A 57,671-nucleotide genomic window follows, 5' to 3' on the forward strand; every position below is an offset into this window, starting at 1 on the left:
AACGGTCTAAATAGGCTGATTCAAGGCATTTACGGGAGAAAAAATCGGCTCAAACATGAAGAAATGAAATGACTGAGTCAGCCGAGAAGAATTTCCCCGCTTATTCGCACCTTCCCTAAGCCTGTTGGTTTTACTATTTACCCGGGAACCTATAGTTGTATGGGTTCCCGGTATAATATTAAATGGTTTACGACTGCCAGGGCAGATTAGCTGGGAGCGGGAACTGCTTTAGAGATTAATGGGCTTGGTAGTAGGACATATCACCAGCTTTAATCAGTTTAAATGTGCCGTCTCCCTGGTAAGATAAGGTGGTAACACTCATATTATCAATTAACGGCACAGCCTCTTTACCTGGTGTAAGTGTGTCGATAATAGTGCCAATAGCCCCACCATGGCTAACTACCAGTACATTTTTATAACCGTTTTTTTCGGCATTTTTTGCTATATCTTCTAGAGAATCATGTAACCGTGTTTCAATCTGTTGGTAGTTTTCGGCCCAATGCATGGGATCGTTTTGACTGATTTCATTTGCAATATCCCTATCAGTCGCCTTACTCATCAACTGATCCCACTGAGTGAAGTTTTTGTCATAGCTCAGATTCCACTTTTTGAAAATCGGCGTCCACAGCTCACCATCTAAGCCGCCTTCGTACCCTCCGTAGTTCCACTCTCTGAGTCTGTTATCTTCGATAACAGCTAAGTTACTATGTTGCTTGCTTTTAATTATACTAGCGGTTTCCCTGGCCCTACCAAGATCGCTGGTGTATAGGATATCAAATTTGATTGTTGAAAGACCATTAGCCACCATATAGGCGTCTTTCTTGCCCTTTTCTGTTAGTGGTGAATCTGACCAACCTTGCACCCGGTGGAGCGTATTGAACATCGTTTTACCGTGTCTTACGATATAGATTTTTATTTCTTTATTTTCTATATTTGATTTTTCTACTGGTTCAGCTACGGCAGTTGAAAAGAACATTGCCGAAACAATACCAAGGATAATCTTATTTATAATAGTCATACAGAGTCCTTTGAGCGTAAGTGTATCTATAATATCCAGGAAGTAATCGATAATAAATATTAAAGCGCGTGATATGATGCAGTATTACTATCCATCACTAAACTCATATACTCACATTTTGTTTAACAATGTCTTCCTTTTTTTTGTTTTAAAAGTTCCTGTTTTTTGCGTTACCGTCAAAAAATAGTGAACTTGTGAATTAAATCACTTTTGACAACCCCACCTGGCCCCGAATATTTTGCATGGCAAAGAACTCTGATAGCACGTTGAACTTCAGCGAGCAGCGTCGCGGTAGGGGGAATCAACACAACTGTGGTTGATAGCGAAACTGATGATAATGGGTGAAGGCGTATTGAAGAAAAAGGCATCACAATACTAAAAGCGTGATGCCAGGTCTTTATTTATATAAAACCCTTAGGGTAATTAGCTTGGTTTTATCGTTGATCTTCTTCAGTGACGATGAGAAATAAAATCGATCATTGAGGTTGCCGGATGCTTTTCTGGAGGTTAACACGTACGTGTTGGCTTCTTGGGTACGTCCACATGACAACCTGACCTGGTTGTTATTTGTGCTAACAAAGCACGACGGTTCTACTATTTTTCCTAGAAAATGAACATCACTGCCTGACGAGTAAGAGCTGGCAAAAGCCAGGCTTGAAGAACAAAGTAAGGAAAAAACTGGCGCTATCATTGATAATTTTTTAATCATACAGTATCTCGTCAAATAACGTAACGCGAGTAAAATTAGTATCGCTTTCTGGAGAATAAGAACCTGAAGGATGACTGGGTTTTCACAGAATATATAATGAGAAGAGAGGGGGGGAATTGATCTTGATTATGTTTTATGGGTGAGATTAACAGCAAACAACTATTCATTGAGATCTATCAATAGATTTATTCGTTTGTCTGTCTAATGAAAAGGGGTAGGAATATCTATTTTAGACTTATACAGTCAATGGTTACGAAAGAGTAGCAAAGGACAACCCTAAAGAGGTATGTCCTTATAAGTGGAGAGGGGGCAAGTAAATACGGCGATTTCCAACGTTACAAAACACAAGTTTGCAAGGTTAGTAGTTTCAGATTATCTCACTCCCGTTGAGACTCCGTGCTAAATGTGCGGGAAAACTGATGGCCTTCATCATCGATAATAGAAGTTTCGACGGTCGCATTATCATTAAAGGATTCAACGGCTCCTTCAACCTCAAACGTTTTCTGGCTCAGTGGTGCAATCATCATGTTGCTTTCTTGTTTGACCTCATATTTCTTACCGTTGGCTAAGAGTGAGATTTTGGCAAATGAGATATGAAATAATGAATCATTTTTACCGGTCAGCGATACGGAACGGCCATTTTTTCTGACTGTAAAACTAAGCTGGTTGACAGCAAGGCCTGCTTTTTTAGCGATACTATGCGGACGATAAAAAATCTTCATTTGCGTATTCATGGCCAGAGTCACCTGTGTCTGGTAGGGCGGTATCGTTGGTTTGCCAGGTGGTATTTCATAAAGATTAAGCCAGGCAACGGATTCTCTATCATCAGGTAGACTTAAGTTATTCCTTACGATACGTAAACCTTTCATGGCTCCTGAATGCATTTTGAATACACCAGGCAACGATACGAATGGTGCAACAGTAGAATCTGGCGTGCTTTTAATGTCGCCATCATCAACCCAGGTCTGAACAATGACGGGGTAGGCATTCGTATTGACAAGCATCAGGCTTTTTTCATTGTCACCCTCAACAAAAATAACCCGGGTGGCTGATGCAATAATTCCAGCATTTGCATATTGACCCGACGAGGCAATGAAAACAGCACTGAGGAGCAGTAGTAATGATATTTTAATCGGACTCATTGGACCTTTACCCAGATATATGCTTTGGCATCAACCTTACCCGCTGTTACGGTTTCCCCTGGAATTCGGGTAAGCGTTGCGGTTAATTGCGTGGTGTAGTGGGTGTAGCCGTCAGTTGTGCTACCGTTGCTGGTTGAACCATCCAGCACCGGGTACCATCCGCCGGCATTGCCGGTTAAGCTGGAAGGATTGGAAGCTGCCCAACCTAAAAAATTCATGGCTGTTCCAGTTTCGGTGTTTGAAAGTTCAATTCCAACGCCGGTTGCTACGCTGCTATCAGTACCGTAACCATCGGAAAGAAGATAGCTCACACCGCCGCTTGAATTAACGAGGCCGAGTTCCTGAGCAAGGGTGTAAGCTTCATAGGGAACCTGTAAACCCAACGCTGTTCCGTCGCTACTGACACCTGATACCGCTGAGTTATCACACTCAATGTTAATGACGAATTGGGCCTGAGAAGATGAACCATTATTTAATGCGGAAACAGAAATCGTCGGTAATAAAACCAGTGGGGTCACATTACGGGCAACACATGTTGCGGTATGCGTAAGCGTTGAAACTGGAGAAGTGCCCATGCCAAATGCATTCCAGCGACCGGTTCCCCAGACACTATAGTTCGTTGCGGAATCACTACCTACTGTGTCAGATTCAATGCCTGGGCCTGCAAAAGTCACATAGCCGTTGGGTTGGGCGCAGCTGTAAGTAGACGTTCCGGTTGTTGACGCCATACCGTATGTTAAGTCCGATGCGCTATAACCACAGTACTGATTTGCCCCCTGGCCGGGCAGTGAACTGATTTTAATCAGGTCGGCGCGAACTGAACTAAAATCCTTAACCCTTATCTGAATATATCCATCGGATGTAGTGGCATAGCTTTTAATTGGATATTGCTGCCAATAGCGTGTGAACTCAAGCCCCGAATTCAGATGCGTGAGCTTAATTCCGACATAAGGAAAATAGGTGGCAAAATAGTTAGGATAACCGTCAGCGGCCCCCAGGTCATAATATCCACCGACACGGTCATCGCCGTTCGTGGCGAATACTTCATAAATACTTCCAGCATCACTGGCTGCACATTGATAAAGCACCTGGTCGGGATCCGAATAACGAACACCTGAAGTAAGGTTAAAAGTGCTACTACCTAAAGGGGTGCCCACCGGTTGAAGATATGCACTTGTAAGGTTAACTCTTCCAAGGCCAATACCGACACCACAGGTATCGCACCCGGCATCCACAGTGGGCGAGACGCGTGTACAGGTGGCGTAAGAGGGTAATGTATAACACAATGATAGAAATACGATGGAGAAAAATAAATTATACATAGTGGTTCCTCGGTAAACTAACGGCATTGAGCATCAAGTAACGCAACAGGCGCATCAAGGTTAGTGGGTAAATCATATTCTAAATTGCATTTTTGATTATCTTGATTGCCCCACTTCAAGGTGATTTTGGCATGCTGTTTTACGCTACGCAGATATACCTGGTTAGCTTGCCCGACCATACCTATTTCTTTCCCGTCTGAATCGAGAACAGAAGTCCCCATGGGGATAATTTTATTATTTAGCGTTTTAGCCGTAATCAAAATAGCTTGCCCATTGATAGTGTTGAATTTCACTCTAACGGTGGCTCCGGCATAAGGCGCAATACGTTTGTGACCATCTTCAAGTTCAACTTTATTATTCATACCCTGTGGATCTAAGGCTACCGTATTATAATGATATGGCGTCAACGATGGCGCCAAAGCATAACCAAAGTAATCAATTTTTGAGCCCTGTCCGCCCACAATTTTGGCTCCCCTGGCTCCTGGCGCATCAATAAGTGCAAAGCTGTCTCCCACATATGGGCCAAGGGTAATCCCTCCACGGTGCACTACAGCAGCACCCTGTAAGGACATTGAACCTTGCCAGTATTGTTGCGATGTCGATGCCGAGCCGGTGACATTAGCGTAAGGTAATCGAGTTTGAAGATTACCTCCCCAGATATTTTGGTGACTGGTGTTATCTGTGGAGAACTTAACGCCGTAGCTTACAGGATTATCATCACCCACGTTGCCAGATAATGACGTCTGGTAACTGCTTCCTTGACCTTTGGTGTTGTTTGCCACTACTGACACACTGGGTGAATTCATTTCTCGTCCAAGCGGGAAAGTTAATGATAATGCTGTAGTCGTCTGGGATTTATATATATTACTATAACTGGCACTAGAACCATAATCGTATTGGTCGTTATAGTTATAAGCATAACTTAATGTTCTCGACTTCGTTACTGACAGATTTAATGCCACTCCATTATTGAATATTTTTCCCCAACCGAATTGCAGCTGCTTATCGCGATTACGGTTATCACGATAATCCTGTATTGAACCTGATAATGTCAGGTTGCCCAAATCACCTATATTTTGATTAAGCGATAACTCAAAGCGAGAACGCTGACGATAAGTCGTGGATGACCACGCATCACCGTTTTTAGCCGCTTTGCGCAGACCAAGTACATCGCCCATTTCCCGGTAACCGTCGGTTGAATAGCGATATCCTGCAATGGACAATGTCGTATTAAAGGGTTGAAACGTTTTGCTATATGACAGGTGCATAAGCCATCCTGCGGCATCATCATCAGGGAGGCTCGCATGGGAGTATGTTGTGTCCATCCCAAAGGCCCCAAATGAATTGGTGTATACACCGCCAAGCATTATTGACTGATAGCCATCAGCAAATTGGTTACCAAGGTTAAGCGTTAGCTCATTTGTTAACCCGCGTTGCCATGTTAATTCGCTGAATAGATCGTCATCACCAACGTACCGCGTTTTGCCTAACGTAAAGCTGTATCTTGATAATCCTGGGCGCATAGATTCAGGAACCGCAGCAAAAGGAACGGAAAATGAATGCGTCGAGCCATCCGCCTCGGTCACGATAACGGTTAGATCACCTGCATAGTTGGTTGCGTAAAGATCTTCTATTGAAAAGGGGCCGGGAGCCACCGTAGTTTCATATAGTACATTCTTACCTTGAATAACCCTTACGCGAGCATTTGAATTAGCTACGCCACGAACGGTTGGTGCGTATCCGCGCAATGAATCAGGAAGCATACGTTCATCCGAGCTTAATTTTATGCCTCGAAACCCCAAACCGCTAAAGAAATGACCGGTGGTAAACCCTTCCCCTAATAATACTTCACTTTTGAGCGGATAAATGGCTCGCTGAACATATCGTCGAGACGTATCAAAGTTAGTGCCACTCCCGCTTTGATAACGTAGGTTTGATATCTGGCGATAACGCCACAGACCCAAATTTATGCCGCCATTCATGCTTGCATAGGTAGAGTTCAGATCGCTGATATTGCTTTCTTTATAACTCACATGATATTGATTGAGATTGTAGTTCATGAAAAACATTGACTCGCCAGATTCGAGAATGTTTTCAGTGATATATCCACGAGGCCTACGGTTCATCATAGCCTGGGGAATGCTCAGATCTATTCTTAACTGCGGCAGATCAATGGTGGACTTTATATCAGCGCCGAGAGGGTAAGTTTTCGTACCCTCCTGAGCTTTTATTTTCAATCCAATGTTTTGAATCTGTTTCAGGGTAAAGTAGGGAGATGTATGACTGTCTTTATCTCGCTCAATTGATATATCATCACGGAATACAAAATTCCCGTTAACGTAGACATCAAGCAGGTACTTGCCAGGCGCTATAGTCTCTTCTTGTTTGAATTTATCAAGCATTGCATTGTTAAGTGAACTGCCGCGTAACAATGAGGTGTCAAATGTAAATCCGTCATCCGCACCGTGAGCAAGAAAACTAAATGGAAAAATAATAAATGTATTCCAGATAAAGAAATTTATTTTTTCATTAAGTAAGTTCATAGTAGCAAACCTGTTAAAAATCATAAGTCCGTTTAATTTCTACGCCATAATCGTTGATAACTTTCAATGTCACTTGAGATTTTTTAAACGTTCCCTGAATCGGAAAATCTTGAGAGGAAAAAGGGGCGATCATTTTTATATTTTTAATGTTTTCTATTTTATTATTGCTAACGATCGTTGCCGAGCTTATATTGGCATGAAATGGCATCGGATTTTTTATCGTCAGTGAATTACCTGTCCTTGAAACCAACAAATTATCTGCCATCTGATTAGGGTCACCCTGAAGATTGGCCGGGCGATAGAACAACTTTAGGTTATTGGTCACCATTAACAGGAGTTTATTCTTGTCTTTATCCTCATCATTGACCGCGGGAACCTGGAGGAAATTAAAATAAAATACAGACTCTCTATCCGCAGGTAATTTTTCCTTGCCTGAAAACATGATTCTAACTAACTGACTTTTTTTGGCGTCAATCCTGAAAATAGGTGGTGTAATAATGAATGGTGCAGATGCCTTATCCGGTGAGGAGTTTTTCGCTTTGCTATCAACCCATATCTGCACTAAAGAAGGCTTATTGTCTTGATTGCTAAACTGTAATGTCTTTTCCTTTGATGCCGAATTATAGATAATGCGGGTGCCGACCAATGTTACACTCGCCATTGTTTTATTGATGAAAGCGAACAGGAAAATAATGATGATATACTTATTAACATGTAACATTAATAACGGCCATTTATCTAATAGTATTAAAACCCTAAACTGCATCAATTTAGGGTTAACGCATATTTAAAAAACTATTCGTAGGTGATTGCGTACTGGGCGCTGGCAATGACGGTACCTGCAGTAACACCGGTATCCTCAGCATAGTAACGGACGATTAAATCTTGTGACGTCGAGTCAGCACCGGTAGCCAGCGTCATGGCTGAGGTTGTGGCTATTGAGCCTGAGGCGAAAGATAACGGTGTGGTTGCATCACTGTCGACCAACTGGATTGATACATTTGTGGCATCACCCGTATTGCCAAGATTGCCGTTGGTCGTAATATTATTACCAGCAAATTCCGTCTTAATCGCGGTATCAGCCGTAGCAACATCGCAGCCGGTAACGTTCACGGTAAATGTCGTTTCACCTGCAGTTGCGCCAGCGGTTGCCAGAGAGCTTGTCGAAACTGTAGGCAGCAATACAACTGGATTAGCTTCATTGCCGTTAATGTTGACGGAACAGGTTTGGGTGCTGACTTCCCCTTTGAATTGCACTGTGTTGGTCGAGTCAGCATATACGCTGGATGCTGAAACTGATGCTAACGATAAGACAAGTAATTTCTTTAACATGATTTTTCCTTTATTGATTGCATAACACGTATGTTGATTTTCCATAAGTTAAAGCATCCTTTTTATTGTAATGCCCATTTTTCGTTCTATTGAGCTGCGTAAGTTATATATTCTCTTGTCAGTGGTGTATGTACGAGAAGCTATTTCCTGGACAGACATTCCTTTGATTAGATACTTAAGCACCTGAAGTTCTGTGTAGTTTATTTTTCCATAACTTCTTGTACTGATGCTTCTTCCTGATAAAAAGTATTCAAGCCTCCTCCTGAAGACAATCACACCATCGGTACTGCTAAGCACTTCTTTGATTCCTGGATTGATGCTTTGAAAATACAGAGCAAGAGCTTTTAAATATCTATCGGTAACCAGGATGACAGTTAACCCCGAACTAACCAAGCGAGCATTCCAGTCAGTATTTAAAAAGTACTTAATGTTGTAATACGAGAAATCTACAAATAAGTAGCCTTTACCAATGATTATCGCTCTTGTGGATTTGAGCATATCAAGAAGGCCATCCGTAAAAAACATATTGCTATTAGGCCATATACTTACCTGACCATTGAGACAATTAGCGGACTTCACCATTCGCTGCGGTAAGATCTCACATTTCAATGCACAACTTTGGCACAGCAGTTTGTATCCTTTGTCAAACAATGATTAAGCCTCAGTCAATTCAGGATATTAAGAATTAACATCATAATAACTGTAATTTGATTTAAGACAAATGAAATGCATTTAAATTACAAAGGATTATCTTCATATATTCTCCTATACAATCAGTTTGGTTTTTATTCATATTATGAGGTTTATTAAGACTTTTCATGTTTATACTAGGAATTTTCATTATAAATTGTCATTGTCTATAACCCTTCCTGGGGGTATAGAATTATATTTTTATTCAATCCGTTTTCGTGTAAATCATTGATTTATTGAGTGATGTGAAGAACATGATGATTTTTCATTAAAAGTAATATTTGAGGCGAGTTCTTAATCTGCTGGTTGTTATTTATACAGCCATATACGGGAAGGGCGTCAATATTGATGTTGTGATGAAAAAATGTTTACAGGTGAGGCCGAAAAACGGTCAAGTTAATAGAGTCGCAGAGGATGATTGGAACAGTATTAAGTGCACGGGATAGGCTGAATTCTGGTACGCAGCATGCGAAACCCCATAAAGTACAGATACAGCTATGAAAGCATAATCCAGCTGACCGGCAACCGTTGCAAATAGCCCAGTTCGGAGGAGAGCGCGAAAAGTGACGGGACATCGACCACGGCAGCAGTGGAAGCATTAGCAAAGATAAATAGAACTATTTTTTGAATCAATCCCATTCATTAATCGCACTTTTTAATTTGATTTTTAAACCATATCCTTATCTCAACCACTAGAGTTCATACTCAAAGTTCAACGATATTTATCATCAAGGATAAGAATATGGAAAACCGTTCACTGCAAGAGATGTCTTCCGACCTGTCAGAGTTCGTGGGAACCCACTTCGTATACACCTATGACAACGGCTGGAAATATGAGTGGTACGCACGTAATGACAATACCTGCGACTACCGTATTCATCAGGGGTTAGTTGGTGGGCGTTGGGTGACAAATCAGAAAATGCATGCCATCCAGTTTGCTCCGGGCATCTACAAAGTCGACTGGCATGAACCGACTGGAACCTGTGTGAGCCTGCTGTTTGATCTGAAACGTAAACTCGTACATGGGACAATCTTTTTCCCACAGTGGATTGCCGGCGAAGGGCAGCACCCAGAAAAAACCATCTGCTATCAGAATGAGTTCATCGAAGATATGCATCGCTTCCGCGATGAAGGTCCAGCCTATCCTTATGTCATCATCCCTGAGTTTGCCCAGGTAACCTATATGAAAAATGAAGGTGCCGACAATGACGAGGTTATCAACATGCCTCCTGGCCAGCTTCCTGATAACTTTTTTGATGGTAAGTAAAAGCGAATAATCTGCCCGCTAAGAAAGCCGCAGGCGGCAGGAAAGATGGGAAATCACCCGGTAAAGTAGATACTCACTATACCGGAGAACTCACAGTTTTAGACTGCGCTATTTACCCCGTAAAAACGAATCCGGCCCAGGTTTCTCCGGGCCGCACCTCATCAATCCAACACCGTCCGATCCCTCTCAATCACCATCTCCTTCATCTCCTCAAAATGCCGTCTCGAAAAGTCCGCAATCTTCTCCCAATCCTGCGCCGTCTTTTCCGCCACTTCATCCGATAACACCTTCAGCGGCTGCCCGGTCGACCACGCGGTAATCAGAATCTGGCAAGCGCGTTCCAGCGTCCAGATATCATCAAACGCCTCGCCAATATTGGGTGCTGTCACCAGCACGCCGTGGTTGCCCATCAGTAGGCGGCGTTTATCTGCCAGCAGCCCCGCCAGTCTTGCGCCTTCTGCGGTGGTGTCCGCCATGCCGCCGTACAGCGTGTCGACGGCAACGCGGTTAAAATAGCGGGCGGTGTTCTGGTCAACCGGCAGGATCTGCGGCGTGGCCAGACAGGCGAGGCTGGTGGTGTAGACCGGGTGCAGGTGAAGCACCACTCGCACGTCCGGCAGGCGCTGGTGAATTTGCCCGTGAATCGCCCATGCGGTGGCGTCCACGTCCGGGCGCGCCGCGCAGCTTTCATCATCAGCGTTCAGCAGCAAAAGGTCGCTGGCGCGAATGCGTGAGAAATGCTTCCACTTCGGGTTCAGCAGAAACGTTTTCCCATCGGGTGAGAGCGCCGCGCTGAAATGGTTGGCAACCGCTTCATGCATCCCAAGCTGGGCGATGATGCGAAAGGTCACCGCGAGATCGATACGGGTTTGCTCTTCGTGCGAGTAGCGCATAGTGATTACTCCGCTTTTGGCATCAGGGTTTGCAGGTCCTCTGCGCTCGGTGCCTGGAAATTGTATTTCTTCAGCAGCGCGGCGTATTCCGGCGTGGCGCTGAATTTCTTCAGACCTTCCTCAAGCGCGGTTTTCACCTCGGTATTGCCTTTCTTCACGCCATAGCCGTTCAGCACCGGGTAGATAAGCGTCTCGGAGGAGATCACCACGCGGTCGCCGAGCTTCTCAACAACCCCACGCGCAACCGCCGCATCGGTGATCTGCGCTTCCACGCACGGGAGAGCATCGCCTGAGTGGTTTGCGGATCGGTGGTGTATTCGCTCAGTTGAATCGGCTTAAGACCTTTTTTCACGCAGTAGTCGACGGAAAGCTTCTGCAACTGCGCCAGCCAGGAGGTTGCGCCCATCGAGCCAATTTTATGGCCGCAGAACTCCTCTGGGGTTTTTGGCTGATAGTCGCTGCCTTTTAGCGACAGAATCGCTTCGCCGCTTTTCAGATACGGCACCATGTCGATAACCTTCAGACGCTCGGCGGTGATGTACATCGACGAGTTGGTGATGTCGAAACGGCCACCCTGTAAGCCAGGAATCAGGTTCGGGAAGCGTGTGTCGATATTGACCGCTTCCCGGCCCATGGTTTTTGCCAGGCCATCGAGAAACTCGATATCGAACCCGGCCGGTTTATTGTTCTCCATATATTCATACGGGAAAAAGGTCATGTCCGAACCGGCGGTGATCTTGCCGTCGTGCTGGAAGGCCAGCGCGCTAAAGGACGTCAGCGCGCCAGCGGCGCAAAGGAGCAGGGCAACAGGACGCAGTGCAGTCAAACGTGTCATAAAACCTCCAGAAAAATGAGCAAATTACATGCTGGCGCTGTCGGCACCGGCCTGTTGAACAAAGAAGGATGCGCCGCGTGGTTTCTGCGGCAGACGAAGCTGGTTCACGGTGCTGCGCACAAGGCCGCTCTCTGCACCCGCGACCAGTTGACCCGCGTGGGCGCTCGGCAGCGGGTTTTCACCAAACGGCAGCGCGTCTTCGGCGGCATAGACGCTGATGAACATCGTGCGCGGCTGTGCGGTCTCGTTCGGGCTTGAAGCGTGCAGCAGGCGCGTGTGCATAAAGCAGACGGAGCCCGAAGGGCCAAAGCAGGCCTGCGGCTGCTGGCAATGCGCGTCAACCACGTCGGTATCCACCGCGCCGGTAAAACGCTCGTTTTGCCAGTGCGACCACAGTGGCCCTTTATGGCTGGCGGGCACCACATTCAGCGGGCCGTTCTCCGGGGTGACGTCGCTCACCATCAGCAGCGCGGTGATGATGTCGTCGTTGCTATGCGGGGTGAACAGAAAATCCTGATGCCATTTCACCTGCGTGGCGGTGTGCGGCAGCTTGGAGTTAATTTTGCTGTGATGAAAACGGGTGCCGCTGCCGCCGATAAGCTGGGCGGCGATGGTCGCCATCCGCGAGTTCAGCGCCGCGTGGTGATAGGCGGCGGAGATCTCGGTAGGCGAGGTGACGCGGCGAAGAGAAGGGTGATCCGGCGAATGATCCTGCTCAAGGTCAAAGCGCGGACGTCCGTCCAGCGTCTCGCCCCATACCGCGTCGTGGGCGCGGCTCTCTTCCACCCAGCCGTCAAAATCGGTCTGCAATGCGGCGATTTCATCGCTGGAAAGCACCCCTTCGACAACCAGATAACCCTGCTGATGAAACTGCTCGATTTGCCATTGCGCGATCATAGTGGTTCCTCTTCAAGTACGAATGATTAAGCCAAAGAGACATCTTTCAGGAAGGCATCGACGCGAGGGTGTTGCCCGCTACGCATGGCCTGCGGCGTGTCGTCACAGACCACCCGGCCTTTTTCCATAAATACAATTCGGTCAGAGACTTTGAAGGCGAAGTTCATCTCGTGGGTAACGATGACCATGGTGATGCCTTCATGCGCCAGGGATTCAATTACCTGTAGCACTTCGTTAACCTTTTCTGGGTCCAGCGCTGAGGTCGGTTCATCAAACAGCATGATCTGTGGGCGCATCATCAGCGCGCGGGCAATCGCCACACGCTGCTGCTGGCCGCCGGAGAGCTGGTGCGGATACTTCCACGCGTGTTCCAGCATGCCGACCTTATGCAGCAGTTCACAGGCATGCTGGCGCAGCTCGGCATCGGTCGCCAGGCGGTGGTAGCGCGGTGCCAGCAGCAGATTGCCGAGCACGGTGAGGTGCGGGAACAGGTTGAAGCTCTGGAACACCATGCCGATATTCAGGCGATGCTTAGCCTCTTCCATAAAGCGTGGCTTCTGCTGACCCTGACGCTCAAGGTGGATAAACGGCTGGCCGTTGATGCTGATTTCGCCGTTATCAATTTGTTCCAGGCCGTTCAGCAGGCGGATAAGCGTGGTTTTTCCCGAGCCGGACGGGCCAATAACCGAAACCACTTCGCCTGGCTGGATCTTGAGGCTTACCGCGCCGAGCACTTCGACATTGTTATAGGCTTTGTGCAGCTTCGAGGCCTGCAGCGCGGGCTCTTCAGCGGTCGCAACGCTTCGCGCCATCACCGGGCGCTGCGCGGTGGCCAGCTTCTGCATTTCAGCGTCAACCTGACGGGTGGTTTTGCGCTGGGTGACGTCGAGATACTTCTCCAGCCACTTGAGCAGGAAATCAAACACCGTGACGATCAGGATGTAGTAGAAGGCGACCGCCGCCATCGTCTCCATGACGAGGAAGTTCTGCGAATAGAGACGCTGACCAACCATCAGAATTTCGGTCAGTGAGATAACCGACACCAGCGAGCTGAGTTTCACAATAGCGATGTATTCGTTGGCAAGCGCTGGCAGCGCGACGCGCAGCGCCTGAGGAATAATGACTCGCCACTGAATGCCGGCGTAGCGCAAACCCAGCGCCCGCGCGGCTTCGCTTTGCCCACGGGGAATGGAAAGCAGCCCACCGCGGTGAATTTCGGCAATATAGGCAGATTCGCTTAGTACCATGGCGATGAGCCCGGCCCAGAACGGATCGTTAAGCAAAGGGGCAACGGACGGTAGCGCCTGCGGCATGTTGTAGACAAAAATCAGCAACACCAGCAGCGGCATACTGCGAAACAGCCAGATATAAAGTCGGGCCGGTGTGCTTAACCAGGCACGCGGCGATTGTTTGGCCAGCGCCAGAATAAACCCCAGCACAATACTGCAGCCCCAGGTCAGCAGACTTAATTTAATGACGGTCCAGGTGGCCTGCCAAAAATCGACATCGCTGAGCAGGCTTAACATGTAGTTCCAGTTAAACGTCATGGGCTATTTACTCGCCATAATTAACAGAAATGGAAGCAACGTGATGGTGCATTAATCCAACGTCGCCGATATTCATCGTGCAATGACACTATGCTGGCAGGATGTTCATCGAGGCAATTAGTAAATTTTTGGTCTTTAAGTTTAAAAAAACTATGCAGCGATATTAACGTTATGGAATGTAAAGTGATTATCTCAATGCCGAGATGAAACAATTAAAAAACAATCACTGAAATTAAATAACGCTATTTAGGACGAGGAGAGGTATTTGCACATTATCGGGGCAGGAAGTGCGTGGTAATAGTGCAGCATGGCTCGTGATGGTGCAATCAGAAAATAACAGCGTTAATAAAATGGCCGTTGATAAATATCAGCACTCCGTATTGGGGATAAATACCCCGTTTGGGTTAAATGGCATGAGGATTGCAACGCCATAGCAGGAAACTATTTCCGATGAGCAATGAACAATTTTTTATCAATGGTGATGCGATGAACCGATTTACACTCAAACAGCTGAAGTACTTTGTGACGGTCGTGGAGACGGAAAGTATCGCCGAGGCCTCCCGCCAGCTGCATATTGCGCAGCCGTCAATTTCTATTGCGATAAAAAACCTGGAAAGCACCTTCGACCAACAGCTGTTTATTCGCCACCATGCTCAGGGCGTGTCGCTCACCTCCAGTGGCCGCCGCATCTACGATAAAGCCAAAGAACTGCTGCGCCTGTCGTGGGAGTTTGAGCAGAACTCACGGGCAGATAAAGAGCTGGTTTCCGGCATGATTTCAGTGGGTTGCTTTGAATCCGTGGCGCCGCTGTATATGCCAAAACTGGTGGCCGGGTTTAAAAAGCTGTACCCGGAAATTACCCTGCATTTATACGACGGTGAGCAGCATGAATTAATGCATGGCCTGCATCGCGGGCGCTTTGATTTAGCGCTGGTTTACGATCTCGAACTGGGGCATTCCATTAACAAAGAGCGGCTGAACGCGCCGCACAAGCCCTATGCATTATTGCCAGCCTCACATCCATTAGCGCAAAAATCGGCGGTGACGTTACAGGAATTAAGCCGGGAACCGATGATCTTGCTGGATGCCGTCCCCAGTAAAAACTATTTTATCTCGATATTTAAAGAAAAAGGCTATCACCCGGAAGTCGCCTACAGTTCGCCGTCCATTGAAATGGTGCGCTGCATGGTGGGGCAAGGATTAGGTTTTTCGGTATTAGTCACGCGTCCGTATTGTGATATGACCTATGACGGTGAAAGGGTGGTGCAGCGAGATATTGTTGATGAGATGCCTGCATCAACATTAATTATGGCGCATCTTGCCAACAATGAGCCAACGCGCCCGACGCAGCTGTTTATGGATTATTGCCGCAGTATTGAGTTAACGCCTTCATGCGCATGAAAATAATGCCTGCATAACTTGCAGGTTTATTTTATTGCATTACGGCTACCCTCATAAAATTCTATTCAGACGATCGTTTTATAATAATTTACGATTTCCTCACAGTTACATAACCTGAGTTCTGTCAATTCCGGCGAAGACGTCGGCAACCGTGCTTGAAGGACAGAGAAATGACAGAACACATTACCGAAATCGATACCCTGGTGGTTGGCGCGGGGCAGGCGGGCGTCGCCATGAGCGAACATCTGACGACGCTCGATATTCCGCATCTGGTACTGGAAAAGCAGGGCATCGCCCAGGCGTGGCGCACCGGCCGCTGGGATTCGCTAGTCGCCAACGGTCCGGCCTGGCACGACCGCTTTCCCGGCATGATGTTCCCGGAGTGCGACGCCGACGGCTTTGTCGCCAAAGAACAGATTGCGGACTATTTCGCGGCTTATGCCCGTAGTTTTAACGCCCCCATTCGTACTGGCGTTGAGGTCTATAGCGCTGAGCGCCTGAAGGGCCGCCCGGGTTTTCGCGTGGAAACTTCGCAAGGCGTAATTGAAGCGCAGCGCATTGTCGCCGCCACCGGTCCGTTCCAGCGCCCGACGATCCCGGCGATCGCACCACAGACTGATGCCATCGATCAAATTCATTCCGCGCAGTATTACAACCCGCAGCAGCTTGCCGACGGCGGCGTGCTGGTGATTGGCGCAGGCTCTTCCGGCGTGCAGATTGCCGATGAATTGCAGCGTGCGGGGCGTAACGTGTGGCTCTCGGTCGGCGCGCATGACCGCCCACCGCGCCGCTATCGTGATCGCGATTTTTGCTGGTGGCTTGGGGTGCTTGGGCTATGGGACGCCGCGGCAAATCAGCCGGGCAAAGAACACGTTACCATTGCGGTGAGCGGCGCGCGCGGTGGCCATACCGTGGATTTCCGTCAGCTTGCCTACCAGGGCGTAACGCTGGTGGGGCAAACCCAATCGTTTGACGGCGCAACAGCCACCTTCCAGAACGATCTGGCCGACAACATTCGACGCGGCGACGACTCCTATCTGGCACTGCTCGATGCGGCGGACGCCTATGTCGCCCGCAACGGTCTCGATCTCCCTGAAGAACCGGCGGCCCGCGAGTTCCTGCTGGACCCGGCGTGCGTCACCGAACCGCTGTTAAGTCTTGATCTGATACAGGCCGGGATCGCCACCATCATCTGGGCCACCGGCTACACCACCGATTACCGCTGGTTGAAGGTGAATGCTTTTAACGATGCGCAGCGTCCGCAGCATCACCGCGGTGTTTCTAGCGAGCCGGGCGTCTATTTCCTGGGCCTGCCGTGGTTGTCGCGTCGCGGTTCAACCTTTATCTGGGGCGTGTGGCACGACGCGAAATACATCGCCGACCAGATTGCTATCCAGCGCCAGTACCAGCACTACCAGCCATCCTGATAATCCGTGAATAAAGGAACACAACGATGCCAACCCATACCCGTATTCGCATGTTTAACACCAAAGAGACCTACCCGAACCAGTCGCTGAACAACGATTTATGCCAGGCGGTGCGTGCGGGCAACACCGTGTACGTACGCGGTCAGGTCGGTACCGATTTTGACGGTAACCTGATTGGCCTTGGCGACCCGCGCGCGCAGGCGGAACAGGCAATGAAGAACGTGGCGCAACTGCTGAAAGAAGCGGGCAGCGACCTGACGCACATTGTGAAAACCACCACCTATCTTATCGACCCGCGCTATCGCGAGCCGGTGTATCAGGAAGTTGGCAAGTGGTTGAAAGGCGTTTTCCCTATCTCAACCGGCGTGGTGGTGTCGGCGCTGGCGCAGCCGCAGTGGCTGATGGAAATTGACGTCACGGCGGTGATCCCGGACGACTGGAACGGCGAGGTGGCGTAATGACGATTTCGATTGCAGCACTGTGCCCTGAGTCCGGGCAGTTAGGTATCGCGATTAGCTCTTCAAGCATTGCCGTGGGCGCACGCTGCCCGTGGCTGCTGGCGGGCGTAGGCGCGGTCTCCAGCCAGAACATCACGCTGCCGTCTCTGGGGCCGCATATTCTTGCTAGCCTGGAAGCAGGCGAGTCGGTGGAGCAGGCGCTGAACCGCGCGCTGGCGGAGGATCGTTTTAGCGAGTATCGCCAGGTGACGGTGATTGACGCCAGTGGCGAAATTGCCATCTTTAGCGGTGAACACACATTGGGTATTGGTGAAACGCTGGCAGGTGAGAACTGCGTGGCCGCAGGGAATATGCTGGCGGAGCGCGGCGTCATTGCCGCCATGGTTGAAGCCTTTGAAAACGCGACCGGGGAACTGGCCAGCCGACTGATAGCCGGGTTACGCGCGGGGATCGCCGCCGGTGGCGAAGCCGGGCCGGTGCACTCGGCGGCGGTGAAAGTGGTGGAAGATTATGCCTGGCCGGTCGTCGACCTGCGCGTTGACTGGGCGGACGACGATCCGATCGCCGAGCTGGAGCAGCTATGGCTGGCGTATGAACCGCAGATGGAGGCCTACATTACCCGCGCCCTGGACCCGCGCGATGCACCATCTTACGGCGTGCCGGGCGATGAATAATTCCGCGCGCGATATTCTGGCCGCGCTGCTGGCGTTTGATACCACCAGTCGCGAATCCAATCTGGCGCTGATTGACTGGATTGCTGATTTTCTGGCCGTGCGTGGCATTACTTGCCAGCGTTTTTACAACCAGGACGGGCGCAAAGCGAACCTCTACGCCCGCCTGGGGCCAGAAGGGCCGGGCGGGGTGATGCTCTCGGGTCACACAGACGTGGTTCCCGTCGATGGGCAGACCTGGAGCGTGCCACCGTTTGCGCTCACCGAGCGCGACGGGCGTTACTACGGGCGCGGCAGTGCCGACATGAAAGGTTTTATTGCCTGCGTGCTGGCGAGCGTCGATGCCTTTTGCGCAGAGACGCTGCGCATGCCGCTGCATCTGGCGTTCTCCTATGACGAAGAGGTGGGCTGCCTCGGTGTGCGCAGCCTGGTGGATTTTATTGCGGCCTCGCCGGAGAAACCCGCACTGTGCCTGATTGGCGAACCAACGGAAATGCAGCCGGTCTACGGGCACAAAGGCAAACTGGCGATGCGCTGCTGCGTAGAAGGTCAGGCCTGCCATTCTGCCTATGCGCCACAGGGTGTTAACGCTATCCACTATGCCGCGAAATTGATTACCCGGCTGGAATCATTGGGCGATGCGCTGGCGCAACATAAAGATCAGCGTTTTTCACCAGCTTTCAGCACCTTACAGGTGGGGATGATTCAGGGCGGGGCGGCGCTGAACATCGTCCCGCAGTCTTGTTGGTTTGATTTTGAAATCCGCTATTTGCCCAACGTTAACCCGGACACCGTCACGACATCGCTGGCGGACTATGCCCATCAATTGCTGCCGCAGATGCGGCAAATCGCCGCACGCAGCGATATTCAGTTTCAGCCATTAAGTCATTATCCGGGGCTGCTCAACGACCCGCAGTCTGACTTTGCCCGCTGGCTGGCGCAGTGGTGCGGCAGCGATAATTTCTCCACCGTGGCGTTTGGCACCGAGGGGGGATTGTTTGATGACGTGGGGGTAGCGACGCTGATTTGCGGGCCCGGCAGTATGGCGCAGGGCCATAAACCCGATGAATACGTCAGCATTCCGCAAATGGAACGCTGCACACAGATGCTGGAGAACCTCTGCGCCTGGATGCGCGCCGAACCCTAAGATTCCCTCAACACAGGATCGTAAGCGATGCAAAAAGATCTCACTGCACCTATTGATCAACAAACCGTCGACCGCTGGCAGGCCGATGGCGTGGTGTTACTGAAAGGCGTATTCACCCCGTGGATTGAACCGCTCTCCCGCGGCGTTGCCGCGCTGATGGCGAATCCCAGTGAATATGGGTATGCGCGCACGGTGGTCCCCAAAGATGGCTCGGCGCCGTTTTTTCAGGATTACTGCAACTGGTCGCGGATATCGGAGTTTGAGGATTTCGTGTTCCAATCGGCGGCAGCAGAAATCGCCGCCGCGTTGATGCAGTCGCAGACGGCGAAGTTTTTCCATGAGCATACGCTGGTGAAGCAGCCGGGGGGCAGCACGGTGACCCCATGGCATCACGATCAGCCGTATTATTGCGTTTCTGGGCGGCAGAACGTGAGCTTCTGGATCCCGCTGGACCCGGTTGCACAGGCCACCTCGCTGCGCTGTATTCGCGGCTCGCACCGCTGGGACGCCGAGTTCAGCCCAACCCGATTTAACGGCACGAAACTCTACGATCATGCCCGTTTTCGCTCGCTGCCGGACATCGATGCGCATGAAGAGGAATACGATATCGTCAGTTGGGATCTGGAACCGGGGGATGCCGTGGCGTTTCATTTTCGCACCGTTCATGGCGCGCGAGGAAATCATACCGCGCGTTCCCGACGGGTCTTTTCTGCCCGCTGGGTGGGCGATGACGCCGCTTTTGCCGATCGCGGCGGCGTGACCTCTCCACCGTTTCCGGAACTGAGGTTGCGAGATGGTGAACCGCTCGACTCTCCGCTGTTTCCGCAGGTCTGGCCGAGAGGCTAGCTGTTGATGCCGGGTGGCGGCCAGGCCTGCAGGTTTGGGCGTTGGTGTTATCCCGGCGTCGTGTTGTACCCCTCATTCATCTCAGTACCAAAATTCAGCGCCGAATAGCATCGACGTCAGGAAATGAGTCAGTTGCGACACAAAGCGATATATAGCCAAATATATAGCGATTAGAATAACCTATGAGGTTCAGCATGAATTTGTTTATGTTTTATATTGGTGGGAATGCGGGAAAATCGAATATTGAAGTGCATGATATTCAGTTTGTTGCAGCCAACGAGCCTCAGGATGCCTGGCCTGCGCTCCGTGAATCATGGTTTGGCGATAGCGATAAAATTCATATCGACGGTTACAGTCGTATTACCTGGGCAGACGGCTATGCTGTCACGCTTTCTCCTGAGCCACCTCAGTCAGCATTAAGATTATTTTTCGTCAATGCGGGAGGCTACAGCCCCGACACGCTTGCCGAGCTGCACGAATACGATTTGTTTGTCGCAGAGAGTGCCCAGGAGGCGAAGAAAAAAGCGTTGAGTACGCTGCTGTGTGGTGCCTTTCAGCAACATAAAGACAATCTGGTCGAGGTCGATGACTGCCTGCTGCTTGAAAAACTCGGTGAGATGTTTATTCATCTCACGCCTTGTGAAAACGGCTCCCGCGCTCGACCTGAGTGGCAGGGGTATTTACCGATAGGCGTTTAAATCAGGATTCTTCTGCTGCCGTTGCCGACGCAACGGTCAGCGAAGCGCCCACACTACTTACGTATTCCTATCTCAGCGTCGCTGTCTCGTCAACGTGCGCGGCAGCCCCGGGGGCGTCTTGCTCGCACCAGCTACCGCCCTGTAGCCCGGCCAAGCGCAGCGCCGCCGGGAACGGCGCCTAACCAAACCACAAGCACAAAAATGGCCCATCCCCGAGGCCGTGTTCGCTCGGCCGGGCTACGGTGGTTGTTAGAATTTCCCGCCCGTTTTACTCCGCTTAATCGCTGGAATATCCCCACTATCGTTCAACGCACCTGGGAAGGTTTTCAGCCATGCTTTCACTTTGCGCTGGTTGATATTCGCGACGCTCATACCTTCAATGCAGCCCCATAGCTCGCGGGTATTCTGCGGGGTAATCACAATACAATCTTTCATTACGCGGACTTTAACGGGCATGCCGTCGATAAATCCGGCCTGAGAGAGCCAATCTCCACCAAGGTGAACGGCGCGGCCTTCAACGAAGGAGTAAAACTCACAGTGGGTGAAGTCGGGTACGGTAGTTGGGGTGAGGGGTGTTGCCATGGGGCAGCCTCCGATGAGTGATGGTTATTTCCCTCCACCAGAGGTTCCAATCTCGTTGGTGGCGGAACCAGACGGGGTTGGAACTACCGGCCTCATCGACACCGGCGCATCTTTCGACGCCCCCGCTGGCCCACCATTGAGATGTGACCATGCGCACGACATAAAAATAGCGCTAACGCGCTGTATGTCGTCGATGAAGTTGGTCAGGGTTCCAATCCCGGCACCTGATTTTGCAGGTACAACAATAGGGTACAGCGGTTAGTTGGGTTGGGCAATAGTGGGAGCTGGAAGGGGGATCGCAGAAATGAAAACGGGTAAGGGTACCGTAGGGGGATTGGGGGGAACGATGATTTACCTGTGAAGGACGGCTATGAGCGAAAAGTGGAAGTTCACAGTTGAATCGCCACTGGTTTAACAATTAGGCTGCCAACACTCGATTAGGAGTACTTACTAATTGATTGAGAATAAGATGTTCGCATATTATCAGTTAATCGCCAAGCAGCCTTCATATGCGTGTTTTTTAATGTTATTTATATGATGCTTTATATTTTTGAAAACGACATCAATGTATTGACTGGTGATAACTTATCTTTTAACTTATTGATTCTATCTCTATTTATTTCTGTAAAATTCAAACTTTTCTTTATTTCTTCAATGTTTTTCATATACATATCTTTTACGAATAAGGGTATGCGATTATCATTTTCTATCAGTGAACAATGTTTTTTAAATTCAACATCCTCATCAATTTCTTTTTCATCTAAAGCTCCAAGACTGTTGAGTTTTAGGATTAGCATTGATCTCATTACGATATCCAGTTGCATTGTTGCTTTTAATAGCAACGGCTCTACAGGTGTTGGGAGTAACACTCCCTTGTCGATAACATCGTCTGGCGTTAATACTCGTGTATTTCCATTAACAACGGCACCTCTAGTGCTAAGATCAAATCCACGGTGTACAATTGAATTCCTTAGCGTCCTAAAATAAAAAAGGTTACTGCCTATTGTTATTTTGATATCCTTCTGTATGCAGTTATTATTATCTTTCATATAATCTATTAGTGAAAATATAGACTCAATGTAAACGCCATGATTAAATCTTAAGTGTTCAATGTTTGCGGGTGGTGGGGTTTCAAGTAATGCTGTCTGCGCATTATTTATTTTCGTTAGATACCAATCAATCGAATTTAGTAATTCCATATGGATACCCTTTTTGTTATTAAGAATCTTGTGATTTTTGAGATTAGAGATTAATTTCTTCTCTTCGAAAGTTCACAAAGTTGGCACTGTATGAACAAAGTTAACTGACTTATGAGGGGCGCAGTAACCAAAACTTATTCTTCCAGTTTAACCTTAACTTGTGTATAACTTCAAGACTAACTCCTCTATATCAGTTATCAGTTATCAGTTATCAGTAGCTGCTGTCAGCGACGCTTTGTCATGTTTGTATCTACTTTCCATAACGTCATTCAATCCAAGTTGTTAAGAGGGGGGAAAGTGGATGGCTTCGTTGAGACGATCCGGTGCAAATTGAGCGTACCCCATTACCATCTTAATGTCAGCGTTATCATCCCTACAAAACTACCGAACCACTATCAGAGAGTCTCCGGTATTCCAACTTCTGCTTTTGGCACAAAGCAGCCCCACAAAATCCGCTCCAAATTTCCGCCGTAAAAAATAATCCGGCCCGGTATCTCTGGGCCGCCCTCCATCAATCCAAAACTGTCTGCACCTCCTCAATCACCATCTCTTTCATCACGTCAAAATCCCGCCACAGAGCGTGTCGACGGCGGTTTGGTTTAAGATACGGACGTTTTTTCGCTCAGCCGGACTACCTGTATGAGCTATCTTTCCATAATCTGCCCAACATCAATCCGATTACCATCCGGGTCGGCGAACACAAAAGCGCGAATACCGTACTCTTTATCCTGAATTCCTTTGACGATCCTAGCCCCTAGCGTCTGACAACGAGCGAATAGGGCGTTAGCATCATCAACAAGCAGATGAGCGATAGGAAAGGTTGCCGCTTTATGCTGTGTCTGGAGCGTCAAATGCAGTTCCGCCTCTTCGCGCTTCAATATCACAAACCCCACCGGATCGCCGTTTTCGAAAACGACTTCAAAATGGAGTCCATCAACGTAGAACGCTTTGGCAAGCTGGATATCTTTAACGGGGAGCACGGCCGCGATACGGCCAAATCTGACATGCTGCTGCATGACTAACCTCGTGGGTATAAGCAATGGATCCATAGCGCAGTGCGGTGCCGTTGCTATGCGGCTGGGCGGTGCCAGATTGAGGATGACGATAGCGTATTTTAGAACGGCGGGAAAACAAAAGTTTAATGGTTTGACGTCGGGGCGATCCCGGCGGCGCTGCGCTTGGCCGGGCTACAATCGAATGTAGCCCGGACTCCGCTTCGAACACAAAAAAACGACCCCATCGCTGAGGCCGTCTTAAATCGCAACTTACTTCTTCTTCTCGCCCAACGTCGGGGTCTCGTCAAAGAAGTTCCACGGTTTCAGCAGCGCGTGGGCCCACTCGGTTGGCATAATCGGCCACTCTTCGGCGCGCGCCACGTGGGTGGTGCCGGTGGTTATCCATACCACGTCATCGTGGTTGGTCAGCGACTCATCATCTTTCGCGTACTGGCCGAGGCCGGTATCGTGCACCGAACGGTTCGGGTATTTCCCTTCCGGATAGCGCTCATCCTGATGGTAACGGGTGACCCACAGCTGTTTATCCATAAAGCTCAGGCGGTGATAAATCCACTCGTCCGGGGCGAACTTCGCGCCGGTTGCCGCCGGGTGCGTGCCGCCTGCGTAAGGGATAATCTGGTAGGAGACCGGGTTACCCATACGGTTTTCTTTAGTGGTGTTGCTCAGCAGGCGAATCGTGCCCGGGTCAAATTTCTGCGCCGCTTTCTGCTCGCTGTCGATGGTGTACTGGTTCACCTGCATGGTACTGGTACGCGGGCCGCCCGCGGTGTTCGGCTTCACTTCCGGGTCCATCGCCACCAGGCTATTGTTTTCGCCGTCCACGTCGAGGTCGAGGCGGAAGTTGTAAATATGCTGGTGGGTGGTGCCGACAATATTATGGTCGATCAGCGTACCGTAACGAGTGTCGTCTTTGGCGCTAGGGTCGTGCATGGTTTTCGCCTTCACGCCCTTAACCGCTTCAATACCGGTCGCTCCGGCATCGATGCCGATGGTGCCGTTTTCGTGGAATACCCAGTCGAAGATGTAGTCGTAGTTACCGACGGTACTGATCCAACGGACCACCAGTTCACGGCGCTCGGTGCTGACGTTCGGCTGGCCCATCTCCTGGTGTTTGTACTCTGGTCCAGCGTAGCGTTCGAATACCGCCACGGCGCGAGGAATGGTGGTTGGCGTGCCGGTGTAGTCGGCGATGGTCTCATCCAGCAGTACGGCGTTGTTCGGCGCATCTTTGCCGCGCGCGATTGGCGAGGTCAGGGTACCCATGCCGTAGTCGCCGGAGTCGAGATACGCTTTGAAGTACCAGCCCACGTCCGGGTCGCCGTAAGGCACGATCATCCCGCCGAGCGATCCTTCGTACATCACCTGGCGCTTGGTGCCATTGTCGTTATAGGTCACGGTGGAGAGAATTGGCCCCACGCGGGAGTTCAGGCGCAGGTGGAAGTCCCAGTTCTGCCAGTGGATCATATCGCCGGTGATGGTGTAGTTTTTGCCTTCCGGTTCGATGATATCCAGCGGTTTCACCGTTTTAGCCACGCGGTCGCGGCCATCAAACGGACGGGCTTCCATCGGGACAGGAATCACCGGGCCTTCTTCAATCTTGATGATTTTCTTCTGCTCAAGGTCAACCACCGCCACCAGGTTTTCAATCGGGTGCGCCCAGTAGTTGCCGTCGCCGGTGTTCAGGTAGCTTACTACTTTGAGTAAACGCGCATCCTGTTTCAACCCGTCTTTACCGTCGAAATATCCCACCGTCAGCGGCGTTGTGACCACTTTCGTGCGGTCGGTAATACCGTGTTTTTTCAGCGCTTCGCCGTACTCGTCGCTGGCATCGATAATTTTCTGCACGCTGACGAAGTCGTCAATCAGCACCATGCCGTGCGCATCTTTAATCGGTGTCCAGGAGAGGACTTTTTTGTTTTGCAGGTCAATCACGGCTTCAATCACGTGCTTGCCGTCCAGCATCACCACGTCGGCGGTGCGCGGGGCATTAACCGGGGTGCCTTTTAGGGCAAAAGCCCATACCGCCTGTTTATCCGGTTCATGCAGGGAAATCTCGGTAAAGCGGGTGTTCGGCTGGAACTCCGGTGCGGCCTTCACAATGGTGACCGCTTCGCTGATTTCAGCGGAAGAGAGCGAGTTCAGCGGGTGCGGTACTTTCTCAACCTGGAAGGTTTGATCGAGGCCCGACTGGAAGACGTCGTTGATAAAGGTGTCGGATACCCACGCTTTACCGTCTTTCATCACCACCGGCACCTGCAGGTTCAGGGTTTTGCCGTTGACGATGGCGGTTTTCGCGCCCGGTTTTACCTTCACGAACGCCCCGTCTTTAATCAGGGTGTACATCTGCGCGTAATCATCCCACTGGACGTCCGCGCCGAAATCTTGCAGGGTTTTATCCATCGGAACCATATGCGCTTCGCCGCCGTGGGCAAATGCCGGAGCTTGCCAGGCGCAGAACAGGGCGACGGCCAGCGCCAGCGCTGTTTTACGGTTTGAACGAATCGAGCCTTTTGACATTGTGACCTCATTTTATCGTTATGTTGTGCCTTGCCGCTGCTACTTCGGCTTCAGTCTCTTAAGCTAACAGCGGAAGGTCACGAAGCGTTTGCTTGCGCTTGCCAGGTTGTTTGTCAGTTTTGCCAGTTACAAAAAATGCCTCCGCAGAGGCATTGGGTTTTCATGTGGTGCATTCCCGGCGTCGCTTCGCTCGGCCGGGCTACGAGTTCATTTTGTAGCCCGGCCGAGGCGTAGCCGACGCCGGGGTCTTACGCCGGGAAATCCCCGTGCTGACGCGCAACCAGCGTCAGAATGGAATACAGCGCCACCGCCTGCTGATGCTGATTGAAAATCTCCACCGCCCATTCCACTACGCCGGTGGCTTTTTCTTCGGCGTTGCGCTGGCGTTTGACCGTTTTACGCTTACAGGTGAGACGCACCTGAATGGTATCGCCGGGTTTCACCGGTTCGATAAAGCGCAGGTTTTCCATACCGTAGTTGGCGATCACCGGGCCGACACCCGCATCAACAAACAGACCCGCAGCGGCGGAAATCAGGAAGTAACCGTGCACCACGCGTTCGCCGAAAATGGAGTCGGCGGCGGCAATCTTGTCCATATGGGCATAGAAGTGGTCGCCGCTGAGGCAGGCGAAGTTGACGATATCCGCTTCGGTTAACGTACGGCGCGGAGTCAGCAGGCTATCGCCCGGCTGGATCTCTTCGAAATACTTACGGAACGGATGAATACGATCTTCCACCACCTGCGCGCCGCGCACCCATTGCTGACTTACCGCCGCCAGCATGGTTGGGCTGCCCTGAATGGCGGTGCGCTGCATGTAGTGTTTCACCGCACGCAGGCCGCCCAGCTCTTCACCGCCGCCTGCACGTCCCGGACCGCCGTGTACCAGCTGCGGCAGAGGTGATCCGTGACCGGTGGATTCTGTCGATGATTCTTCGTTCAGTACCTGAATACGCCCGTGTGCGCGGGCCGCGCCGAGGATAAATTCGCGCGCCAGTTCGCCGCTTGCCGTCACCAGCGTGCCCGCCAGGCTGCCTTCACCGGCGCGAGCCAGCGTCATCGCGTGTTCGCTATTCTTATACGGCATCAGAGTGGCGACCGGGCCAAAGGCTTCAATCGCATGCACCGCGGAAACTTCATCCGGCTGCGCGCAGAACAGCAGGGTTGGTGGGAAGAACGCCCCGGCCGCGTTGAGATCCGCTTTGCCCCCCAGCAGCACTTCACATCCGGCTTCCACCAGACGGTTAACGTTGTCCTGCACGTCCTGACGCTGATCGCTATTGACCAGCGAGCCCATCTTCACGCCTTCCTGCGCCGGGTCGCCGACCACCACTTTTTGCAGACGAGCAATCAGCGCGTCGCTCACCGCTTTCACCTGAGCCTGCGGCACGATAATGCGGCGGATAGCGGTACATTTTTGCCCGGCCTTGGTGGTCATCTCGCGGACCACTTCACGGATAAACAGCGCAAATTCCGGCTGCTCTGGGGTGACATCGTCGCCCAGCACGCAGCAGTTCAGCGAGTCCGCTTCCATGGTGAAGGGGACAGACTTCGCCACCAGGTTCGGGTGCACGCGCAGCTGCTGCCCGGTATGCGCTGAGCCGGTAAAGGTCACCACGTCCTGGCTGTCGAGGTGGTCGAGCAGGTCGCCCGCGCCGCCGCAGATAAGGCTAATCGCGCCGTCCGGCACCAGACCGCTGTCGATGATGGCCTTCACCATCGCTTGGGTGAGTTGGGCGGTAGCGGTCGCCGGTTTGATGATTGCAGGCATCCCGGCAAGCCAGGTCGGTGCCAGCTTCTCTAACATGCCCCAGCAAGGGAAGTTAAAGGCATTGATGTGCACCGCAACGCCGGACTTTGACGTCAGCACGTGGCGTGCGGCAAAGCCACCCTGTTTGGACAGCGGGATCAGTTCATCTTCAGGCCACAGCACGTCGTCCGGCAGTTCGCGGCCGCCCAGACTTGCATAGGTGAAGAGGGTGCCGATACCGCCTTCGATATCCACCCAGCTATCGCCGCGCGTTGCGCCGGTTTCGGCGGAGATGGCGTAGAAATCGGCCTTGAGATCCATCAGATGTTTGGCGACCGCCTTCAGCATCGCGCTGCGTTCAATAAAGGTCATCGCCTGAAGCGCTTTGCCGCCGTGCTCAATGGCGAAGCGACGCGCCTGCGCCATATCCAACCCTTCGCTTGTCACTTCCCACAGCGGTTCGCCGCTGATGGCGTGGTGAATGGTACGGGCACGGCCCCGGCCGGTTTGCCAGGTGCCGGACAAATAGCTGGCTAACTGCTGCATGGTGTTTCTCCAGATATGTTACGTAAACCTGCCTTTAATAGTTCTTTTCTGAATCATGAAAAGCAAGTCTGATTTTAATAATTTATTAACAATGCGATCGCTGACACTTTACGTGTATTGATTATGATTCGGTTTAACTGCGATAAATCAACGGGTATTGCGGTACTCATCACAAAATTCACAAACAAAATTTGTGGTTTTATTTAACTAAGATGTAACTTTTATAAAACAACATGATTCACAAAAATTGATTTGTTGAATTTATCGGAATCATAAGGTGATGACGTGACAACAGAAGAACAACGCTTTGACCAGCGCATCGCGCAGGATACAGCCATCGAACCGCAGGACTGGATGCCGGACGCGTACCGCAAGACGCTGATCCGCCAGATTGGCCAGCATGCGCACTCGGAAATCGTCGGCATGCTGCCGGAAGGTAACTGGATCACCCGCGCCCCAACGCTTCGCCGTAAAGCGATTCTGCTGGCGAAGGTGCAGGACGAAGCCGGGCATGGCCTTTATCTCTATAGCGCGGCGGAAACCCTCGGCTGCGCGCGTGAAGACATCTACCAGAAGATGCTCGACGGGCAGATGAAGTACTCCTCCATCTTTAACTACCCGACGCTCACCTGGGCGGATATCGGCGTGATCGGCTGGCTGGTCGATGGCGCGGCGATCGTCAACCAGGTGGCGCTGTGCCGCACCTCTTACGGCCCGTATGCCCGTGCGATGGTCAAAATCTGCAAAGAAGAGAGCTTCCACCAGCGTCAGGGCTTTGAAGCCTGTATGGCGCTGGCGGCAGGAAGTGAAGAACAGCGTCAAATGCTGCAGGACGCCATTAACCGCTTCTGGTGGCCGGCGTTAATGATGTTTGGGCCGAGCGACGACAACTCGCCGAACAGCGCCCGCAGCATGGCGTGGAAAATCAAACTGCATTCCAACGATGAACTGCGTCAGCGTTTCGTCGACAACACCGTCCCGCAGGTCGGGATTCTCGGCATGAAGGTGCCGGATGCGGACCTCTATCTGGACGAGTCCACCGGTCACTATCGCTACGGCGAAATCGACTGGCAGGAACTGAATGAAGTCATCAACGGGCGTGGTATTTGCAACCACGAACGTCTGGGCGCCAAGCGCAAAGCCTGGGAAGAGGGTGCATGGGTGCGCGAAGCCGCGCTGGCTCATGCCGAAAAACAACGCGCTCGCGATGCCGCCTGAGGAGAAAAAAGATGAGCAAAACATACTGGCCGTTATACGAAGTATTTGTCCGCAGCAAACAGGGTCTGTCGCACCGTCACGTGGGCAGCCTGCACGCCGCCGACGATCAGATGGCGCTGGAAAACGCGCGTGATGCCTACACCCGCCGCAGCGAAGGCTGCTCCATCTGGGTGGTGAAGGCGAGCGAAATCGTCGCCTCCCAGCCGGAAGAACGCGGTGAGTTTTTCGACCCTGCTGAGAGCAAGGTCTACCGTCATCCGACCTTCTACACCGTGCCAGACGGCATGGAACATATGTGAGGCAACGATGAACACGCAAAACCCCGTTGCAACCTATGCACTGCGTCTTGGCGATAACGGCCTGGTGCTGGCCCAGCGTTTAGGCGCCTGGTGCGGCCACGCGCCGGAGCTGGAAATTGACCTGGCGCTGGCCAATATCGGCCTCGACCTGCTGGGACAGGCGCGCAACTTCCTGAGCTATGCCGCGGAACTGAACGGCAGCGGCGACGAAGACACGCTGGCCTTTGGCCGCGACGAACGCCAGTTCAGCAACGTGCTGCTGGTCGAACAGCCGAACGGCAATTTCGCCGACACCATCGCCCGTCAGTTCTTTATAGATGCCTGGCACGTGGCGCTGTTCAGCCGTCTGGTTAACAGCCGTGACGCGCAGATTGCCGCCATCGCCGCCAAAGGGCTGAAAGAGGTGCGTTATCACCTGCGCTTTAGCCGCGGCTGGCTGGAGCGTTTGGGCAACGGTACCGACTACTCCGCGCAGTTGATGCAGCAGGCGGTCAACAGCCTGTGGCGTTTCACCGGCGAATTGTTTATGGCCGACGAGCTGGATATCAGCCTGAGCGAGCAGGGCATTGCCGTTGACCCGCGCGAATTAGCGGCCGAATGGCAAACGACGGTGCACACCGCGCTGCTCGACGCCGGTCTGCAGATCCCTGAAGAAGCGGCGTTCCGTCGCGGCGGCAAGCAGGGGCTGCACAGCGAACATCTCGGCCCGATGCTGGCAGAGATGCAGTATTTACAGCGGTCGTATCCCGGCCAGCAGTGGTAGCAGGAGGTGGCTATGCAACGTCTCGCCGCAATCGCACCCCCGGAGGTTCGTACCGTCTGGGGATTGTTAAGCGCCATTCCAGACCCGGAAGTGCCGGTGCTGACCATTACCGACCTCGGTATGGTGCGCCGCGTTGAGCGTCACGGCGACGGCTGGGTGATTGGCTTTACGCCGACCTACTCGGGTTGCCCGGCCACCGAACATCTGCTGGGTGAAATTCGGACGGTGATGGCGGAGCACGGCTATACGCCGGTGCATATCGTACTGCAGCTCGACCCGCCGTGGACCACCGACTGGATGAGCCCGGATGCCCGCGAGCGTCTGCGTCAGTACGGTATCAGCCCGCCGCAGGCTCATACGTGCCACGCCGAAGAGATGCCAAAGGATGTGGTCTGCCCGCGCTGCGGCAGTACCCACACCTCGCTGATTAGTGAATTCGGTTCTACGGCCTGTAAAGCGCTGTACCGCTGCGATAGCTGCCGTGAACCCTTTGATTACTTTAAATGTATTTGAGGCTGCGATGACAACATTTCATTCGCTTACCGTGGCAAAGGTCGAACCGGAAACCCGTGATTCGGTCACCATTACCTTTGCCATTCCTGATGCACTGCGTAGCGTCTACGCCTTTCGTCCGGGCCAGCACCTGACGCTCAAAACCCGCCTGGGCGGGGAAGAGTTACGCCGCTGCTACTCCATTTGCCGCAGCCGCTCGCCGTCTGAAATCAGCGTGGCGGTCAAAGCCATCGACGGCGGTCGTTTCTCCCGCTATGCCCAGAGCGATATTCAGCAGGGTATGGAATTTGAGGTGATGGTGCCGCAGGGGCACTTTGGCTACCAGCCGCAGGCCGAGCGTGAAGCGGAATATCTGGCAATTGCCGCCGGTTCCGGCATTACGCCGATGATGGCGATTATTGAAGCGACGCTGACGACCGAACCGGCCAGCCAGTTCACCCTGATTTACGGCAACCGCAGCAGCCACAGCATGATGTTCCGTCAGGCGCTGGCTGACCTGAAAGACCGCTACCCGCAGCGTTTACAGGTGGTGCATCTGTTCAGCCAGGAGTCGATGGACAGCGACCTGCTGCAAGGGCGCATTGACGGCGCCAAGCTGCATGCACTGGGCAAAACGCTGCTTGATTTCAGCCGCTTTGACGACGCCTTTATCTGCGGCCCGTCGGCGATGATGGACGAAGCCGAAGTGGCGCTGCGCGAACTGGGCGTGCCGGAAAAATCCATTCACCTCGAACGCTTCAATACGCCGGGTACCAGCGTGAAACGCGCCACCGGCGTGCAGGCGGAAGGCCGCACGGTCACTATTCGTCAGGATGGCCGCGATCGCCTGATTTCGCTGAACGCCGAAGATGACAGCATTCTTGATGCGGCGCTGCGTCAGGGCGCTGACCTGCCGTTCGCCTGTAAAGGCGGCGTCTGCGCCACCTGCAAATGCAAGGTGGTGAGCGGTGAGGTGGCGATGGCCGCCAACTATAGCCTCGAAGCCGATGAAGTGGCGGCGGGTTATGTACTGAGCTGCCAGGCGCTGCCAACCAGCGGCGATGTGGTGGTCGACTTCGATGCGCGGGGGATGGCATGAGCGAACTGCTGATTACCCGTCATGACCGCGTGCTGCAACTGACCCTGAACCGCCCGCAGGCGCGTAATGCGTTAAACAACGCGCTGCTAACGCAGATAGCCGACGCGCTGGAAACCGCGGCGGCGGACGCCAGCATCAGCGTGTGCGTGATTAGCGGCAACCCGCGCTATTTCGCTGCCGGTGCTGACCTCAACGAGATGGCAGAAAAAGACCTGCCCGCCACCTTCGACGATATTCGTCCGCGTCTGTGGGCACGCATTGACGCCTTCAACAAGCCGTTGATTGCGGTGGTGAACGGCTACGCGCTGGGCGCGGGCTGCGAGCTGGCGCTGCTGTGTGACCTGGTGATTGCCGGTGATAACGCCCGCTTTGGCCTGCCGGAAATTACCCTCGGTACCATGCCGGGCGCGGGCGGCACGCAGCGTCTTATTCGCAGCGTCGGCAAAGCGCTGGCGAGCCGCATGGTGCTGAGCGGCGAAAGCATTGACGCCGAACGCGCACAGCAGGCTGGGCTGGTGAGTGACATTCACCCGGCGAATCTCTCAGATGAATATGCGCTGAAGCTGGCGGCGACCATCGCCAGCCGCTCACCGCTGGCGCTGCGGGCGGCGAAACAGTCACTGCGTCTGGCGCATGAAGTGAGCTTACAGGCTGGTCTGGTGCAGGAACGTCAGTTATTTACGCTGCTGAGCGGTACTGAAGATCGTCGTGAAGGCGTGAGCGCCTTTTTAGAAAAACGCACACCGGAATTTAAAGGACGCTAATCGTGGACGCATTCATTCTCAGCGAAGTGGAACAGGGCGTAATGACCCTCACCCTGAACCGCCCGGACCGACTCAACAGCTTTAACGACGTGATGCACCAGCAGCTTGCCGATTGCCTGAAACAGGCTGAACGCGACGACACCATTCGCTGCCTGCTGATTACCGGTGCCGGACGCGGTTTTTGCGCCGGACAGGATCTGAACGACCGTAACGTTGACCCGAGCGGCCCCGCGCCGGATCTGGGCATGTCGGTAGAACGCTTTTACAACCCGCTGGTGCGCCGTTTAGCCGCGCTGCCGAAGCCGGTTATCTGCGCCGTTAACGGTGTGGCCGCAGGTGCCGGTGCCACGCTGGCGATGGGCTGCGACATCGTGCTCGCCGCGCGCTCGGCGAGGTTTGTGATGGCCTTCAGCAAGCTCGGTCTGGTGCCGGACTGCGGCGGAAGCTGGGTGCTGCCGCGCGTTGCCGGTCGCGCTCGCGCCGTCGGCCTGCTGATGCTCGGCGATAACCTCAGCGCCGAACAGGCCGCGCAGTGGGGGATGATCTGGCAGGTGGTGGACGACGCCGAGTTGAAAGACACCGCGCTGACCATGGCACGCCATTTCGCCACTCAGCCGACCTACGGCCTGGGGCTGATTAAGAAAGCCTTACAGCTTTCCGAAACCAATACGCTTGATGAGCAGCTTGAGCTTGAGCGCGACTACCAGCGCATGGCCGGTCGCAGCGACGACTATCGCGAAGGTGTCAGCGCCTTCCTCGCCAAACGTCCACCACAGTTCAGCGGGAAATAAGCCATGAGCCAGACTCTTCACACCGTCGCCGTGATTGGCGGCGGCACCATGGGCGCCGGGATTGTTGAAGTAGCGGCCAGCGCCGGCCACTCGGTGCTGCTGTATGACATTTCCGCCGAGGCGATTACTCGCGCCATCGACGGCATTGCCCAGCGTCTGAACGCCCGCGTTAGCCGCGGCAAAGTCAGCGCCGAGCAGGCGCAGGCGCTGCTGGCACGCATTGCGCCAGCAATCGAATTAACGCAGCTAGCCGATGCACAGCTGGTGATTGAAGCCGCCTCCGAGCGTCTTGAGATTAAAAAGGCGCTGTTCAGCGAACTGGCAGAGATTTGCTCGCCGTCGGCGCTGCTGACCAGCAACACCTCGTCTATTTCCATTACCGCCATTGCGGCGGGCATCAAACATCCGGAACGCGTGGCGGGGCTGCACTTTTTTAACCCGGCACCGGTTATGAAACTGGTGGAAGTGGTGAGCGGGCTTGCCACCTCAACGGAAGTGGTCGAGCAGCTTTGCCAGTGCGTGACCGCCTGGGGCAAACAGCCGGTACGCTGCCGCTCCACGCCGGGCTTTATCGTTAACCGCGTGGCGCGCCCGTTCTACGCCGAAGCCTGGCGCGCGCTGGAAGAGCAGGTCGCATCCGCGGAAGTGATTGACGCGGCGCTTCGCGACGGCGGCGGTTTCCCGATGGGGCCGCTGGCGCTGACTGACCTTATCGGCCAGGACGTGAACTTTGCCGTGACCTGTTCGGTGTTTAACGCCTTCTGGCAGGACCGCCGTTTTCTACCGTCGCTGCTGCAACAGGAGCTGGCGCTGGCGGGGCGTCTGGGCAAGAAGAGCGGGCACGGTGTCTACCGCTGGCCTGTAGAAAATCAGCCTGAACTGGCGCTGGCTGCCGTTTCTGCTGACCGCGCGGCGAAAACCGTTAAAAGTGACGTTGTCACCGAATTGGACGATGTACTGCTGCTGGAAACCACCGGTGAAACCGCGCTGGCCTTAAGCGTGCAGCACCAGCGCCCGGTGGTGGTGTATGACCATGCGGCGGGAAATATCGTCGTGCTGGCAGGCGCGCCAACCAACCCGGATTCAGCCACCGACAAAGCGGTGTACTACTTCCAGCAGCAGGGCAAAAACGTGCTGCGTATTGCCGACTATCCGGGCCTTCTGGTGTGGCGCACGGTAGCTATGCTGGCGAACGAAGCGCTGGATGCGGTGCAAAAAGGCGTCGCTAACGCGGACGATATCGATACCGCGATGCGCTTAGGGGTGAACTACCCGCGTGGGCCACTGGCCTGGGGTGAATCGCTCGGCTGGGGACGCGTGCTGCGTCTGCTGGAAAATCTACAACAGCACTACGGCGAAGAACGCTATCGCCCAAGTGCGCTGCTGCGCCAGAAAGCGCTGATGGAGATGCGTCATGAGTAATGAAGCCTGGCGCAATGCCCGCGCCATGTACGAGAAGGACACCTGCGCTCGTGAGCTGGGGATTGAGCTTATCGAAATGGACCAGGGTTTTGCGCAGATGACAATGGTAGTCACGCCAAAAATGCTCAACGGTCACCAGACCTGCCACGGCGGTCAGCTGTTTTCACTGGCGGATACCGCGTTTGCCTACGCCTGCAACAGCCAGGGGCTGGCGGCGGTGGCGTCGGCGGCGAGCATCGATTTTCTGCGTCCGGCCTTCACCGGCGACCTGCTCACCGCCACCGCGCGGGTGAAACAGCAGGGCAAACTGACCGGCGTGTATGACATTGAAATTGTGAATCAACAGCAAAAAACCGTGGCGCTGTTTCGCGGCAAATCGCACCGCATCGGCGGCACTATTACAGGAGAAGTCTAATGCGTGATGCGTTTATTTGTGACGGTATTCGAACTCCGATTGGCCGCTACGCTGGCGGGCTAGCCGGGGTTCGCGCCGACGATCTGGCGGCGATTCCGCTGCGCGAGCTGCTGAGCCGTAACCCGACGTTAGACCCAACCTGTATCGACGATGTGATTTTCGGCTGCGCTAACCAGGCCGGGGAAGATAACCGTAACGTCGCGCATATGGCGACGCTGCTGGCGGGCTATCCGTACGGCGTGTCCGGCACCACCATTAACCGCCTGTGCGGCTCCGGTCTCGACGCGATTGGCTTTGCCGCGCGGGCCATTAAAGCGGGCGATGCGGACCTGATGATTGCCGGTGGCGTGGAGTCCATGTCCCGCGCGCCGTTCGTGATGGGCAAGGCGATCACGCCTTACCAGCGTCAGGCTGAAATGTTTGATACCACCATCGGCTGGCGTTTTGTGAACCCGCTCATGCAGCAACAATTTGGTACTGACAGCATGCCGGAAACGGCAGAGAATGTAGCGGAATTGTTAAATATCAGCCGTGCCGATCAGGACGCCTTCGCTTACCGCAGCCAGCAGCGTACCGCCAAAGCGCAGCGCGACGGCATTCTGGCGCAGGAAATTGTGCCGGTGCAGATTATCGGTAAGAAAGGCGCGGTCAGCGCGGTGCGTGAAGATGAGCATCCGCGCGCGGAAACCACTTTAGAGCAACTGGCCTCGCTGAAAACCCCGTTCCGTAAGGGCGGCGTGGTGACGGCGGGCAACGCTTCCGGCGTCAACGACGGTGCGGCGGCGCTGATTATCGCAAGCGAGCAGCAGGCCGCCGCGCAAGGCTTAACGCCGCGTGCGCGCATCGTCGCCATGGCGACCGCGGGCGTTGAACCGAAGTACATGGGGCTTGGGCCAGTTCCGGCGGTGCGTAAAGTGCTGGAGCGCGCCGGGCTGAATATTAACGATATGGACGTGATTGAGCTGAACGAAGCCTTTGCCGCCCAGGCGCTGGGCGTGCTCAGACAGCTTGGACTGGCGGACGACGCAGCGCATGTGAATCCCAACGGTGGCGCCATCGCCTTAGGCCACCCGTTAGGCATGAGCGGCGCGCGGCTGGCGCTGGCAGCGACGCTGGAGCTGGAACGACGCAATGGACGCTATGCGCTGTGTACGATGTGTATTGGCGTGGGTCAGGGCATTGCCATGATCCTCGAGCGAGTGTGAGCTAATTGACCTGCGAGTACCCTACAACATGACAACTACAACAAAATTAGATCCGATTGAAACCGCATCGCGTGACGAGTTACAGGCTCTGCAAACTGAACGCCTGAAGTGGACGCTGAAACACGCCTACGAAAATGTGCCGATGTACCGCCGTAAGTTTGATGCGGCGGGGGTTCACCCGGATGATTTCCGTGAGCTGAGTGACCTGAGTAAATTCCCGTGCACCACCAAACAGGATCTGCGCGATAACTATCCGTTCGATACCTTCGCGGTGCCGATGGAGCAGGTGGTGCGTATCCACGCGTCGTCCGGCACTACCGGCAAGCCGACCGTCGTGGGCTATACGCAGAACGATATCGATACCTGGGCGAACATCGTCGCCCGTTCGCTGCGCGCCGCTGGCGGCTCGGCGAAGGATAAAATTCACGTGGCCTACGGCTACGGCCTGTTCACCGGCGGCCTGGGTGCGCACTACGGTGCCGAGCGTTTAGGGGCGACGGTGATCCCGATGTCCGGCGGCCAGACCGAGAAACAGGCGCAGCTGATCCGCGATTTTAAGCCCGACATGATCATGGTCACGCCATCTTACTGCCTGAACCTGATTGAAGAGCTGGAACGCCAGATGGGCGGCGACGCGCGCGGCTGTTCGCTGCGTACCGGCGTCTTCGGCGCAGAGCCGTGGACCACCGGCATGAAGGCGGAGATTGAACGTCGCCTCGGTATTACCGCGCTGGATATCTATGGCCTGTCCGAAGTCATGGGGCCGGGCGTGGCGATGGAGTGTATTGAAACCGCCGACGGCCCAACCATCTGGGAAGACCATTTCTTCCCGGAAGTGGTCAACCCGGAAGACGGTACGCCGCTTGCCGACGGCGAGCACGGCGAACTGCTGTTCACCACGCTCACCAAAGAAGCGTTGCCGGTGATTCGCTACCGCACCCGCGACCTGACGCGTCTGTTGCCGGGCACCGCCCGCACCATGCGCCGGATGGATCGCATCAGTGGCCGCAGCGATGACATGCTGATTATTCGTGGCGTGAACGTTTTCCCATCGCAGGTGGAAGAAGAGATCCTCAAAATTGAACATCTGGCGCCGCACTATCAGCTGGAAGTCGATCGCCGTGGGCATCTTGATTCACTTTCGATTCGCGTTGAGCTGAAAGAGAGTAGCCTCGTGCTGAGCCACGAGCAGCGCTGCCAGATTTGCCACCATCTGCGTCATCGCATTAAGTCGATGGTCGGTATTTCTACGGATGTCAGCATCGTCAACTGCGGCAGCATCCCACGCTCCGAAGGCAAGGCCTGCCGCGTGTTTGACCTGCGTAAAGCCGCCGCCAACGGCTAAGCAATGTAGCCCGGCCGAGCGAAGCGACGCCGGGTTTTTCCACCGAACTACTCCCGGCGTCACTTCGTTCGGCCGGGCTACAAATTCCTGTGCTATGATTCAAAAAGGACAAAAACAACAACACTATGAATCATATGGAAAAACTCGATAGCTTTATTCAGCAGGCGGTGACCGCGATGCCGATCAGCGGCACCTCGCTGATTGCCTCACTGTACGGTGACTGTTTATCTCAGCGCGGTGGAGAAGTCTGGCTTGGCAGCGTGGCGGCGCTGCTGGAAGGGCTGGGCTTTGGTGAACGTTTTGTGCGTACCGCGCTGTTTCGCCTCAACAAAGAAGAGTGGCTGGACGTCGTGCGCATCGGCCGCCGCAGTTTCTATCGCCTGAGCGATAAAGGGCTGCGCCTGACGCGTCGCGCCGAGAGCAAAATTTATCGCGCCAGCGCCCCGGAATGGGACGGTACCTGGTTGCTGCTGCTCTCCGAAGGGCTGGAAAAAAATACCCTTGCCGAAGTGAAAAAACAGCTGATCTGGCAGGGGTTTGGCGTACTTGCGCCAAGCCTTCTGGCTTCGCCATCGCAAAAGCTGGCGGACGTCCAGTCGCTGCTGCACGAAGCGGGCGTAGCGGAAAACGTTATCTTCTTCGAAGCCCATTCGCCGCTGGCGCTCTCCCGCGCCGCGCTGCGTGAGCGAGTCGAAGAGTGCTGGCATCTGACTGAACAGAACGCCATGTATGAGGCGTTTATTACGCTGTTCCGCCCGCTGCTGCCGCTGTTACGCGATGCCGAGCCCGATGAGCTAACGCCGGAACGCTGCTTCCAGATTCGCCTGCTGTTGATCCATTTCTATCGCCGCGTGGTGCTGAAGGATCCGCTGCTGCCAGAAGAGCTGCTGCCCGCCCACTGGCTGGGCCAGACCGCGCGCCAGCTCTGTATCAACATATATCAACGCGTTGCCCCTGGGGCGCAGGCTTTCGTCAGTGAAAAAGGCGAAAGCTCGGTGGGCGAACTGCCCGCGCCGGGGCCGCTCTATTACCAGCGTTTTGGGGGATTACCCGAAGCGTAACAGGAGAAGCCATGCCGATTTACCAGATTGACGGGATGACCCCGGTTGTGCCAACGGAAAGCTACGTTCATCCGACCGCCGTACTGATTGGCGATGTGATCCTTGGCAAAGGGGTTTACGTTGGCCCCAACGCCAGCCTGCGCGGCGATTTTGGGCGTATCGTCGTCAAAGATGGCGCGAATATCCAGGATAACTGCGTCATGCACGGTTTCCCCGGGCAGGACACGGTGGTGGAAGAGGACGGGCACATCGGCCACGGCGCCATTCTGCACGGCTGTGTGATCGGCCGTAATGCGTTGGTTGGTATGAGCGCGGTGATTATCGACGGCGCGACCATCGGTGAGAACAGCATCGTTGGCGCGTGCGCTTTTGTCAAAGCGCGAGCGGAAATGCCCGCCAATCACCTGATTATCGGCAGCCCGGCTAAAGCGATTCGCAGCTTAACCGAGCAGGAGCTTAAGTGGAAGAAACAGGGCACGCGCGAGTATCAGGTGCTGGTCGAACGATGCCAGAAGACGTTGGTTGCCGTCGAACCGTTAACCGAAGAAGAGCCGGGGCGTAAGCGTCTGGAGTTTGATGAAAACCTGCGGCCGAAATCCGCTATTTAGGGTAGCGCAACGCCTCCACCAACAACGCAAACGCGGTGGTGTGCTGGCGGCGGCTAGGGTAATAAAGATAATAACCGGGAAACGGCGCGCACCAGTCGTCAAGCACGCACTGTAAACGCCCGGCGGCTACGCCATCCAGGACGGTGTCCTCAGGAACATAGGCCAGCCCCAAACCGGCTTCTGCGGCTTCAATACGTTGCGGCAGGCAGTTTAGGATCAGTTGCCCCTCAACGCGCACGCGCAGAGGCTCGCCGTTTTGTTCAAACTCCCAGGCATACAATCCGCCGCGCGTCGGCAGGCGCATATTAATACAGCGATGTTGCGCTAAATCGTGCGGCGTTTGCGGAACGCCATAGCGGGTAAGGTACTCCGGCGAACCAACGACGACCATCCGCATATCCGGGCCAATCCGCACCGCAATCATATCGCGCGCCACCTGTTCCCCTAAACGAACACCGGCGTCTAAACGCGCATCGACAATATCCGTCAGGCCGTTATCGACTGTCACCTCAATATTGATTTCCGGGTACTGCACCATAAAAGGCTTAATCAGCGGCCAGATAACGGTATTCATCGCATGCTCGCCGACGGTGAGGCGAATGTTGCCCGCCGGGCGATCGCGCGTATCGCGCAGCGCAGAAATCTCCTGTTCAATTTCCTGCAGGTGCGGGGTAAGCCGCTGATACAGCTTTTCGCCCGCCTCGGTCGGGGAGACGTTGCGGGTGGTGCGCGTTAGCAGGCGCACGTCGAGACGGCTTTCCAGATTGCGCATCGCGTGGCTCAGCGCCGACTGCGACACGCCAAGCTGCGCCGCCGCGCGGGTAAAACTGCGCTCGCGCGCCACGACCATAAAAGAGATGAGGTCGTTGATGTTGTCTTTAAGCATGGGATGTGGCCATTAATGAATCTGGTTCATAGCTCCAGAGGGATTTTTTTAGTTTAATGTTCGTCGCGCGATATGCAACCCGGGAACGTGAGTGAGAGGCCAATGAAAATCAATGTGGTAGGCACCAGCGGCGTGGGGAAGTCTACGCTGGCAAAGCGTCTGGCGGCGCTGTTTTCTGTGCCCTATATCGAAATGGATACGCTTTACTGGCGGCCAGACTGGCAGGGCGTAACCGATGAGGAACTCTTTGCCGCGCTGACGCAGGCAACCGCTGCGCCCGGTTGGGTACTTGACGGTAATTACAATCGCAGTCGCCCGGTAAAATGGCGCGACGTGGATCTGGTGGTGTGGGTGGATTACAGCTTCTGGCGCACCTTCCGCCAGGCGGTCTGGCGTGCCGCAAGCCGGGCGTGGCGACAACAGGAATTGTGGCCTGGCACCGGTAACCGGGAGAGCTTCCGGCGTTCCTTCTTCAGCCGTGACTCCATTATCCTCTGGACGCTGAAAACCTGGCGGCCAAACCGCGCGCGTTATCTGCGGGATATGGCCGATCCTGCCTGGCAGCATATCCGCTTTGTGCGGCTGCGCAATCAGCGTGAAACCGAAGCGTTTATCACGCAGTTGATGGCCGAAAAAGCGCGGCAATCTACCGCTTAAGCGCACGAAAAGGCAGTGGTTTACGCCAGGCTATGGTAGCTTTATGGCTCTAACCATAAGGAGCCCTGCAGATGCCACACGTTGATATCAAATGTTTTCCCCGCGACCTGAACGACGAGCAAAAAACCGCGCTGGCAGCGGACATCACCGAAGTATTAATTCGCCATCTGAATAGCAAAGAGGGCGCCGTTAGCGTTGCCCTGAATCAGGTACAGCAGAGCGACTGGCAGCAGGTGTGGGACACCGAGATTGCCCCACATATGGATGAGCTGATTAAAAAACCCGGCTACAGCATGTAAGCCTCTCGTAGCCCGGACGAGGCGTAGCCGACTCCGGGGAGCTCGGTGCCATTCCCGGCGGCGCTTCGCTTGGCCGGGCTATCCTTGCTGGTTACTCTGAAGGGGTGTTGGCGCGGATTTGTTTTCCGCTCGCGACGAACGTTCCTGCGCCGAGATGATGCAGCGTATTGCGCTTATCGTCGTCGAAATGCCAGCGCCCTGCGATGAATGCCTGCTCATCCGCGGCGGCGGAAACCACTTCGCCAAACAGCGTGTCGTATTGCCCGGCGGCGGCCGTGGCGGGCAGCAGTCGGCACTCCATCCACGCCAGACATTTCTCTTCAATTACCGGCAGCCCCAGCACCGGGCCTTTCACCACCGGAATACCGTAGGCGTTGAATTTATCCTCTTCGCGTCCGCTGACGCTGCCAACGGCATACGTCCAACTGGCGGCAGCGACGCCTGGTACCACGATGCCGAACGTGCCGTTGCGCTCAATAATTTCCCGCGACCAGGCGCTCTTATCGACCACGATAGCGATCCGCGGCGGCTCGAACTCCACTGGCATTGACCAGGCCGCGGCCATCACGTTGCGCCGTTTTGACTCGACGTCAAAGCTGGTAATGAGGATGGTCGGGCCGTGATTGAGCAGGCGGCTGGCGTGGTGAAGTTCAACGGGGCGAAAACGGCTCATAAGGATTTCCTGAATAATGGGATGCGGTTAACCACACACTAAATCGCAATAAAAGCGTAATCAATACGTCATATCACCTGCCTATAGTCGCCAGCACTAAGTCCCAAAGAGGATAACAATATGTTGGCTCCCCTGATCTTCATGCAGGTGAGTGCGGCCCGTCGGATTTCGACCGCGGGTGACGCATCGCTTTCCCATCGGGGAGGGCAAAAATGCGCGCGCTAACTGGCATTCGGCTCGACAGCGTTTCCTTCGCTTTCGGTGCCACCACCGTTCTTAATCACATCAACCTGCAGATCGATGCGGGCAGCATCGTGGCATTGCTTGGGCCTTCCGGCTGCGGCAAAAGCACGTTACTGCGCCTGCTGGCAGGGCTCACCGTTCCCGCTGAAGGTGAAATTCATTTCGGCGACCGTCTGATTGCCAGACCCGGCTGGGGGCTGCCGCCCGAACAGCGCGATATCGGCATGGTTTTCCAGGACTATGCGCTGTGGCCGCATATGACTGCCGCTGAAAACGTCGCTTTTCCACTGCGAATGCGCGGCGTGGCCCGCGATGAGCGGACGCGTCGGGTTAATAACGCACTGGCGATGGTTGGACTTTCCGGATTCGGCGAACGTAAGCCTTCCGGGCTCTCCGGCGGGCAGCAGCAGCGCGTGGCGCTGGCAAGGGCGATCGTCGCCGAACCACGGGTACTGCTGTTTGATGAGCCGCTTTCCAACCTCGATAGCGAACTGCGTGAATCGTTATGTCTGGAGATGAGCCGACTGCTGCGCCAGCTCGGCATCACCGCCGTGTACGTCACCCACGACCGCCGCGAGGCCGAACTGCTGGCTGACCGAATTGTGCACCTTTCTGCGGGCAGCATTGCTGCTGTTCGCACCGTTGATTCTACCTCAGGGGAACTTGTATGAAATCCGTTAAAAAAGGCGTTGCGCTCGCGATGATGTTATCTGCTTCGATGATTTCCAGCGCCCATGCGCTGACCGTATACACCGCAGGCCCAGGTTCTCTGGCAAAAAATCTGGCCAGCGGCTATGAAAAGAAAACCGGCGTGAAGGTGAATATCTTCCAGGCCACCACCGGCAAGGTGATGGCCCGTCTGGAAGCCGAGCAGGCTAACCCGCAGGCGGACGTGCTGATTTCTGCCTCGTGGGACACCGCTGAAGACTTGCATGGTCGTGGCTGGTTGCTGCCATATCAGAGCGGGAATGCCGATAAGGTTCCGGCGGCGCTGAAATCTACCGACTATGTGGCGCAGGGTATTTCGGCGCTGGGGATTGTCTGGAACACCAAAAGCGGTACTCCGGAGCCGAAAGAGTGGCGCGACCTGACCGAAGCGGCGTTTAAAGACAAAGTCACCACGCCGGACCCGGCGCTTTCCGGTGCCTCGCTCGATTTGCTGATCGGGTTACAAAATGGCATGGGTGATAAAGCCTGGGCGCTGTTTGATGAACTGAAAAAGAACGGCATGGTGGTGAGCGGGCCGAACGCGCAGGCGGTTACGCCGGTGATGCAGGGGGCGAAAGCGGCGGTATTTGGCGCGGTGGACTATGTCTCCTACGGTAATATCGATCAGGGCGAATCGCTGAAGGTGATTTTCCCGGCAAGCGGTACGGTGATTGCGCCGCGCCCGATGATGATCCTCAAATCCACACAACATGCGGATGAGGCGAAAGCCTTTGTCGACTACGTGCTGTCGCCGGAGGGGCAGGCAATGGTGGCCGAAGCGTGGCTGATGCCGGCTCGCAGCGATGTGTCGGCGAAACGCCCGTTGCTGAACGACCTGAAAGTGCTGCCAACCTCCAGCGATGGTAGCAGCGAGCGCAGCGCCGTTCTGGCTCGGTTTAATACGTTGTTCGGGCAGTAAATTTCCGTCGCCCGGCCGAGCAAAGCGACGCCGGGATTTAGCATTGTGTACAACCCCGGCGGCGCTTCGCTCGGCCGGGCTACAATCTGGAACCTCGGGTGAAACAAAAATCCCTCTCTTTCGTCACCCTCATCGCTCTGGTGGTGCTGGTGGCATTACCGCTCTTTTTCATTCTGTTGCAGGCTATTTTCCCACAGTTCAGCGCCGGTTCGCTGCATCGGCCGTTTAGCGGCATTGCCGCTTTACTAAGCGACCCGCAGCTGATGCCGATGCTCGGCGGAACCCTATGGATTGCCTGCGGCGTGGCGTTGATGAGCGTGATTGTCGGCCTGCCGCTCGGCGTGCTGCGCGGACTGTTTAACCTGCCGCTGCCGAAGCTGTGGGATCTGCTGTTCTTAATTCCGTTCCTCACGCCACCGTATATCGCTGCGCTGTCATGGATGCTGGTGTTGCAGCATAACGGCTACCTGCAGCAGTTGACCGGTTGGGATCTGAACGATCTACTGTTTAGCCGCACGGGGATTGTGCTGGTGATGACCCTGAATATCTTCCCGGTGGTCTATTTTGCCGTCTCCCGCAGCCTGCTGGCGAGCGGGCAGCGGCTGGCAATTGTTGCACGGGTTCACGGGGCGAGCGCCTGGCGGGCATTCTGGCACGTCACGCTGCCGATGCTTTCCCCGGCGCTGGCGGCGGGGATGCTGCTTGCCTTTACTCTGGCGATTGAAGAGTACGGGGTGCCCGCGGCGCTGGGCTCGCGGGCGGGCGTGGTGATGCTCACCGTAGGTATTGAGAAAAAACTCGCGGACTGGCCTATCGATCTCACCGGTGCGTCGCTGCTGTCGGTGCTGCTGATTAGCGTGGCGCTGCTCGCCTGGTGGTTACAAAAACGGCTGACGGGAACGACGGAGGTCACCAGCGTCACCGGAAAACCCGGGGAGAACAGCGGGGCGTCGCTTGGTGTGATGACGCTACCTGCGCTGCTGGTGATGGGCGGCGTTGGTGGCCTGGCGGTACTGCTTCCCGGCGCGTCGATGGTCGCAACCAGCCTGATGGGGACGCTTTCCGGCGGATTGAACATGGGCAACTTTACGTTGAAGCACTTTAGCGCGCTGTTCGTGCAGCAGGGCGATGCGCTGTCGGCGCTGGGTACCAGTTTATCGCTGGCGCTGGCGTCGGCGCTGATTGTCGGCCTGCTCGGGCTGGTGGCGGCCTGGCTGGTGCTGGTACAAAAAATCAAAGGCAGCGCACTAATCGATGCGCTGTCGCTGATGCCTGCCGCGCTGCCGGGAGTGGTGGTGGGCGTTGGGCTGATTCTACTGTGGAATCAGCCGTTCTGGCCGGTCTCACCTTACAATACATGGTTTATGCTGCTGCTCTCTTATTGCTGTCTGTTACTGCCGTGGCCGGTGCGTTATGTCGGCAGCGCCCTGCGTCAGTTGGGGAATAATCTGGAGCCCGCGGCGCGGGTGCACGGTGCGTCGCCGTGGCAGGCGCTACGGCTGATTGTCCTGCCGCTGGTGTTTCCGGCGCTGCTGGCGGCGATGCTGATGGTGTTCGCCGTTGCTTCCCGTGAACTGGTGACCTCGCTGCTGCTGGCACCGGCGGGGACGCAGACCGTAGCGGTGTTTATCTGGCGGCAGTTCGAGCAGGGTTCGGTCGGTCAGGGGATGGCGATGGCGAGCCTGACGCTGTTCGTCGGGCTGGCGTTAATGCTGACCGCGCTGGGGTTAATGCAGAGAAGTACACGGTAGGTTAACCGATCGCACAAATCGGTCAGTGGACCGGGCAAAATAGGTTATAAAGAACGGACACCAACGCTGGAGGCATTGATGACCCCTTTCTTAAGCGCCTATTTTGCCCGTCTCGGTTGGACGGGAACCCCTGACGTATCCATTGAGACGCTGCGCAGTCTGCATATCCACCACAACAGCGCCATTCCGTTCGAGAATCTTGACGTGCTGTTGCCGCGCGAGATGCACCTCGACGATCAATCACTGGAAGACAAGCTGGTTCACGCACGTCGTGGCGGCTACTGTTTTGAACAAAACGGTCTGTTTGAGCGCGTGCTGCGCGAACTGGGTTTCCACGTGCGCAGCCTGCTGGGCCGCGTGGTGCTATCGCATCCGCCGTAGATGCCGCCGCGAACCCACCGCCTGCTGCTGGTGGACGTTGACGGCGAGCGCTGGATTGCTGACGTAGGCTTTGGCGGGCAGACGCTGACCGCGCCAATCAAGCTGCTGGCGGATATTACCCAGACAACACCGCACGGCGACTATCGTCTGCTGTATGAAAATCAGGAATGGATTTTACAGTTCAGCCACCACGATCACTGGCAGTCGATGTATCACTTCGATTTAGGTCGTCAGTATGCGTCAGATTACGTGATGGGCAACTTCTGGTCGGCGCACTGGCCGCAGTCGCATTTCCGTCACCATTTGCTGATGTGTCGTCACCTGCCGGACGGTGGAAAAATGACGCTGACCAACTTCCACTTTACCCACTGGGATAACAACCACGTGGTCGAGAAGATAGATTTCCCGGACGTGCCCGCGCTGTACGAGGCGCTGCAAATCCGCTTTGGTCTGGGCGTAGACGACCCGAAATACGGCTTTAGCGTTAGCGAGCTGGAAGCCATAATGGCGGCATTCGACACCCACCCCGAAGCCGGGAAATAATATACGTTTACGTCATAACGTAACCTTCAGGGATGAGATGATGGCATTAACGCTTCGCGTATTGCTTGAAAACCAGCTGGCTCGTGGTGCCGATAGCGGACTCCGAGCCAAAGCGGGACTAAGCCTGCTGCTTGAGGATGAAACCACCTCGATTCTTTTCGATACCGGCCCTGATGACAGTTTCCGGCACAATGCCGCGCAGATGGGCATTTCGCTAGATAACCTCACGGCGACGGTGCTTTCACACGGTCATTACGACCACTGCGGCGGCGTACCCTGGCTGCCGGATAACAGCCGCATTATTTGCCATCCGACCATCGGCAACGAGCGCTATGCCGCGCTGAACGTGGCGGGGCGCAACCATAAAATCAAAAAGTTGTCGCTGGAGATTGATTACGCTCGCCATCGTATGGAGTACACCCGCGCGCCGCTGCACATTAGTGACCGTTTTATCTGGTCAGGCGAAATAGCCGTTGATAGCCCCAAAGCCTACGGGGTGACCGGCGATCAAACGGATTACGTGATTGATGAGGGGGTGTTGATTTATCTGTCCGAACGCGGGCTGGTCATTATTACCGGCTGCGGGCATCGCGGGATTATCAACATCGTGCGGCACTGCCAGCGGATTACCGGCATCAACAAGGTTCACGCGATTATCGGCGGTTTTCATCTGCGCAGTGCTTCACCGCGCACGCTCTGGCAGGTCAGGCAATTTTTACAGCAGCTTAAGCCCGATAAAATCATGGGCTGCCACTGCACCGGCGCGTGGGGAAAACTGTGGCTGCCGGAGGTTATCTCCCCGGCAACCGGCGACACCTTCACCCTGTAGACCGACGTCGCTTCGCTTGGCCGGGCTACGGAATGAGAGGCTTCGCGCTAGTTTAACCCTAAGAAATGCTGGGCGATTTTGAAGTAAATAATCAGCCCGGTGCCGTCAATCAGCGTGGCGATAAACGGCGCGGAAACCACCGCCGGGTCGATGCCGACGCGTTTAATGACCAGCGGGATCACCGAGGAGACGATCGCGCTCCAGATGGTAACGCACACCAGCGTCAGGCTGACGATAAAGGTGATTTCTGGGCCAATGCCCATGATCCATGCTCGCAGACAGCCTGCTGCGCCGAGCGTGATGGCGACCAGCATCGCCGTCGACATCTCTTTACGCAGAATTCGCCCCAGATCCCTTAAGCCCACTTCGCCTAGCGCCATGGCGCGCACCAGCGTCGAGGTGATTTGCGTACCGCTGTTGCCCCCGGTGCCAATCAGCAACGGGATAAAGAAGGCCAGCGCAATGGCGGACTCCAGCGCCTCTTCAAAGTGCTGAATGACGGTGCTGGTGTACGCTTCCGCGATAAACAGCAGCAGCAGCCAGACGGCGCGTTTTTTCCACAGCGTAACCGGGCTAATCTCCAGATACGGTTTTTCCAGCGGCAACGTCGCCCCCTGAAGCTGCGCATCTTCGGTGATTTCATCGGCTAACAGCTTATCAATCTCTTTTTCATTGAGGCAGCCGATAAGCTTCCCGTTTTCAATCACCGGTAGCAGCGTCAGGCGGTGCTTTTCGATAAGCTCCGCGGCCACGTCGCGGGTATCGTCCGGGCTGACGTGGAATAGGGTGGAGGTCATCAGCTGCGCGACCGGCTGATTATCATCGGACGCTTGTAACAGCGCGCGAGTGGATAATATTCCACGCAGATTGTCGCCGGAAACCACGAATACGGCGCAGGGGAAATGATCGTCATTTAATTGTCGCAGGAACATCTCGCGCGCTTCTTTTACGCTGAGTGGTTCCGGCAACGAAATAAACGTTTTCGACATGTAGCTTGAGATAATATCGCCCGTAGCCGGGGCAGTTGGGTAGTGCGGCGCAGTGGCATGAATATAAGACATCAAAATGTTCCCTATAGAAATTCTATATAGGGCGATCAAAACTGGAAATGCTGAGAAAAATCCCTACGTCCCGGTTTTAGCACTGAACAACGTATCTGTACGACCTTGAGCCGTCAGAAGTTATCTTGGCAACACCTTGATTCGATGGATGCCTGTATTTCCCTGTGATGGTCTCTCTCGATACCACCAGGGCGATAACTTATGTTTATTCAGGAGCCTCGCCATAACAAGATTATTAATTACGATGCTGAGTGAATTTATATTTTCCGCGTGCTTTCAGACACGCTGGTAAATTCAACGAGCGTAATATAGCGCGTTATTATTCATTGTGGTGGTGAAAGATAAAGTGGTTGAGATTAGGTTTAGTATTTTGTTTGTGGCGTAAAAAACCCGGCGTCGCGATGCTCAGCCGGGCTACAGGGATTAAAACGGTTATCGGCGTGAGCGTACGACCTGATAACGGCGAGTCAGGTATTCCACCGGCGCGCTCCAGACGTGCACCAGGCGGGTGAACGGGAACAGCAGGAAGATGGTCATGCCGAGCACCAGATGCACGCGGTAAATCCAGGCTACGCCGTCCAGGTGCGCCGATGCGCCGCCGTGGAAAGTGACCACCGCCTGCGCCCAGTCCACCAGCTTCAGCATCTCGCTGCCGTCAGGGTGCTGCGCGGAGAACGGAATGGTGGTCAGGCCGAGGCAGCACTGGATCAGCAAAATACTGAGGATCAGAATATCCGCCGTCGATGAGGTTGCGCGAATGCGCGGGTTGAACAGACGACGAATCAGCAGACCCGCGCCGCCGACCAGCGTCATTACCCCACAAGCACCGCCGAGAATCATCGCCATCAGCTGTTTCTGCGACAGCGGCAGCCAGGATTCATATACCCAGTGCGGCGTCAACATGCCGAAGAAGTGGCCGAAGAAGATCCCCAGAATACCGACGTGGAACAGGTTGGACCAAATCACCATCCCGCGCTTATCGAGCATCTGGCTGGATGAGGAGCGCCAGGTGTACTGACCATAGTCGTAGCGCAACCAACTGCCCAGCAGGAACACCGTGCCGCAGAGGTAAGGGTAGATGTCGTAAAAAAAGACGTTGAGGTACTGTATCATTTCGGGCCTCCCGCACGGACGTCCACGTACTGTGGCGCCACGTCCTGGCTAAAGCGTCGTTGATAACTTTGCAGCGGGGAACTGTCACAGGCGGTGGCGTTATCTTCGATAAACTTCACCTGTTCCTCTTCCCAGACTGCGTCCAGCGCCTGACGGGTATCATCTCGCGCTTCGCCCGCCACCTGTTTTGTGACACTGTCACTTGATAATGATGTTTTCGCCAATGACAGCAGGGTATCGAACAGCTGATACCACGGTGCCTGACGCTGTTTCAGCCGGCCGCCAATCAGCGCCAGAATTGGCGCGACGTTTTGTAGGCCTTCCTGCGCCTGAGCCTGTGGCAGAATGCTGAGATACTCGAGATAGAGCGGCAGATGGTCAGGCAGCTCGCGGCAGTCGAGCTGCAAACCGGCCTGTTCATACTGCGACATGAGCTCAACCATCGCTTGACCACGATCGCGGGATTCCGCATGGACGTGCTCAAACAGCATGAGTGACGTTGCGCGCCCGCGCTCGAAAATCTCGCACCATTCGGCCTGCTTATCGAGCAGCGAGGCCGCCAGATGCTGTTCCAGGAACGGGCGCAGCGCCGGGGCATCGCTGTCGATTAACGCAAATAGCTCATTCTTATTGTCCCAGCTGAGCTCATCGGGGTACTCCAGCAGCAGCCCGATTATTTTCAGGACTCGCATTAGTTTTTCTCCCCGATATTGATGGCGTCTATACGATGACTGTTAAACAGGTTGAACTTGGTGTCCGACCCGTGACAACCGTCACCGAAGGTGAAGCCGCAGCCCTTGCTTTCCGGGAAGGCGTCTTCCGCCATTTCACGGTGGCTGGTTGGAATAACGAAGCGGTCTTCGTAGTTGGCAATTGCCAGGTAGCGGTACATCTCTTCAACCTGTTCCACGCTTAAGCCCACTTCTTCAATCGCGCGGGTGTCGGTGACGCCTTCAACGGTCTGAGAACGTTTGTAGTGACGCATTGCCATCATGCGTTTCAGCGCGCGCAGTACCGGGCCAGTGTCGCCCGCGCTGAGCATGTTTGCCAGGTACTGTACCGGAATGCGCAGGCTTTCCACCGCCGGCAGAATGCTGTCGGTTTTTGGCAGTCCACCGGCATCGGCAACGGACTGAATCGGTGACAGCGGCGGTACGTACCAGACCATCGGCAAGGTGCGGTATTCCGGATGCAGCGGCAGCGCCAACTTCCAGTCCATCGCCATTTTGTACACCGGTGAACGTTGTGCGGCGTCGAGCGTGTTCTGGGTGATGCCCTGTTTCAATGCTTCTTCAATCACCGCTGGGTCGTGCGGGTCGAGGAACACATCGCATTGACGCTCGTAGAGATCGGTCTCGTGTTCGGTGCTGGCTGCTTCTTCGATACGGTCAGCGTCATACAGCAGCACGCCGAGATAGCGAATTCGCCCCACGCAGGTTTCCGAACAGACGGTTGGCTGGCCGGATTCAATACGCGGGTAGCAGAAAATGCATTTTTCGGATTTGCCGCTTTTCCAGTTGAAGTAGATTTTTTTGTACGGGCAACCGGTGATACACATACGCCAGCCGCGGCACTTGTCCTGGTCAATCAGCACGATGCCGTCTTCTTCACGCTTGTAAATCGCGCCGCTTGGGCAGGTGGCGACACAGCTTGGGTTCAGGCAGTGTTCGCACAGGCGCGGCAGGTACATCATGAAAGTGTTTTCGAACTGGCCGTACATCTCTTTTTGCATCGCCGCGAAGTTCTGGTCATGGGCGCGTTTTTCAAATTCGCCGCCAAGCAACTCTTCCCAGTTCGGGCCCCATTCAATTTTGTTCATCCGCTGGCCGCTAATCAGCGAGCGCGGGCGGGCGGTGGGCAGGTTTTTGCCTTCCGGCGCATTGTGCAGGTGCTGGTAGTCGTAGGTGAAAGGTTCGTAGTAATCGTCAATGCCAGGGATAAGCGGGTTGGCGAAGATTTTCGACAGCACGCCCAGACGGCCGCCCATGCGCGGGGTCAGTTTTCCGCTGATGCCGCGCACCCAGCCGCCTTGCCATTTCTCCTGGTTTTCCCAGTCTTTCGGGAAGCCGATGCCCGGTTTGGTCTCGACGTTGTTAAACCACGCGTATTCCATCCCTTCGCGGCTGCTCCAGACGTTTTTACAGGTCACGGAGCAGGTGTGGCAGCCAATGCATTTATCAAGGTTTAAAACCATCCCAACCTGTGAGCGTATCTTCATTTTGCCGCCTCCTGAACCTGGTCATTGCCTTCATCATCCAGCCAATTAATGTTTTTCATTTTGCGAATCATAATGAACTCATCACGGTTCGAACCGACCGTTCCGTAGTAGTTGAAGCTATAGGCAAGCTGCGCATAGCCGCCAATCATATGGGTAGGTTTCGGGCAGATGCGGGTGACCGAGTTGTGAATCCCCCCGCGTCGCCCGGTGACCTCCGAGCCTGGAATGTTCATGATGCGTTCCTGAGCGTGGTACATCATGGTCATGCCCGGCGGCACGCGCTGGCTCACTACCGCGCGGGCGGTGAGCGCACCGTTGGCGTTGAACGCTTCAATCCAGTCGTTATCGGCGATACCCAGCTCTTTGGCATCGATTTCGCTAAGCCAGACGATCGGCCCGCCGCGCGACAGCGTTAACATCAGCAGGTTTTCGCTATAGGTGGAGTGAATGCCCCATTTCTGGTGCGGCGTCAGGAAGTTCAGCGCTTTTTCCGGGAAACCGTTTGGCGGAATTTCCTTCATGTGGCTGACGCTGCGAGTGTCGATTGGCGGGCGATAGGCCACCAGGCTTTCGCCGAAATCGCGCATCCACGGGTGATCCTGATACAGCGACTGGCGGCCCGACACGGTGCGCCACGGGATCAGCTCGTGCACGTTGGTGTAGCCCGCGTTATAGGAGACGTGTTCATCTTCAAGCCCTGACCAGGTCGGGCTGGAGATGATTTTGCGCGGCTGCGCCTGAATATCGCGGAAGCGAATTTTTTCGTCTTCTTTGTTGGTCGCCAGATGGGTGTGGTTGAGGCCGGTAAACTCGCCCAGCGCTTGCCAGGCTTTCACCGCAACTTGCCCGTTGGTTTCCGGGGCTAAGGTGAGGATCACTTCGGCGGCATCAATCGCCGTTTCAATGCATGGGCGGCCTTTTGCCGGGCCGTCGAGCTTGACGTAGTTGAGCTTACCGAGGAAGTCGATCTCGGTCTGGGTTTTCCAACCGATGCCTTTGCCGCCGTTGCCGAGTTTGTCCATCAACGGGCCGAGCGAGGTAAAGCGCTCGTAGGTAGCCGGGTAGTCGCGTTCAACGGCGACAATGTTTGGCGCGGTTTTGCCTGGGATCAGGTCACATTCGCCTTTGCGCCAGTCCTGAATGGCAAACGGCTGCGCTAGTTCCGCCGGGGAGTCGTGCTGTAACGGTTGCAGCACCACGTCGGTTTCTACGCCGAGGTGACCCTGACAGATTTCTGAGAACGCTTTGGCGATGCCTTTGTAGATTTCCCAGTCGCTTTTGGACTCCCACGCCGGATCCACCGCCGCGGAAAGCGGGTGGATGAACGGGTGCATATCCGAGGTGTTCATATCGTCTTTTTCGTACCAGGTGGCGGTCGGCAGGACGATATCGGAGAACAGGCAGGTACTGGACATACGGAAATCAAGCGTGACCAGCAGGTCGAGTTTGCCCTCGATAGCGGCGGTCTGCCACTCCACTTCTTCCGGTTTTACGTCGTCGGTCGAACCCAAATCCTCGCCCTGAATCCCGCTGTCGGCACCGAGCAGATACTTCAGCATGTACTCGTGGCCTTTACCGGAGGAGCCCAGCAGGTTGGAGCGCCAGATGAACAGGTTACGCGGATGGTTTGCGCCGTTATCCGGCTGTTCGCTGGCAAAACGAATATCGCCAGACTTCAGCGCCTGAGCGGTGTACTCCTGCGGCGTCATGCCTGCCGCTTCCGCTTTGGCCTTCACGGTCAGCGGGTTGAGGTTCAACTGCGGCGCGGACGGCAGCCAGCCCATACGCTCGGCGCGGACGTTAAAATCTATCAGATGCCCGGTGTACTTTTTCGGGTCGGCCAGCGGTGAGAGCAGTTCTTGCGCGGTCAGCTTCTCATAGCGCCATTGGCTGGCGTGGTTGTAGAAGTAGGAGGTGCTGTTCATCTGGCGTGGCGGACGGTTCCAGTCCAGCGCGAAGGCCAGCGGCAGCCAGCCGGTTTGCGGACGCAGCTTCTCCTGGCCCACGTAGTGCGCCCAGCCGCCGCCGCTTTGACCGACGCAGCCGCAGAACACCAGCATGTTGATCATCCCACGGTAGTTCATGTCCATGTGGTACCAGTGGTTGACCCCGGCACCGAGGATGATCATCGAACGACCGTGCGTTTTGTGCGCGGTGTCGGCGAACTCAAGGGCAATCTTTTCGATGTTGTGGCGCGATACGCCCGTTATCTGCTCGCCCCAGGCCGGGGTATAGGCTTTCACCTCATCGAAGCTTTTCGCCGCCAGGCCATCGTCCAGACCGCGGTCAAGGCCGTAGTTGGCCAGCACCAGGTCATAGACGCTCACGACCAGACGGCTGCTGCCATCGGCGAAGGTCAGCTGTTTTGCCGGCAGCTTGCGTACCAGAATCGGGTCTTGTTTGACGCTGCGAAAGTGCGGGTTTTCGTTGCCGCCAAAGTAGGGGAACGCCACGCCAGCCACGGTATCGCGGTTATCCAGCAATGAGAGCGCAAGCTCGGTCTCTTTGCCGGAGGCCAGCGATTCAAGGTTCCATTTGCCTTTTTCGCCCCAGCGGAAGCCTATCGAGCCGTTTGGTACCACCAGTTCGCCGTCGAGGCTATAGGCAACGGTTTTCCATTCCGGGTTATTGGCTTCGCCGAGCCCATCGACCAGGTCCGAGGCGCGCAGCAGGCGACCTGCGGTATACGAACCGTCGTCGCGGCTGTCGAGCATCACCAGCATCGGCATGTCGGTGTAGCGGCGGCAGTAGTTGATGAAATATTCGCTCGGGTTATCAAGGTGGAACGCTTTGAGGATCACGTGACCCATCGCCATAGCCAGTGCGCTGTCGGTACCCTGTTTCGGTGCCAGCCATTGGTCGCTGAGCTTGGCGACTTCAGAGAAGTCTGGGGTGATGGCAACGGTCTTGGTGCCTTTGTAGCGCACCTCGGTAAAGAAGTGGGCGTCCGGTGTACGGGTCTGCGGCACGTTAGAACCCCAGGCGATGATATAGCTGGAGTTGTACCAGTCGGCGGATTCCGGCACGTCGGTCTGCTCGCCCCAGGTCATCGGCGACGCTGGCGGTAAGTCGCAGTACCAATCGTAAAAGCTTAAGCAGGTGCCGCCAATCAAGGAGAGATAGCGGGTACCGGCGGCGTAGGAGACCATCGACATCGCCGGAATAGGTGAAAAGCCCGCCACGCGGTCGGGGCCGTACTTTTTAATTGTCCAGACGTTGGCGGCGGCAATCAGCTGATTAAGCTCTTTCCACGAGGAACGCACAAAGCCGCCTTTACCCCGCGCTTGTTTGTAGCTGCGGGTTTTTTCCGGGTCTTTCATGATGCTGTCCCAGGCCACCATTGGGTCCGGGTGCGCGGCGAGGGCTTCGCGCCACAGCTCAATCAGCTTTTTGCGCGCCAGCGGGTATTTGAGGCGGTTGGCGCTATAGAGATACCAGGAGTAGCTGGCGCCGCGCGGGCAGCCGCGAGGCTCATGGTTTGGCAGGTCAGGGCGGGTGCGGGGATAGTCGGTCTGTTGAGTTTCCCAGGTGACCAGCCCGTTTTTAACATAGATCTTCCAACTGCATGAGCCCGTACAGTTCACCCCGTGCGTGGAGCGAACGATTTTGTCGAATTGCCAGCGCTGACGATAGCTGTCTTCCCAGTCGCGGTTGTTGTCATAGACCTGTCCGTGACCGTTGGCAAAGGTCTCGCCTTTCTGCTTAAAGTAGCGAAAGCGATCCAGTAGCTTGCTCATACTTGCTCCTCCTGACGGGGGGCTTTGCTCCCCCGTGGTTACACTGCTCACATAGTTATGTTTATTTTGACGTCGGTTTGCGGCGGCCGTAGACAAGCCATGTCACCAGTACGCACACGACGTAGAAGACAAAAAACACTTTCATGGCGCCGACCGGTGAACCGGTCATGGCTAAAGAGGTGCCGAAGGCTTTCGGAATGAAGAAACCGCCGACTGCGCCGATAGCGGAGATAAAACCCAGCGCGGCGGCGGTATCGGTTACCGCCTCGTGCTGGGCCTGTTCATCCGTACCGCCGCGTTTTTTAACGCTGTCGATAGTGATTTGACGGAAAATCACCGCGATCATCTGGAAGGTGGAGCCGCTGCCGAGCCCAGCGGTGAGGAACAGGCCCATAAATACGACGTAGAAGGCGAGGAAGCTGCCGGAGCCGCTGCCCGGTAAGGTCAGGAACAGCAGGCCGGTGAATACCGCCATCAGCACGAAGTTCACCAGCGTCACCTTCACGCCGCCCAGTCTGTCCGAAATCACACCGCCAAATGAGCGCGCCAGCGCGCCGATAAACGGCCCGAAGAAGGCGAGTTTGAGGATGTTAACGTCCGGAAATTGGGTTTTTGCCAGCATCGCGAAACCCGCTGAGAAACCGATAAAGGATCCGAAGGTCGCCAGATAGAGCAGGCTCAACAGCCACATATGCGGGCGTTTCAGTACCGGAAGTTGGTCACGCACGGAGGCTTTGGAGCTGGCAATATCATTCATCCCGACCCAGGCCGCGATAGTCGCGATAATTAGCAGCGGTACCCAGATAACGGCAGCATTCGCCAGCGAGAGAATGGAACCATCTTCCTGCGGTACGCCGTGAATGCCGATAAAGGTGAAGATGGGCAGGAAGATCACCGCTGGCGCCACCATTTGCATCACGCTGACGCCAAGGTTGCCCAGGCCGCCGTTGATGCCGAGTGCGCTGCCTTGTTTCGCTTTCGGGAAGAAGAAACTGATGTTGCCCATGCTGGACGCGAAGTTAGCACCAGCGAAACCGCATAGCAGTGCGATGATAATAAATACCCAGTAGGGGGTAGCGGCGTTCTGAATGGCAATGCCTAACCAGATGCACGGTACCACCAGGATCACCGTACTTACCACCGTCCATTTGCGCCCGCCCATAATGGGTACCATAAAGGAGTAGGGGACACGTAATATTGCACCGGAAAGTGAAGGTAGTGCTGTTAATAAAAAGAGTTGGTCGGTGGTGAAATTAAATCCGACTTTATTAAGATTGACCGCAACTGCACTAAATAACATCCAGACGCAGAAGGCGAGTAATAAACAGGCTACGGAAATCCACAGATTTCGCCTCGCAATTGATTTTCCTTTATTTTCCCAGAAGCCAGGATTTTCAGGTTTCCATTCTTTTAGAAGGTAATGATTCTCTTTCTCATTGCTTGCCATATAATCCTCGAGGAACGCGTCATAAAAAAGAAACAAAGGAAAAACAGCGAGGTAGGTGAGGAGGGGTATTATTGTCAGGCCGTTTTATCTCTTTATCGTTGAAGAATAGATAAAAAAAACGCGTTGTAAGAAAACGCGCTGTGAATAAAACGTTGTTAATTGTTACTAAATGTAAATTAAGTGGGCTTGAGCTCTAGCGTAATATAATGTTGTATATAACGAGTGAAAATTTCGTCACTTATTTCCGCCATCCCTAGTGCATAAATTCCGTCT

50 protein-coding genes, 3 pseudogenes and 1 riboswitch (1 of these 54 running past the window's edge) are annotated in these 57,671 nt (G+C 54.5%); of the genes and pseudogenes, 28 read left to right on the top strand and 25 right to left on the bottom strand.

From position 1 onward, the window contains the following. Window positions 1-235: 235 nt before the first annotated feature. The 7 genes from RDN66_RS23060 to RDN66_RS23090 form a co-directional block, all read right to left on the bottom strand. Window positions 236-1,018, bottom strand: a complete 783-nt coding sequence (locus RDN66_RS23060) for a histidine phosphatase family protein (RefSeq protein WP_202217993.1) — start codon at window positions 1,016-1,018, stop codon at window positions 236-238. Window positions 1,019-2,104: 1,086 nt separating this feature from the next. Next, entirely contained in the window at window positions 2,105-2,869 is a 765-nt protein-coding gene (locus RDN66_RS23065) for a molecular chaperone (protein ID WP_202217994.1), read from the bottom strand. Beyond that, window positions 2,866-4,191: a fimbrial protein gene (locus RDN66_RS23070; RefSeq protein WP_123651870.1), complete on the bottom strand. Its 1,326-nt coding sequence runs from the start codon at window positions 4,189-4,191 to the stop codon at window positions 2,866-2,868. Before RDN66_RS23070 ends, RDN66_RS23065 begins: the two co-directional genes overlap by 4 nt. Before the next feature lie 17 nt (window positions 4,192-4,208). Continuing rightward, window positions 4,209-6,734: a fimbria/pilus outer membrane usher protein gene (locus tag RDN66_RS23075; RefSeq protein WP_308538207.1), complete on the bottom strand. Its 2,526-nt coding sequence runs from the start codon at window positions 6,732-6,734 to the stop codon at window positions 4,209-4,211. Window positions 6,735-6,747: 13 nt separating this feature from the next. Continuing rightward, entirely contained in the window at window positions 6,748-7,455 is a 708-nt protein-coding gene (locus RDN66_RS23080) for a molecular chaperone (protein ID WP_227675165.1), read from the bottom strand. A gap of 74 nt (window positions 7,456-7,529) precedes the next feature. Next, window positions 7,530-8,066 carry a fimbrial protein gene (locus RDN66_RS23085; protein WP_202218114.1) on the bottom strand — a complete coding sequence of 179 codons (537 nt, stop codon included), beginning with the start codon at window positions 8,064-8,066 and terminating at the stop codon, window positions 7,530-7,532. Between the two features lie 48 nt (window positions 8,067-8,114). After that, window positions 8,115-8,564, bottom strand: a complete 450-nt coding sequence (locus tag RDN66_RS23090; protein ID WP_167540416.1) for a LuxR C-terminal-related transcriptional regulator — start codon at window positions 8,562-8,564, stop codon at window positions 8,115-8,117. 934 nt (window positions 8,565-9,498) lie between these two features. On the opposite strand from RDN66_RS23090, the gene RDN66_RS23095 reads away from it, so the two are divergent. Continuing rightward, window positions 9,499-10,023: a phenolic acid decarboxylase gene (locus RDN66_RS23095; RefSeq protein WP_081918546.1), complete on the top strand. Its 525-nt coding sequence runs from the start codon at window positions 9,499-9,501 to the stop codon at window positions 10,021-10,023. Between the two features lie 161 nt (window positions 10,024-10,184). Here the strand turns inward: RDN66_RS23095 and RDN66_RS23100 are convergent, their stop codons facing one another. The 4 genes and pseudogenes from RDN66_RS23100 to RDN66_RS23115 form a co-directional block, all read right to left on the bottom strand. Then, window positions 10,185-10,916, bottom strand: coding sequence for a class II aldolase and adducin N-terminal domain-containing protein (locus tag RDN66_RS23100; protein ID WP_035894736.1), 732 nt, complete (start codon window positions 10,914-10,916; stop codon window positions 10,185-10,187). Window positions 10,917-10,921: 5 nt separating this feature from the next. Further along, a pseudogene (locus tag RDN66_RS23105) lies at window positions 10,922-11,751 on the bottom strand (ABC transporter substrate-binding protein). A 24-nt stretch (window positions 11,752-11,775) separates the two neighbouring features. After that, window positions 11,776-12,648, bottom strand: a complete 873-nt coding sequence (locus RDN66_RS23110) for a phytanoyl-CoA dioxygenase family protein (protein WP_202217998.1) — start codon at window positions 12,646-12,648, stop codon at window positions 11,776-11,778. Window positions 12,649-12,674: 26 nt separating this feature from the next. Then, window positions 12,675-14,195, bottom strand: coding sequence for an amino acid ABC transporter permease/ATP-binding protein (locus RDN66_RS23115; protein ID WP_035894741.1), 1,521 nt, complete (start codon window positions 14,193-14,195; stop codon window positions 12,675-12,677). A 486-nt stretch (window positions 14,196-14,681) separates the two neighbouring features. Between RDN66_RS23115 and RDN66_RS23120 the strand changes: the two genes are divergently transcribed. The 7 genes from RDN66_RS23120 to RDN66_RS23150 all read left to right on the top strand — a co-directional run bounded on the left by RDN66_RS23120 (window position 14,682) and on the right by RDN66_RS23150 (window position 20,843). After that, window positions 14,682-15,596 carry a LysR substrate-binding domain-containing protein gene (locus RDN66_RS23120; protein WP_123651933.1) on the top strand — a complete coding sequence of 305 codons (915 nt, stop codon included), beginning with the start codon at window positions 14,682-14,684 and terminating at the stop codon, window positions 15,594-15,596. A 170-nt stretch (window positions 15,597-15,766) separates the two neighbouring features. After that, entirely contained in the window at window positions 15,767-17,023 is a 1,257-nt protein-coding gene (locus RDN66_RS23125; RefSeq protein WP_202217999.1) for an NAD(P)/FAD-dependent oxidoreductase, read from the top strand. A 26-nt stretch (window positions 17,024-17,049) separates the two neighbouring features. Next, entirely contained in the window at window positions 17,050-17,481 is a 432-nt protein-coding gene (locus RDN66_RS23130; RefSeq protein ID WP_035894744.1) for a RidA family protein, read from the top strand. Continuing rightward, window positions 17,481-18,155 (top strand): DUF1028 domain-containing protein, encoded by a 675-nt coding sequence (locus tag RDN66_RS23135; RefSeq protein WP_202218000.1) that lies wholly within the window; start codon window positions 17,481-17,483, stop codon window positions 18,153-18,155. Before RDN66_RS23130 ends, RDN66_RS23135 begins: the two co-directional genes overlap by 1 nt. Further along, window positions 18,148-19,299 carry an acetylornithine deacetylase gene (gene argE, locus RDN66_RS23140; protein WP_202218001.1) on the top strand — a complete coding sequence of 384 codons (1,152 nt, stop codon included), beginning with the start codon at window positions 18,148-18,150 and terminating at the stop codon, window positions 19,297-19,299. Before RDN66_RS23135 ends, argE begins: the two co-directional genes overlap by 8 nt. Window positions 19,300-19,326: 27 nt before the next feature. After that, window positions 19,327-20,145, top strand: a complete 819-nt coding sequence (locus RDN66_RS23145) for a phytanoyl-CoA dioxygenase family protein (protein ID WP_308538208.1) — start codon at window positions 19,327-19,329, stop codon at window positions 20,143-20,145. 194 nt (window positions 20,146-20,339) lie between these two features. Next, window positions 20,340-20,843, top strand: coding sequence for a DUF1543 domain-containing protein (locus tag RDN66_RS23150; RefSeq protein ID WP_035894751.1), 504 nt, complete (start codon window positions 20,340-20,342; stop codon window positions 20,841-20,843). 249 nt (window positions 20,844-21,092) lie between these two features. Here the strand turns inward: RDN66_RS23150 and RDN66_RS23155 are convergent. The 5 genes and pseudogenes from RDN66_RS23155 to paaZ form a co-directional block, all read right to left on the bottom strand. Beyond that, window positions 21,093-21,344, bottom strand: a pseudogene (locus tag RDN66_RS23155) (SymE family type I addiction module toxin); the annotation flags it as partial. Between the two features lie 623 nt (window positions 21,345-21,967). Further along, window positions 21,968-22,624, bottom strand: coding sequence for a hypothetical protein (locus tag RDN66_RS23160; RefSeq protein WP_202218004.1), 657 nt, complete (start codon window positions 22,622-22,624; stop codon window positions 21,968-21,970). A 644-nt stretch (window positions 22,625-23,268) separates the two neighbouring features. Further along, complete coding sequence (locus tag RDN66_RS23165; protein WP_202218005.1) at window positions 23,269-23,640, bottom strand: glyoxalase superfamily protein; 372 nt, start codon at window positions 23,638-23,640, stop codon at window positions 23,269-23,271. 249 nt (window positions 23,641-23,889) lie between these two features. Beyond that, complete coding sequence (gene tynA / locus RDN66_RS23170) at window positions 23,890-26,157, bottom strand: primary-amine oxidase (RefSeq protein ID WP_202218006.1); 2,268 nt, start codon at window positions 26,155-26,157, stop codon at window positions 23,890-23,892. Between the two features lie 248 nt (window positions 26,158-26,405). Then, window positions 26,406-28,451, bottom strand: a complete 2,046-nt coding sequence (gene paaZ, locus RDN66_RS23175; RefSeq protein ID WP_202218007.1) for a phenylacetic acid degradation bifunctional protein PaaZ — start codon at window positions 28,449-28,451, stop codon at window positions 26,406-26,408. Between the two features lie 285 nt (window positions 28,452-28,736). On the opposite strand from paaZ, the gene paaA reads away from it, so the two are divergent. The 13 genes from paaA to paaY all read left to right on the top strand — a co-directional run bounded on the left by paaA (window position 28,737) and on the right by paaY (window position 39,933). Further along, window positions 28,737-29,669: a 1,2-phenylacetyl-CoA epoxidase subunit PaaA gene (paaA, locus tag RDN66_RS23180; RefSeq protein ID WP_202218008.1), complete on the top strand. Its 933-nt coding sequence runs from the start codon at window positions 28,737-28,739 to the stop codon at window positions 29,667-29,669. Window positions 29,670-29,680: 11 nt separating this feature from the next. Then, a complete protein-coding gene (gene paaB / locus RDN66_RS23185) occupies window positions 29,681-29,968 on the top strand; it encodes a 1,2-phenylacetyl-CoA epoxidase subunit PaaB (RefSeq protein ID WP_032943000.1) in 288 nt (95 codons plus the stop codon). A 7-nt stretch (window positions 29,969-29,975) separates the two neighbouring features. Then, window positions 29,976-30,731 (top strand): 1,2-phenylacetyl-CoA epoxidase subunit PaaC, encoded by a 756-nt coding sequence (gene paaC / locus RDN66_RS23190; RefSeq protein ID WP_202218009.1) that lies wholly within the window; start codon window positions 29,976-29,978, stop codon window positions 30,729-30,731. 12 nt (window positions 30,732-30,743) lie between these two features. Continuing rightward, on the top strand, window positions 30,744-31,244 hold the full coding sequence (paaD, locus tag RDN66_RS23195; RefSeq protein ID WP_202218010.1) for a 1,2-phenylacetyl-CoA epoxidase subunit PaaD: 501 nt from the start codon (window positions 30,744-30,746) through the stop codon (window positions 31,242-31,244). Window positions 31,245-31,251: 7 nt separating this feature from the next. Continuing rightward, entirely contained in the window at window positions 31,252-32,322 is a 1,071-nt protein-coding gene (gene paaE, locus RDN66_RS23200; protein WP_202218011.1) for a 1,2-phenylacetyl-CoA epoxidase subunit PaaE, read from the top strand. Continuing rightward, window positions 32,319-33,086 (top strand): 2,3-dehydroadipyl-CoA hydratase PaaF, encoded by a 768-nt coding sequence (paaF, locus tag RDN66_RS23205; RefSeq protein WP_202218012.1) that lies wholly within the window; start codon window positions 32,319-32,321, stop codon window positions 33,084-33,086. The genes paaE and paaF overlap by 4 nt, the downstream gene beginning before the upstream one ends. A gap of 2 nt (window positions 33,087-33,088) precedes the next feature. Continuing rightward, window positions 33,089-33,877: a 2-(1,2-epoxy-1,2-dihydrophenyl)acetyl-CoA isomerase PaaG gene (paaG, locus tag RDN66_RS23210; protein ID WP_202218013.1), complete on the top strand. Its 789-nt coding sequence runs from the start codon at window positions 33,089-33,091 to the stop codon at window positions 33,875-33,877. Window positions 33,878-33,880: 3 nt separating this feature from the next. Further along, entirely contained in the window at window positions 33,881-35,299 is a 1,419-nt protein-coding gene (locus RDN66_RS23215; protein ID WP_202218014.1) for a 3-hydroxyacyl-CoA dehydrogenase, read from the top strand. Next, window positions 35,292-35,714, top strand: a complete 423-nt coding sequence (paaI, locus tag RDN66_RS23220; protein ID WP_035897858.1) for a hydroxyphenylacetyl-CoA thioesterase PaaI — start codon at window positions 35,292-35,294, stop codon at window positions 35,712-35,714. The genes RDN66_RS23215 and paaI overlap by 8 nt, the downstream gene beginning before the upstream one ends. After that, on the top strand, window positions 35,714-36,919 hold the full coding sequence (gene pcaF / locus RDN66_RS23225) for a 3-oxoadipyl-CoA thiolase (protein WP_202218015.1): 1,206 nt from the start codon (window positions 35,714-35,716) through the stop codon (window positions 36,917-36,919). The genes paaI and pcaF overlap by 1 nt, the downstream gene beginning before the upstream one ends. A gap of 28 nt (window positions 36,920-36,947) precedes the next feature. Further along, window positions 36,948-38,264, top strand: coding sequence for a phenylacetate--CoA ligase PaaK (paaK, locus tag RDN66_RS23230; protein WP_035897384.1), 1,317 nt, complete (start codon window positions 36,948-36,950; stop codon window positions 38,262-38,264). 134 nt (window positions 38,265-38,398) lie between these two features. Beyond that, window positions 38,399-39,325, top strand: coding sequence for a phenylacetic acid degradation operon negative regulatory protein PaaX (paaX, locus tag RDN66_RS23235; protein ID WP_167540431.1), 927 nt, complete (start codon window positions 38,399-38,401; stop codon window positions 39,323-39,325). An 11-nt stretch (window positions 39,326-39,336) separates the two neighbouring features. Beyond that, window positions 39,337-39,933, top strand: a complete 597-nt coding sequence (gene paaY / locus RDN66_RS23240) for a phenylacetic acid degradation protein PaaY (protein WP_202218016.1) — start codon at window positions 39,337-39,339, stop codon at window positions 39,931-39,933. On the opposite strand, the gene RDN66_RS23245 is transcribed toward paaY, so the two are convergent. Continuing rightward, the gene (locus RDN66_RS23245; protein WP_202218017.1) at window positions 39,926-40,819 is read right to left on the bottom strand and encodes a LysR family transcriptional regulator; all 894 of its coding nucleotides are present in this window, start codon (window positions 40,817-40,819) and stop codon (window positions 39,926-39,928) included. The two genes, paaY and RDN66_RS23245, sit on opposite strands and share 8 nt — an antisense overlap. A gap of 102 nt (window positions 40,820-40,921) precedes the next feature. On the opposite strand from RDN66_RS23245, the gene RDN66_RS23250 reads away from it, so the two are divergent. Together RDN66_RS23250 and pptA are read left to right on the top strand one after the other, a co-directional pair. Beyond that, entirely contained in the window at window positions 40,922-41,476 is a 555-nt protein-coding gene (locus RDN66_RS23250) for an AAA family ATPase (RefSeq protein ID WP_202218018.1), read from the top strand. 71 nt (window positions 41,477-41,547) lie between these two features. After that, entirely contained in the window at window positions 41,548-41,775 is a 228-nt protein-coding gene (gene pptA, locus RDN66_RS23255) for a tautomerase PptA (protein ID WP_035897392.1), read from the top strand. A gap of 91 nt (window positions 41,776-41,866) precedes the next feature. Here pptA and RDN66_RS23260 read toward each other — a convergent pair whose 3' ends face one another. Then, complete coding sequence (locus RDN66_RS23260; RefSeq protein WP_035897394.1) at window positions 41,867-42,448, bottom strand: flavin reductase family protein; 582 nt, start codon at window positions 42,446-42,448, stop codon at window positions 41,867-41,869. Between the two features lie 212 nt (window positions 42,449-42,660). Between RDN66_RS23260 and RDN66_RS23265 the strand changes: the two genes are divergently transcribed. From RDN66_RS23265 to RDN66_RS23285, 5 genes and pseudogenes are all read left to right on the top strand, one after another. After that, complete coding sequence (locus tag RDN66_RS23265; RefSeq protein WP_202218019.1) at window positions 42,661-43,362, top strand: ABC transporter ATP-binding protein; 702 nt, start codon at window positions 42,661-42,663, stop codon at window positions 43,360-43,362. Further along, entirely contained in the window at window positions 43,359-44,318 is a 960-nt protein-coding gene (locus RDN66_RS23270) for an ABC transporter substrate-binding protein (RefSeq protein ID WP_202218020.1), read from the top strand. The genes RDN66_RS23265 and RDN66_RS23270 overlap by 4 nt, the downstream gene beginning before the upstream one ends. Window positions 44,319-44,416: 98 nt before the next feature. Further along, complete coding sequence (locus tag RDN66_RS23275; RefSeq protein ID WP_202218021.1) at window positions 44,417-46,069, top strand: iron ABC transporter permease; 1,653 nt, start codon at window positions 44,417-44,419, stop codon at window positions 46,067-46,069. A gap of 78 nt (window positions 46,070-46,147) precedes the next feature. After that, window positions 46,148-46,993, top strand: a pseudogene (gene nhoA / locus RDN66_RS23280) (N-hydroxyarylamine O-acetyltransferase). 40 nt (window positions 46,994-47,033) lie between these two features. After that, entirely contained in the window at window positions 47,034-47,822 is a 789-nt protein-coding gene (locus RDN66_RS23285) for an MBL fold metallo-hydrolase (RefSeq protein ID WP_202218115.1), read from the top strand. Between the two features lie 47 nt (window positions 47,823-47,869). On the opposite strand, the gene RDN66_RS23290 is transcribed toward RDN66_RS23285, so the two are convergent. The 7 genes from RDN66_RS23290 to RDN66_RS23320 all read right to left on the bottom strand — a co-directional run. Continuing rightward, complete coding sequence (locus tag RDN66_RS23290) at window positions 47,870-48,883, bottom strand: magnesium transporter (RefSeq protein ID WP_202218023.1); 1,014 nt, start codon at window positions 48,881-48,883, stop codon at window positions 47,870-47,872. A gap of 54 nt (window positions 48,884-48,937) precedes the next feature. Then, window positions 48,938-49,121: riboswitch (M-box (ykoK) riboswitch) on the bottom strand. Between the two features lie 194 nt (window positions 49,122-49,315). Then, entirely contained in the window at window positions 49,316-49,996 is a 681-nt protein-coding gene (gene narI / locus RDN66_RS23295) for a respiratory nitrate reductase subunit gamma (RefSeq protein WP_308538209.1), read from the bottom strand. Next, entirely contained in the window at window positions 49,993-50,688 is a 696-nt protein-coding gene (narW, locus tag RDN66_RS23300) for a nitrate reductase molybdenum cofactor assembly chaperone (protein WP_123651905.1), read from the bottom strand. The genes narI and narW overlap by 4 nt, the downstream gene beginning before the upstream one ends. Next, the gene (gene narH, locus RDN66_RS23305) at window positions 50,688-52,214 is read right to left on the bottom strand and encodes a nitrate reductase subunit beta (RefSeq protein ID WP_202218024.1); all 1,527 of its coding nucleotides are present in this window, start codon (window positions 52,212-52,214) and stop codon (window positions 50,688-50,690) included. The genes narW and narH overlap by 1 nt, the downstream gene beginning before the upstream one ends. Continuing rightward, window positions 52,211-55,951 (bottom strand): nitrate reductase subunit alpha, encoded by a 3,741-nt coding sequence (locus tag RDN66_RS23310; protein WP_308538210.1) that lies wholly within the window; start codon window positions 55,949-55,951, stop codon window positions 52,211-52,213. The genes narH and RDN66_RS23310 overlap by 4 nt, the downstream gene beginning before the upstream one ends. 61 nt (window positions 55,952-56,012) lie before the next feature. Continuing rightward, entirely contained in the window at window positions 56,013-57,398 is a 1,386-nt protein-coding gene (locus tag RDN66_RS23315; RefSeq protein ID WP_308538211.1) for a NarK family nitrate/nitrite MFS transporter, read from the bottom strand. Window positions 57,399-57,574: 176 nt separating this feature from the next. Then, window positions 57,575-57,671, bottom strand: the end of a protein-coding gene (locus tag RDN66_RS23320; protein ID WP_202218026.1) for a TetR family transcriptional regulator. Its footprint extends 485 nt past the window's final position; the window shows 97 of its 582 coding nt (coding positions 486-582); its start codon lies beyond the right edge, outside the window — the gene reads right to left on this strand; it ends in the stop codon at window positions 57,575-57,577.

This window comes from uncultured Kluyvera sp. (genome assembly GCF_902485085.1).
Taxonomy (GTDB): domain Bacteria; phylum Pseudomonadota; class Gammaproteobacteria; order Enterobacterales; family Enterobacteriaceae; genus Kluyvera; species Kluyvera ascorbata.

Bases quoted from the DNA above. Each gene is read 5' to 3' on its own strand.
- argE (WP_202218001.1), top strand. From the start codon at position 18,148: ATGAATAATTCCGCGCGCGATATTCTGGCCGCGCTGCTGGCGTTTGAT.
- paaI (WP_035897858.1), top strand. From the start codon at position 35,292: ATGAGTAATGAAGCCTGGCGCAATGCCCGCGCCATGTACGAGAAGGAC.
- RDN66_RS23075 (WP_308538207.1), bottom strand. From the start codon at position 6,734: ATGAACTTACTTAATGAAAAAATAAATTTCTTTATCTGGAATACATTT.
- paaB (WP_032943000.1), top strand. From the start codon at position 29,681: ATGAGCAAAACATACTGGCCGTTATACGAAGTATTTGTCCGCAGCAAA.
- RDN66_RS23125 (WP_202217999.1), top strand. From the start codon at position 15,767: ATGACAGAACACATTACCGAAATCGATACCCTGGTGGTTGGCGCGGGG.
- paaK (WP_035897384.1), top strand. From the start codon at position 36,948: ATGACAACTACAACAAAATTAGATCCGATTGAAACCGCATCGCGTGAC.
- paaC (WP_202218009.1), top strand. From the start codon at position 29,976: ATGAACACGCAAAACCCCGTTGCAACCTATGCACTGCGTCTTGGCGAT.
- pcaF (WP_202218015.1), top strand. From the start codon at position 35,714: ATGCGTGATGCGTTTATTTGTGACGGTATTCGAACTCCGATTGGCCGC.
- RDN66_RS23215 (WP_202218014.1), top strand. From the start codon at position 33,881: ATGAGCCAGACTCTTCACACCGTCGCCGTGATTGGCGGCGGCACCATG.
- paaX (WP_167540431.1), top strand. From the start codon at position 38,399: ATGGAAAAACTCGATAGCTTTATTCAGCAGGCGGTGACCGCGATGCCG.
- RDN66_RS23100 (WP_035894736.1), bottom strand. From the start codon at position 10,916: ATGCGCTACTCGCACGAAGAGCAAACCCGTATCGATCTCGCGGTGACC.
- RDN66_RS23250 (WP_202218018.1), top strand. From the start codon at position 40,922: ATGAAAATCAATGTGGTAGGCACCAGCGGCGTGGGGAAGTCTACGCTG.
- RDN66_RS23270 (WP_202218020.1), top strand. From the start codon at position 43,359: ATGAAATCCGTTAAAAAAGGCGTTGCGCTCGCGATGATGTTATCTGCT.
- RDN66_RS23065 (WP_202217994.1), bottom strand. From the start codon at position 2,869: ATGAGTCCGATTAAAATATCATTACTACTGCTCCTCAGTGCTGTTTTC.
- RDN66_RS23315 (WP_308538211.1), bottom strand. From the start codon at position 57,398: ATGGCAAGCAATGAGAAAGAGAATCATTACCTTCTAAAAGAATGGAAA.
- paaE (WP_202218011.1), top strand. From the start codon at position 31,252: ATGACAACATTTCATTCGCTTACCGTGGCAAAGGTCGAACCGGAAACC.
- narH (WP_202218024.1), bottom strand. From the start codon at position 52,214: ATGAAGATACGCTCACAGGTTGGGATGGTTTTAAACCTTGATAAATGC.
- RDN66_RS23095 (WP_081918546.1), top strand. From the start codon at position 9,499: ATGGAAAACCGTTCACTGCAAGAGATGTCTTCCGACCTGTCAGAGTTC.
- paaZ (WP_202218007.1), bottom strand. From the start codon at position 28,451: ATGCAGCAGTTAGCCAGCTATTTGTCCGGCACCTGGCAAACCGGCCGG.
- RDN66_RS23245 (WP_202218017.1), bottom strand. From the start codon at position 40,819: ATGCTTAAAGACAACATCAACGACCTCATCTCTTTTATGGTCGTGGCG.
- RDN66_RS23070 (WP_123651870.1), bottom strand. From the start codon at position 4,191: ATGTATAATTTATTTTTCTCCATCGTATTTCTATCATTGTGTTATACA.
- RDN66_RS23120 (WP_123651933.1), top strand. From the start codon at position 14,682: ATGAACCGATTTACACTCAAACAGCTGAAGTACTTTGTGACGGTCGTG.
- RDN66_RS23060 (WP_202217993.1), bottom strand. From the start codon at position 1,018: ATGACTATTATAAATAAGATTATCCTTGGTATTGTTTCGGCAATGTTC.
- paaY (WP_202218016.1), top strand. From the start codon at position 39,337: ATGCCGATTTACCAGATTGACGGGATGACCCCGGTTGTGCCAACGGAA.
- RDN66_RS23110 (WP_202217998.1), bottom strand. From the start codon at position 12,648: ATGATCGCGCAATGGCAAATCGAGCAGTTTCATCAGCAGGGTTATCTG.
- RDN66_RS23080 (WP_227675165.1), bottom strand. From the start codon at position 7,455: ATGTTACATGTTAATAAGTATATCATCATTATTTTCCTGTTCGCTTTC.
- RDN66_RS23135 (WP_202218000.1), top strand. From the start codon at position 17,481: ATGACGATTTCGATTGCAGCACTGTGCCCTGAGTCCGGGCAGTTAGGT.
- RDN66_RS23145 (WP_308538208.1), top strand. From the start codon at position 19,327: ATGCAAAAAGATCTCACTGCACCTATTGATCAACAAACCGTCGACCGC.
- RDN66_RS23165 (WP_202218005.1), bottom strand. From the start codon at position 23,640: ATGCAGCAGCATGTCAGATTTGGCCGTATCGCGGCCGTGCTCCCCGTT.
- narW (WP_123651905.1), bottom strand. From the start codon at position 50,688: ATGCGAGTCCTGAAAATAATCGGGCTGCTGCTGGAGTACCCCGATGAG.
- RDN66_RS23265 (WP_202218019.1), top strand. From the start codon at position 42,661: ATGCGCGCGCTAACTGGCATTCGGCTCGACAGCGTTTCCTTCGCTTTC.
- RDN66_RS23130 (WP_035894744.1), top strand. From the start codon at position 17,050: ATGCCAACCCATACCCGTATTCGCATGTTTAACACCAAAGAGACCTAC.
- RDN66_RS23285 (WP_202218115.1), top strand. From the start codon at position 47,034: ATGGCATTAACGCTTCGCGTATTGCTTGAAAACCAGCTGGCTCGTGGT.
- tynA (WP_202218006.1), bottom strand. From the start codon at position 26,157: ATGTCAAAAGGCTCGATTCGTTCAAACCGTAAAACAGCGCTGGCGCTG.
- narI (WP_308538209.1), bottom strand. From the start codon at position 49,996: ATGATACAGTACCTCAACGTCTTTTTTTACGACATCTACCCTTACCTC.
- RDN66_RS23310 (WP_308538210.1), bottom strand. From the start codon at position 55,951: ATGAGCAAGCTACTGGATCGCTTTCGCTACTTTAAGCAGAAAGGCGAG.
- RDN66_RS23085 (WP_202218114.1), bottom strand. From the start codon at position 8,066: ATGTTAAAGAAATTACTTGTCTTATCGTTAGCATCAGTTTCAGCATCC.
- RDN66_RS23115 (WP_035894741.1), bottom strand. From the start codon at position 14,195: ATGACGTTTAACTGGAACTACATGTTAAGCCTGCTCAGCGATGTCGAT.
- pptA (WP_035897392.1), top strand. From the start codon at position 41,548: ATGCCACACGTTGATATCAAATGTTTTCCCCGCGACCTGAACGACGAG.
- RDN66_RS23150 (WP_035894751.1), top strand. From the start codon at position 20,340: ATGAATTTGTTTATGTTTTATATTGGTGGGAATGCGGGAAAATCGAAT.
- RDN66_RS23160 (WP_202218004.1), bottom strand. From the start codon at position 22,624: ATGGAATTACTAAATTCGATTGATTGGTATCTAACGAAAATAAATAAT.
- paaF (WP_202218012.1), top strand. From the start codon at position 32,319: ATGAGCGAACTGCTGATTACCCGTCATGACCGCGTGCTGCAACTGACC.
- RDN66_RS23260 (WP_035897394.1), bottom strand. From the start codon at position 42,448: ATGAGCCGTTTTCGCCCCGTTGAACTTCACCACGCCAGCCGCCTGCTC.
- paaD (WP_202218010.1), top strand. From the start codon at position 30,744: ATGCAACGTCTCGCCGCAATCGCACCCCCGGAGGTTCGTACCGTCTGG.
- RDN66_RS23090 (WP_167540416.1), bottom strand. From the start codon at position 8,564: ATGCTCAAATCCACAAGAGCGATAATCATTGGTAAAGGCTACTTATTT.
- RDN66_RS23290 (WP_202218023.1), bottom strand. From the start codon at position 48,883: ATGTCTTATATTCATGCCACTGCGCCGCACTACCCAACTGCCCCGGCT.